The sequence below is a fragment of the Rhizobium favelukesii genome (assembly GCF_000577275.2).
In the GTDB taxonomy this organism is placed as follows: domain Bacteria; phylum Pseudomonadota; class Alphaproteobacteria; order Rhizobiales; family Rhizobiaceae; genus Rhizobium; species Rhizobium favelukesii.
Genome location: NZ_HG916853.1, coordinates 57,672 through 113,995 on the forward strand (window position 1 = coordinate 57,672; position 56,324 = coordinate 113,995).

General features: G+C 59.2%; 49 protein-coding genes and 12 pseudogenes (2 of these 61 cut by a window edge). 31 read left to right on the plus strand and 30 right to left on the minus strand.

The annotated features are described in order from the left end of the window. The 3 genes and pseudogenes from LPU83_RS75880 to LPU83_RS59450 all read left to right on the plus strand — a co-directional run. A pseudogene (locus LPU83_RS75880) lies at nt 1–2,351 on the plus strand (Tn3 family transposase); it begins 551 nt to the left of the window's first position. A gap of 15 nt (nt 2,352–2,366) precedes the next feature. Further along, on the plus strand, nt 2,367–3,935 hold the full coding sequence (locus LPU83_RS59445) for a hypothetical protein (RefSeq protein WP_024319003.1): 1,569 nt from the start codon (nt 2,367–2,369) through the stop codon (nt 3,933–3,935). 141 nt (nt 3,936–4,076) lie between these two features. Beyond that, nucleotides 4,077–4,628, plus strand: coding sequence for a recombinase family protein (locus LPU83_RS59450; protein WP_024319004.1), 552 nt, complete (start codon nt 4,077–4,079; stop codon nt 4,626–4,628). Between the two features lie 165 nt (nt 4,629–4,793). Here LPU83_RS59450 and LPU83_RS72835 read toward each other — a convergent pair whose 3' ends face one another. The 3 genes and pseudogenes from LPU83_RS72835 to LPU83_RS59465 form a co-directional block, all read right to left on the minus strand. Continuing rightward, nucleotides 4,794–4,934 (minus strand): hypothetical protein, encoded by a 141-nt coding sequence (locus LPU83_RS72835; protein ID WP_162392087.1) that lies wholly within the window; start codon nt 4,932–4,934, stop codon nt 4,794–4,796. 171 nt (nt 4,935–5,105) lie between these two features. Next, nucleotides 5,106–5,510, minus strand: a pseudogene (locus LPU83_RS59460) (radical SAM protein); the annotation flags it as partial. Between the two features lie 24 nt (nt 5,511–5,534). Further along, a protein-coding gene (locus tag LPU83_RS59465) for an IS630 family transposase (RefSeq protein ID WP_112334090.1) occupies nt 5,535–6,595 on the minus strand; the annotation gives its coding sequence in 2 pieces (ribosomal slippage) (nt 5,535–6,103 and nt 6,103–6,595; 1,062 coding nt in all). 211 nt (nt 6,596–6,806) lie between these two features. Between LPU83_RS59465 and LPU83_RS59470 the strand changes: the two genes are divergently transcribed. Both LPU83_RS59470 and LPU83_RS59475 read left to right on the plus strand, forming a co-directional pair. Beyond that, nucleotides 6,807–7,181: a hypothetical protein gene (locus tag LPU83_RS59470; protein WP_040680753.1), complete on the plus strand. Its 375-nt coding sequence runs from the start codon at nt 6,807–6,809 to the stop codon at nt 7,179–7,181. 90 nt (nt 7,182–7,271) lie between these two features. Beyond that, nucleotides 7,272–8,654, plus strand: coding sequence for an IS701 family transposase (locus LPU83_RS59475; protein WP_037068948.1), 1,383 nt, complete (start codon nt 7,272–7,274; stop codon nt 8,652–8,654). 202 nt (nt 8,655–8,856) lie between these two features. On the opposite strand, the gene LPU83_RS59480 is transcribed toward LPU83_RS59475, so the two are convergent. From LPU83_RS59480 to LPU83_RS59515, 7 genes are all read right to left on the minus strand, one after another. Then, complete coding sequence (locus LPU83_RS59480; protein WP_024318940.1) at nt 8,857–9,288, minus strand: hypothetical protein; 432 nt, start codon at nt 9,286–9,288, stop codon at nt 8,857–8,859. A 124-nt stretch (nt 9,289–9,412) separates the two neighbouring features. Further along, nucleotides 9,413–9,724, minus strand: a complete 312-nt coding sequence (locus LPU83_RS59485) for a hypothetical protein (protein ID WP_024318939.1) — start codon at nt 9,722–9,724, stop codon at nt 9,413–9,415. Further along, nucleotides 9,721–10,044 carry a hypothetical protein gene (locus LPU83_RS59490; RefSeq protein ID WP_157997371.1) on the minus strand — a complete coding sequence of 108 codons (324 nt, stop codon included), beginning with the start codon at nt 10,042–10,044 and terminating at the stop codon, nt 9,721–9,723. Before LPU83_RS59490 ends, LPU83_RS59485 begins: the two co-directional genes overlap by 4 nt. Before the next feature lie 228 nt (nt 10,045–10,272). After that, nucleotides 10,273–10,671, minus strand: a complete 399-nt coding sequence (locus tag LPU83_RS59500) for a hypothetical protein (protein WP_024318936.1) — start codon at nt 10,669–10,671, stop codon at nt 10,273–10,275. Beyond that, nucleotides 10,668–10,889, minus strand: coding sequence for a hypothetical protein (locus LPU83_RS59505; protein ID WP_024318935.1), 222 nt, complete (start codon nt 10,887–10,889; stop codon nt 10,668–10,670). The genes LPU83_RS59500 and LPU83_RS59505 overlap by 4 nt, the downstream gene beginning before the upstream one ends. Beyond that, nucleotides 10,886–11,371 carry a lysozyme gene (locus LPU83_RS59510; protein ID WP_024318934.1) on the minus strand — a complete coding sequence of 162 codons (486 nt, stop codon included), beginning with the start codon at nt 11,369–11,371 and terminating at the stop codon, nt 10,886–10,888. Before LPU83_RS59510 ends, LPU83_RS59505 begins: the two co-directional genes overlap by 4 nt. Then, nucleotides 11,355–11,582 (minus strand): DUF7940 domain-containing protein, encoded by a 228-nt coding sequence (locus LPU83_RS59515; protein ID WP_024318933.1) that lies wholly within the window; start codon nt 11,580–11,582, stop codon nt 11,355–11,357. Before LPU83_RS59515 ends, LPU83_RS59510 begins: the two co-directional genes overlap by 17 nt. Before the next feature lie 84 nt (nt 11,583–11,666). Between LPU83_RS59515 and LPU83_RS59520 the strand changes: the two genes are divergently transcribed. Further along, complete coding sequence (locus LPU83_RS59520) at nt 11,667–11,930, plus strand: hypothetical protein (protein WP_024318932.1); 264 nt, start codon at nt 11,667–11,669, stop codon at nt 11,928–11,930. 111 nt (nt 11,931–12,041) lie between these two features. Next, nucleotides 12,042–12,182 (plus strand): hypothetical protein, encoded by a 141-nt coding sequence (locus LPU83_RS73185; protein WP_167546222.1) that lies wholly within the window; start codon nt 12,042–12,044, stop codon nt 12,180–12,182. A gap of 209 nt (nt 12,183–12,391) precedes the next feature. Here LPU83_RS73185 and LPU83_RS59525 read toward each other — a convergent pair whose 3' ends face one another. The 8 genes and pseudogenes from LPU83_RS59525 to LPU83_RS73505 form a co-directional block, all read right to left on the minus strand. Then, nucleotides 12,392–12,949 carry a hypothetical protein gene (locus LPU83_RS59525; protein WP_024318931.1) on the minus strand — a complete coding sequence of 186 codons (558 nt, stop codon included), beginning with the start codon at nt 12,947–12,949 and terminating at the stop codon, nt 12,392–12,394. A gap of 281 nt (nt 12,950–13,230) precedes the next feature. Further along, the gene (locus LPU83_RS59530; protein ID WP_024318930.1) at nt 13,231–13,749 is read right to left on the minus strand and encodes a hypothetical protein; all 519 of its coding nucleotides are present in this window, start codon (nt 13,747–13,749) and stop codon (nt 13,231–13,233) included. A 577-nt stretch (nt 13,750–14,326) separates the two neighbouring features. Then, a complete protein-coding gene (locus LPU83_RS59535) occupies nt 14,327–15,511 on the minus strand; it encodes a hypothetical protein (protein WP_024318929.1) in 1,185 nt (394 codons plus the stop codon). Further along, the gene (locus LPU83_RS59540) at nt 15,511–15,825 is read right to left on the minus strand and encodes a hypothetical protein (RefSeq protein ID WP_024318928.1); all 315 of its coding nucleotides are present in this window, start codon (nt 15,823–15,825) and stop codon (nt 15,511–15,513) included. Before LPU83_RS59540 ends, LPU83_RS59535 begins: the two co-directional genes overlap by 1 nt. 37 nt (nt 15,826–15,862) lie before the next feature. After that, nucleotides 15,863–18,409: a phage tail protein gene (locus LPU83_RS59545; protein ID WP_244656154.1), complete on the minus strand. Its 2,547-nt coding sequence runs from the start codon at nt 18,407–18,409 to the stop codon at nt 15,863–15,865. After that, complete coding sequence (locus LPU83_RS59550; RefSeq protein WP_024319225.1) at nt 18,372–18,812, minus strand: GNAT family N-acetyltransferase; 441 nt, start codon at nt 18,810–18,812, stop codon at nt 18,372–18,374. Before LPU83_RS59550 ends, LPU83_RS59545 begins: the two co-directional genes overlap by 38 nt. Then, nucleotides 18,812–19,480, minus strand: coding sequence for a hypothetical protein (locus LPU83_RS59555; protein WP_024319226.1), 669 nt, complete (start codon nt 19,478–19,480; stop codon nt 18,812–18,814). The genes LPU83_RS59550 and LPU83_RS59555 overlap by 1 nt, the downstream gene beginning before the upstream one ends. A gap of 566 nt (nt 19,481–20,046) precedes the next feature. After that, a pseudogene (locus tag LPU83_RS73505) lies at nt 20,047–20,433 on the minus strand (terminase large subunit); the annotation flags it as partial. A gap of 70 nt (nt 20,434–20,503) precedes the next feature. Here LPU83_RS73505 and LPU83_RS59565 point away from each other — a divergent pair. Next, nucleotides 20,504–21,583: an IS630 family transposase gene (locus LPU83_RS59565; protein ID WP_037069542.1), complete on the plus strand. Its 1,080-nt coding sequence runs from the start codon at nt 20,504–20,506 to the stop codon at nt 21,581–21,583. 205 nt (nt 21,584–21,788) lie between these two features. Here LPU83_RS59565 and LPU83_RS59570 read toward each other — a convergent pair whose 3' ends face one another. Continuing rightward, nucleotides 21,789–21,962, minus strand: coding sequence for a hypothetical protein (locus tag LPU83_RS59570; RefSeq protein ID WP_157997372.1), 174 nt, complete (start codon nt 21,960–21,962; stop codon nt 21,789–21,791). A gap of 151 nt (nt 21,963–22,113) precedes the next feature. On the opposite strand from LPU83_RS59570, the pseudogene LPU83_RS59575 reads away from it, so the two are divergent. Beyond that, nucleotides 22,114–22,804 (plus strand): annotated as a pseudogene (locus tag LPU83_RS59575) (IS6 family transposase). A gap of 294 nt (nt 22,805–23,098) precedes the next feature. On the opposite strand, the gene LPU83_RS59580 reads toward LPU83_RS59575, so the two are convergent. Further along, nucleotides 23,099–24,049 (minus strand): polysaccharide pyruvyl transferase family protein, encoded by a 951-nt coding sequence (locus tag LPU83_RS59580; protein ID WP_024318837.1) that lies wholly within the window; start codon nt 24,047–24,049, stop codon nt 23,099–23,101. Nucleotides 24,050–24,150: 101 nt separating this feature from the next. Then, nucleotides 24,151–25,110, minus strand: a complete 960-nt coding sequence (locus LPU83_RS59585) for a glycosyltransferase family 2 protein (protein ID WP_024318836.1) — start codon at nt 25,108–25,110, stop codon at nt 24,151–24,153. Nucleotides 25,111–25,282: 172 nt separating this feature from the next. On the opposite strand from LPU83_RS59585, the gene LPU83_RS59590 reads away from it, so the two are divergent. Continuing rightward, a complete protein-coding gene (locus tag LPU83_RS59590) occupies nt 25,283–26,764 on the plus strand; it encodes a lipopolysaccharide biosynthesis protein (RefSeq protein WP_024318835.1) in 1,482 nt (493 codons plus the stop codon). A 264-nt stretch (nt 26,765–27,028) separates the two neighbouring features. Here LPU83_RS59590 and LPU83_RS72840 read toward each other — a convergent pair whose 3' ends face one another. Continuing rightward, complete coding sequence (locus tag LPU83_RS72840; RefSeq protein WP_162392086.1) at nt 27,029–27,214, minus strand: hypothetical protein; 186 nt, start codon at nt 27,212–27,214, stop codon at nt 27,029–27,031. Between LPU83_RS72840 and LPU83_RS59595 the strand changes: the two genes are divergently transcribed. The 8 genes and pseudogenes from LPU83_RS59595 to LPU83_RS59620 all read left to right on the plus strand — a co-directional run. After that, the gene (locus LPU83_RS59595) at nt 27,198–28,316 is read left to right on the plus strand and encodes an acyltransferase family protein (protein ID WP_374046227.1); all 1,119 of its coding nucleotides are present in this window, start codon (nt 27,198–27,200) and stop codon (nt 28,314–28,316) included. The genes LPU83_RS72840 and LPU83_RS59595 overlap by 17 nt on opposite strands. Further along, complete coding sequence (exoK, locus tag LPU83_RS59600) at nt 28,313–29,092, plus strand: endo-1,3-1,4-beta-glycanase ExoK (protein WP_024318833.1); 780 nt, start codon at nt 28,313–28,315, stop codon at nt 29,090–29,092. Before LPU83_RS59595 ends, exoK begins: the two co-directional genes overlap by 4 nt. A gap of 72 nt (nt 29,093–29,164) precedes the next feature. Next, nucleotides 29,165–30,367, plus strand: a complete 1,203-nt coding sequence (locus tag LPU83_RS74340) for a glycosyltransferase family protein (RefSeq protein WP_024318832.1) — start codon at nt 29,165–29,167, stop codon at nt 30,365–30,367. A gap of 84 nt (nt 30,368–30,451) precedes the next feature. Further along, nucleotides 30,452–31,015 (plus strand): annotated as a pseudogene (locus LPU83_RS74345) (glycosyltransferase family 2 protein); the annotation flags it as partial. Next, nucleotides 31,012–31,959, plus strand: a complete 948-nt coding sequence (locus LPU83_RS59610) for a glycosyltransferase family 2 protein (protein WP_029710534.1) — start codon at nt 31,012–31,014, stop codon at nt 31,957–31,959. The pseudogene LPU83_RS74345 and the gene LPU83_RS59610, both read left to right, overlap by 4 nt. Further along, nucleotides 31,959–32,312, plus strand: a complete 354-nt coding sequence (locus LPU83_RS75410; RefSeq protein ID WP_051166777.1) for a glycosyltransferase family 2 protein — start codon at nt 31,959–31,961, stop codon at nt 32,310–32,312. The genes LPU83_RS59610 and LPU83_RS75410 overlap by 1 nt, the downstream gene beginning before the upstream one ends. Nucleotides 32,313–32,349: 37 nt before the next feature. Next, complete coding sequence (locus tag LPU83_RS75415) at nt 32,350–32,928, plus strand: hypothetical protein (protein WP_051166776.1); 579 nt, start codon at nt 32,350–32,352, stop codon at nt 32,926–32,928. Between the two features lie 85 nt (nt 32,929–33,013). After that, nucleotides 33,014–34,510 (plus strand): annotated as a pseudogene (locus LPU83_RS59620) (Wzz/FepE/Etk N-terminal domain-containing protein); the annotation flags it as partial. 155 nt (nt 34,511–34,665) lie between these two features. On the opposite strand, the pseudogene LPU83_RS59625 reads toward LPU83_RS59620, so the two are convergent. From LPU83_RS59625 to LPU83_RS59635, 3 genes and pseudogenes are all read right to left on the minus strand, one after another. Continuing rightward, nucleotides 34,666–34,945: pseudogene (locus LPU83_RS59625) on the minus strand (IS701 family transposase); the annotation flags it as partial. Between the two features lie 53 nt (nt 34,946–34,998). Continuing rightward, nucleotides 34,999–35,793, minus strand: coding sequence for a class I SAM-dependent methyltransferase (locus LPU83_RS59630; RefSeq protein WP_015241701.1), 795 nt, complete (start codon nt 35,791–35,793; stop codon nt 34,999–35,001). A gap of 13 nt (nt 35,794–35,806) precedes the next feature. After that, complete coding sequence (locus tag LPU83_RS59635; protein WP_024318593.1) at nt 35,807–36,430, minus strand: recombinase family protein; 624 nt, start codon at nt 36,428–36,430, stop codon at nt 35,807–35,809. A 95-nt stretch (nt 36,431–36,525) separates the two neighbouring features. Here LPU83_RS59635 and LPU83_RS59640 point away from each other — a divergent pair, with 95 nt between their 5' ends. The 4 genes and pseudogenes from LPU83_RS59640 to LPU83_RS59655 all read left to right on the plus strand — a co-directional run. Continuing rightward, complete coding sequence (locus LPU83_RS59640) at nt 36,526–39,423, plus strand: Tn3 family transposase (protein ID WP_024318592.1); 2,898 nt, start codon at nt 36,526–36,528, stop codon at nt 39,421–39,423. Nucleotides 39,424–39,459: 36 nt separating this feature from the next. Next, nucleotides 39,460–39,858, plus strand: coding sequence for a VWA domain-containing protein (locus LPU83_RS59645; RefSeq protein WP_024318867.1), 399 nt, complete (start codon nt 39,460–39,462; stop codon nt 39,856–39,858). A gap of 176 nt (nt 39,859–40,034) precedes the next feature. Further along, nucleotides 40,035–40,253 (plus strand): annotated as a pseudogene (locus LPU83_RS74350) (transcriptional regulator); the annotation flags it as partial. Nucleotides 40,254–40,629: 376 nt separating this feature from the next. Then, nucleotides 40,630–41,163: pseudogene (locus LPU83_RS59655) on the plus strand (Gfo/Idh/MocA family protein); the annotation flags it as partial. Between the two features lie 611 nt (nt 41,164–41,774). On the opposite strand, the pseudogene LPU83_RS59660 reads toward LPU83_RS59655, so the two are convergent. Both LPU83_RS59660 and ligD read right to left on the minus strand, forming a co-directional pair. Further along, a pseudogene (locus LPU83_RS59660) lies at nt 41,775–42,110 on the minus strand (SOS response-associated peptidase); the annotation flags it as partial. A gap of 62 nt (nt 42,111–42,172) precedes the next feature. Then, a complete protein-coding gene (ligD, locus tag LPU83_RS59665) occupies nt 42,173–43,237 on the minus strand; it encodes a non-homologous end-joining DNA ligase (RefSeq protein ID WP_024318870.1) in 1,065 nt (354 codons plus the stop codon). 281 nt (nt 43,238–43,518) lie between these two features. Here ligD and LPU83_RS59670 point away from each other — a divergent pair, with 281 nt between their 5' ends. From LPU83_RS59670 to LPU83_RS59690, 5 genes and pseudogenes are all read left to right on the plus strand, one after another. Beyond that, nucleotides 43,519–44,271, plus strand: coding sequence for an ImuA family protein (locus tag LPU83_RS59670; protein ID WP_024318871.1), 753 nt, complete (start codon nt 43,519–43,521; stop codon nt 44,269–44,271). Next, nucleotides 44,192–45,703 (plus strand): Y-family DNA polymerase, encoded by a 1,512-nt coding sequence (locus LPU83_RS59675; protein ID WP_024318872.1) that lies wholly within the window; start codon nt 44,192–44,194, stop codon nt 45,701–45,703. The genes LPU83_RS59670 and LPU83_RS59675 overlap by 80 nt, the downstream gene beginning before the upstream one ends. Then, nucleotides 45,700–46,827, plus strand: a pseudogene (locus tag LPU83_RS59680) (PHP domain-containing protein); the annotation flags it as partial. The gene LPU83_RS59675 and the pseudogene LPU83_RS59680, both read left to right, overlap by 4 nt. Before the next feature lie 177 nt (nt 46,828–47,004). Next, complete coding sequence (locus LPU83_RS59685; protein WP_040680749.1) at nt 47,005–48,036, plus strand: IS110 family RNA-guided transposase; 1,032 nt, start codon at nt 47,005–47,007, stop codon at nt 48,034–48,036. A 474-nt stretch (nt 48,037–48,510) separates the two neighbouring features. Further along, a complete protein-coding gene (locus tag LPU83_RS59690) occupies nt 48,511–48,999 on the plus strand; it encodes a DUF488 domain-containing protein (protein ID WP_011654721.1) in 489 nt (162 codons plus the stop codon). An 8-nt stretch (nt 49,000–49,007) separates the two neighbouring features. Here LPU83_RS59690 and LPU83_RS59695 read toward each other — a convergent pair whose 3' ends face one another. From LPU83_RS59695 to LPU83_RS59705, 3 genes are all read right to left on the minus strand, one after another. Further along, nucleotides 49,008–49,817, minus strand: coding sequence for a hypothetical protein (locus tag LPU83_RS59695; protein WP_011654722.1), 810 nt, complete (start codon nt 49,815–49,817; stop codon nt 49,008–49,010). A 480-nt stretch (nt 49,818–50,297) separates the two neighbouring features. Beyond that, a complete protein-coding gene (locus LPU83_RS59700; RefSeq protein ID WP_063828730.1) occupies nt 50,298–50,819 on the minus strand; it encodes a GIY-YIG nuclease family protein in 522 nt (173 codons plus the stop codon). A gap of 126 nt (nt 50,820–50,945) precedes the next feature. Continuing rightward, on the minus strand, nt 50,946–51,776 hold the full coding sequence (locus LPU83_RS59705; RefSeq protein WP_024316898.1) for a GIY-YIG nuclease family protein: 831 nt from the start codon (nt 51,774–51,776) through the stop codon (nt 50,946–50,948). A gap of 376 nt (nt 51,777–52,152) precedes the next feature. On the opposite strand from LPU83_RS59705, the gene LPU83_RS73190 reads away from it, so the two are divergent. The 4 genes and pseudogenes from LPU83_RS73190 to LPU83_RS59720 form a co-directional block, all read left to right on the plus strand. Beyond that, nucleotides 52,153–52,329 carry a hypothetical protein gene (locus LPU83_RS73190; protein WP_011654724.1) on the plus strand — a complete coding sequence of 59 codons (177 nt, stop codon included), beginning with the start codon at nt 52,153–52,155 and terminating at the stop codon, nt 52,327–52,329. A gap of 189 nt (nt 52,330–52,518) precedes the next feature. Then, complete coding sequence (locus tag LPU83_RS59710; RefSeq protein WP_011654725.1) at nt 52,519–53,487, plus strand: DUF3991 and toprim domain-containing protein; 969 nt, start codon at nt 52,519–52,521, stop codon at nt 53,485–53,487. A 116-nt stretch (nt 53,488–53,603) separates the two neighbouring features. Beyond that, nucleotides 53,604–54,196: pseudogene (locus LPU83_RS59715) on the plus strand (DUF1419 domain-containing protein). Between the two features lie 90 nt (nt 54,197–54,286). Beyond that, nucleotides 54,287–56,324: the beginning of a DEAD/DEAH box helicase family protein gene (locus LPU83_RS59720; RefSeq protein WP_024316899.1), read on the plus strand. Its footprint extends 3,053 nt past the window's final position; only the first 2,038 of its 5,091 coding nucleotides appear in the window; its start codon is at nt 54,287–54,289; its stop codon lies beyond the right edge, outside the window.

Sequence of the window (56,324 nt, forward strand, 5' to 3'; positions counted from 1 at the left end):
CAGACGGCCAGACCGGCTTCAATACGATGAGGGGTGATGCTGGCCAGGCATCGCTCGACAACATCCTCAGCATGACGGCGAAACTTGCCTTCATTCAGAAACTTGATCTGCCACGGGATATCTTGTCGACGACCGGCAAAGCATGGGTGGAACAGATTGTCCGCCGTGTCGCCGGCGAAAAGGCCTGGGAGATGCGGCGGCACGCGCCGGCCAGACAAATCGGCCTCTATGCGATTTATCTCTTGTCGCGGGAAGCACAACTCACGGACGCCATGGTCGACCTGCTGATCGAGACGGTTCACAAGATCGGGACTCGTTCGAAACGCAAGGTGGTCGGCGATATCGCCAAGGATATCGAGCGGGTCTATGGCAAGGAACGGTTGCTGGTCGAGATTGCCAGCGCTTCGCTCGACGAGCCGGCAGGGCGCGTCTGCGATGTCATTTTCCCGATCGTCGGCAAGGACAAGCTGGAGGCGATCGTCAAGGAGAGCCAGGCAAAAGGGGCTCTCGACCGGCGCATATATAAGGTGATGCGCTCATCCTGGGCCAATCATTACCGGCGTATGCTGCCCAGCCTGCTTTCGGTTCTGGAATTCCGGTCGAACAACACCGTGTGGCGTCCGGTTCTGGCGGCGCTGGATTGGATCAGGAGCAAGGTGGATGATGGCTGCCGTTTTGTGCCGATGGAGGATTTGACGAGGTTATTCCTGCCAGGTGGCGCAGTTCCGTAATCGATGACGATGGCCGTGTGAACCGGATCAGCTACGAGCTTTGCGTCCTCACCCAGTTGCGTGACCGCATCCGTTCCAAGGAGATCTGGGTTGTCGGCGCGGACCGCTACCGGAACCCGGATGACGATCTACTCAAAGACTTCGAAATCCGCCGTGACGCCTATTACACAGGCCTGAACCTGACCCGGACGCGCGAGCGTTCACGGCTGGCATCCGTCAGGAGCTTGAGTATGAATTGCTACTTCTGAACGAAACGATCCCACGAAACGACAAGGTCCGGCTGCTGTGGCGCGGCGAAACACGCATATCGATCACACCGTTCAAGCCTCTACCGGAGCCGAAGGGACTTGAAGCGATCAAGGGCGAGATCGGTCAGCGCTGGCCGATGACAGGATTGCTCGACGTGTTGAAAGAAGCCGCACTCGATACCGGTCTGCTGGAGGCCTTCGAAACATCGGCGTCGAGAGTAGCCCTGTCGCGCGAGGCGCTGGATCGGCGGCTTCTGTTGTGCCTTTATGGTCTCGGCACGAATGCCGGGCTCAAGCGGGTCGCCGGCGCGACACCTGATGTCAGCTACGACGAGCTGCTGCATGTTCACCGCCGCTTCATCCATGCGCCGGCGCTGAGGGAGGCATGCGCACGGGTTGCAAACGCGACCCTGGCCATCCGCAATGCCGCCGTTTGGGGAGACGCCGGCACGGCATGCGCGTCCGATTCCACGAAGTTCGGCGCGTGGGATCGCAATCTCATGACGGAATGGCATGCCCGTTACGGCGGGCGTGGTGTCATGATCTATTGGCATGTCGAGAAACGCGCAACTTGCGTTTATTCCCAGCTCAAGCGGTGCTCTTCCTCGGAGGTCGCCTCCATGATCGAAGGTGTGCTGCGTCATTGCACCGATATGGAAATCCAGCGCCAATATGTCGACAGCCACGGTCAAAGCGCGGTCGGCTTCGCGTTTTGTCGGCTGCTCGGCTTTGAGCTCGCCCCGCGCCTGAAAGCCATTGCCCGCCAGAAGCTGGCGATCCCGGAGGCGGGAATGCGCGCAAGGCTGCCGAATCTCTTGCCGATCCTTTCTGGCGCAATCAACTGGGACGAAATCGAGCAGCAATATGACGAGATGGTCAAATACACCGCCGCCATGCAGACGAGAACGGCGGACCCGGAGGCGGTCCTGCGTCGTTTCGCCCGTGCCGAAGTGATGCACCCCGACCTACAAGGCGCTGAGCGAACTCGGCCGCGCGGTCAAGACGATCTTTCTATGCCGTTACCTTCGACAGGAAGCCTTCCGCCAGGAAATCCATGAAGGGCTGAATGTCGTCGAAAACTGGAACAGCGCTAATGGCTTCGTGTTTTTCGGCAAGGGCGGCGAGATCGCCACGAACCGGATCGATGAGCAGGAGATTTCCGCTCTGGCTTTGCACCTGCTGCAGGGCGTCACTGGTCTATGTGAACACCCGCATGCTGCAGACCGTCCTGGTGGAGCAGAAATGGGCTGATCGGATGACGCCGGAAGACTATCGTGGTCTCACGCCGCTGATCTACAGTCACGTCAACCCTTATGGCCGTTTCGATCTCGACTTGAAGAGCCGGATCGATTTTGATCGGCTGGCGGCATAATTTTTGGAGGCGCTAATGGTTAGAATTGCTGAAACATGCCTGAATGTTCTCTACCAACATGGGCTGTCGTCGGCGCAGTTCCAGTTTTGTTTCGAAAGAGCAAAGCATGATCTCCTGGCCGATGACATGGCCTGCGACGCCATCGTTGCGGAGGTTATGCAGTCCATGGAAGGTCATCCGGATTCGGCAACCTTGTTCGGATTGCTGCTGGATGAGGCCCGAATGGGCGTCGAGAATGACAGCCCATATGGAAAGGTTTTCCTGGAAAATGCGGAGAAGGCGATCAAGGCTCGCATTGCTACCGGTCCTGGCGAGCCACTTCACCGTTTGAAAATTGCTGGCCTGTATCGGCGTGCCGGTCTGCCCGTGCCAGACATATTGATGCTCGACCCGGTTGGCGAAAATCCCGCCGACGAGATCCCGATGCCGGATTTTGATGGCGCGCTTGCCGCTTTAGCGGCGGACGTTGAAGCTGAAGGCGGCGGTGCGTATGAGTTCTTCGGTGGCCTGGATGAGATGTCGGCAGGAATGCCGGAGGATGCCAAGGCCGCGTTTGTCCATCATCTGTTGAGCCTCGACAATCCCTTTCTGGAGCGCTGTGCGCTCTATTGGCTGGTGTCCGGCGCATCATTGACGCGAGAGGCCGTGGCCGCCGGCCTACGAGAAAGGCTCATGCGCGGGAAGCTGGAGCCTGAAACTTTATCCTACCTGCCGATCATTCGCGGCTGGTTGCCAGCGAGCTCCGCCCGGGCGGTTATCGATGACATTGGCAAGCTGGCTCTGCGACAAGGTCTCGCCGCAGATCCCCATAACAACAGGGCGGAGCCGATAGTCAGCGACATCATGGCGACCACCGCTGACGGTGTTGGGGCGCAAGGCCTAACGATTGTCGGAAGACTGCAAGCCCAGACAGTTGTCGCGATGATCCTGCTAAAAACCGGGTACGGCATCAAAGATGCCTTTGTCATTCGCTGCCGCTCAAAGCGCGAAGCCACCAACATCATCTCCTATGCCCGCCAGGAAGCAAACAGCGTCCGAATAGATCGAATGACTGCCGAGCTTCTGCTGGAGGCGGCTCTGGCGGATGGGATAGAAAACGGCCATCCACCAGCGCCAGGTTTCATTGACGTCATGGAGGCTTGCAGCTTGAGCCAATTGCGGCCCCAGGAAAGGGATCTGCAGGCTTTGCTGGATCACGTCGATCCGCAAAAGGAAATCCAGAATGCGACAGCGGCACAACTGGATCGGATGCTCCGCAATGAGCCCGCACTGGATGCGCTCGTCCCGTTCACCGACAGCTGGTTTGAAGACACAGGAGAAACACGCGGCATCATCCAAGGATCTCGGTCGGTGCGGACTGTTGAAAAAAGGATCTGGGCCTTTCTCGAAGGCCGGCGAGACATCTGGGCAAGGCGATTTCTGCAAACCGCGATCATTCTCAAATCGGCTAAGAAGGAGCGGCTGTCAAAAGCACTGGCGGCCGCTGCCTTCGCGCTTATGCACAAGCATCCTCTACAGGACATCCCGCTCGTGGAAGATATCGTTGTGACCACACTGGACGCAGGTGGCGGATCTCTGTGGTGAATATTTTGAGTATACCGTCGTGAACACTATCAATGAACAGGTCGAGACCGTGGTTTCCTGTTTATTTTGGGTCCAAAGTGAGATAATGAACAAATCGACACGATGGCACACCCAAATTGAACAGTTTGCATGGTATAGGACATGGCTCGTATCGGATATGCCCGTACATCCACAACAGACCAGAACCTTGCCGCGCAAATCGCGGCGCTCAGGAACGCCGGCTGCGAGGTCATCCGCGAGGAGCAGAAAAGTGGTGCCTCGCTCGAAGGCCGGCCGCAGCTGATGACCATTCTTGACTTCATCCATGCCGGCGAAAGCCTTATCATCACCCGCATCGACCGGCTGGCCAGATCGTTGCGAGATCTTCAGGTGGTAGTCGACCGCCTCAAGGCCAAGGGCGCGCATCTGGTAGCCACTGAGCAGCCCGTCGATACCTCCACAGCTGCCGGGAAGGCGTTCTTCGACATGCTCGGCGTCTTCGCGGAATTCGAAACTAACCTGCGGCGCGAGCGGCAGGTTGAGGGTATCGCCGCTGCCAGGAAACGTGGCATCTACAAAGGCCGCCCACCGAAGATTGACCGCGCAGAAATCCTGCTTCGGCTGCAACAGGGCCAGGGCCCCAGCAAGATCGCCCGCGATCTCGGCATATCGCGCGGCACGGTCTATCAGGTGCGTAAAGGTACTTCCGAATGAGCAAGGCCAACCGCATCACCCGCTTGACATCCGCCGCCTGCGAGCAAATCCAGGCCCGCATGTTTGAGGCTTGCAGTAAGATCGCCGCAGATCACGGACTGGTTATCGAAAGCGCCGGGTGGCGCGGCCAGGAGCCTGGCTTTTCGTTCGAACCTGCATTCCGCATCAGCATTCCCGCGCCAGACTGCGCAGCCAGACGGCAAGCCTCTCAATCTGGATAAAGAGATGTTCGCCCTGCTGGCCGAACAGTTCGGTCTGGAAGTTCGAACGCGAGTTTATCGCTGGCGGTGAGCGTTTCCGGATCACCGGCATTGATCCACGAAGACCTAAATATCCCATCTCCGTCAGCGTATTCCCGATCATCGCGGCTTCAAGTTCACCGCCGACAATGTGGCCATGCTGCTCAAAGCACAGGCCAAACCCTGACGTTCATGAAACGTTCTTCAACTTGGCCAAAATCCCAGCTTCGAGCCGACAGGCCTCGTCGCTGGGGTCCTGCAAATTGGTGCAGACAACAAACTCGCATTTATCGAATCTGGACCGACAGAAGTCGCGAACCTCCTTCAACACGTCTAAGCGAAGGAGTGGCTCGCCACCCTGAAACTCGACCTTGATCCTCTTCGTGGACAGTCCGTCCAGGAACCGGATCACCGCCTTCAGGGTCTCATCAGTCCAATCGAACCCCGGTGTTTTCTCATTTACCCTCGAGACCTGACAGTAGCCGCAGGCGAGGTTGCAGCGCAGGGACGGGACGAGAATAACGTAGTCGAGGTCACCGGGGGTGTAGAGACGGCTGGCGAACCGATATTCAAAACCTGCATAAGCGAGGTCGCCCGGTTCCTGAAATGCATGGCCGTTCGCTTCTAAAAATTCCGTATCGCCTTCAGTAATACCAACATGCATTGATCAAAACCGATGCGCCCACTCGCGCAGTCCAATGGACATTATCTTCCAGGGTTGCGCGACGAGTTTGTTCCAGGCGGCACAGCAGTGAGCGACGATGTCCTCGTAGTCTGTGAAGATGCGGTTCGACAGCCAGTTGTCCCTCATAAACTGCCAGACGTTTTCGACAGGGTTCAATTCAGGCGAACGCGGCGGCAAGAACAGCAATGTGATGTTGTCAGGGACGCTGAGCTTCGGCGTGACGTGCCATCCGGCTTGATCGAGGATGAGGACCGCGTGAGCGCCGTCATCGACTGCCTGGCTGATTTCCAGCAGATGTTGATTCATGGCGTCGGTATCGCAATAGGGCAATACGAGGCCCGCGCCCTTACCTTTCTTGGGGCAGATGGCACCGAAGATGTACGCCCACATCGTCCGTTGATCCAGCGGCGCTGAAGGTCGGGTGCCACGGCGAGCCCATCGGCGGGTGATCTTGTTTTTCTGACCTATGCGCGCCTCGTCGGCCCACCAGAGTTCGATCTCGGTATTCTTCGGGAGGCTGCTTCTGATGGCTGCCAATGCGGCAGGGAACTCTTTTTAAAAGCGTCCACTTCGGGTTCATTCTGGGCGTAGTGGCGCGGCCGGGCAGACAGCTTGGCAAAGCCGAGAGCCTTCAATTCGCGACCAACCGTGGTCTCGTCCATCGAGATCCGGAATTCCTGGAAGATCCATTGGACCAGATCCTTGCGCCGCCACCGAACGACACCGTGGATAGCCGGGATCGGACCACGCTCTACAATCTTGGCCAAGGCCTGGCGCTGATCATCATTCAGCTTGGGCCGATTGCCGGGAGCCTTGCCGTTGAGGAGCCCGGCCGACCCGTGCTCATTGAAACGAACGACCCAGTCGCGAACAATCTGCAAGGTCACGCCCCCGATCCGGGCCGCATCTGTACGCGAGCCGCCGTCATAAATTTCCGCCAACGCCAGAAGCCGCCGCGCTTGAGCGGCATCCTTGGTCCCTTTCGCGAACTGCCGCAGAGCAGGACCATCAAAATCATCGCGCAATGCAATCGCCGAACCCATTGCAAACCTCCCGTTTGCCCCATGGATTCAGATTTTCACCGATTCGGGAATCCCAAGTGAGTCGCACTCTGCGCTCGCTGGTATAAGGGGCTCAATGGCCCGAATATGTTGTGCTCGAAGCGCCACTTCGTCGCAGGTCTGAGCATGCCTCCACCCCCGCTGGCTCCCATCTCTTCGACATGAGTTCTTTGCACCTGAAAGGACCTGAGAAATGCCCCTAAACCTTTTTCTTGATGGTATGGACACCGTTGCGAACACGGGAAGGTTTTTCGTCGAACTCACCGAGCGCATAGGAGATGGTAAACTCGTTGGCGACGAGGACGTTACGCATCTCGCGAGAGCATTCGGATTAAAGATTCCCTCCGACCTGGTGGGAGCTTCCATAGTTTCGTTGGAGGAGGGTCACGACGCAGAGCAAGCGACGGAGCGAAAAGACGAGCCTGGTCGGCTCCGAATGGTTGTCACCTATCCACCCGTAGTAGTTCCTCCAGACTCGGGCGTAGTCGAGAAAAAATTCAAGAAGTGCCTCAAGGTTTGTCAGACTGTTGGCGGTGCTAAGCTCGACTTTGTACAAAATCGGTGGTGATTTCGGGGGCATCTGAGCAGCCCTGGGTGAATCAATTCGCCGCAGGGTCCCGGCCTTGCGCCATTCGTTTGATCGGATTCGAACGAATGGATGAGCGAACAACATGATTGTAGCCGTGAGCCGGGAGACGCGGTCCCCCACATCCTTCGCAAATGGCTGTCGCCGTTTCGTTTCTGGTTTACCGCGCCAAGCTGGGAGCATCTGCTGGTCCTGGTGATGGGTGCGCTCCTTTCGCCTGGCAAGCGAACGGTGACGGCCTGCCTGCGCATCACCGGACGCGCGGAGGTAAGTAATTTTGCCGCCTATCATCAACTCCTCAACCGAGCCCGCTGGAACCCTCGCACGTTGGCGGCCCGTCTGCTGTCCATCATTGTTGCCCGGCTCGTGCCCGAGGGCCCTGTCGTGATTGGCATGGATGATACAATCGAACGGCGTTGGGGCCAACGCATCGCCGCGCGTGGAATTTATCGTGACCCGGTGCGCTCCAGCCATGGCCACTTTGTCAAGGCCAGCGGCTTGAGATGGTTGAGCTTCATGGTTCTTTCACCTGTCCCATGGGCAAAATGTATTAAAGCCCTGCCGGTGCTGACGATCCTGTGTCCCTCTGAGCGCCATGATCAGAAGAAGGGCCGAAAGCACAAGCTGCTGACTGATTGGGCAAGGCAAGGCGTCTTGCAGCTTTGCCGCTGGCTGCCGGGCCGCGAAATCATCTTTGTCGGCGATAGCAGCTTTGCCGTTCATACACTGGCTGCGGCTCTTCCCGACACGGCCACTCTCATCACGCGGTTGCGTCTGGATGCCAGTCTCTTTGCTCCACCAGATCAACGGCACGAACATACGCTCGGGCGACCGGCGCAAAAAGGCAGGCCATTGCCGAAACTGAAAACGCTCCTCAAAGACGCAAAGACCGAGTGGCAGCGCATCGTCGCATCGTCCTGGTACGGCAAGCAAACCGACAAAACCCTTGATGTCACATCAGGAACCGGCCTCTGGTATCGGCGTGGAACGCCCCCAAGACCAATTCGCTGGGTTCTCGTTCGCGATCCATCAGGCCGTCGTGAACCCCAGGCGTTCATGAGCACCAACGTCAACCTTGAGCCCGCTCAGATCATTGCCTATTTCGTTCGGCGCTGGCAGATCGAGGTCACCTTCGCCGAAACGCGAGCGCATCTTGGCGTGGAAACCCAACGGCAGTGGAACGACAAAGCCATCATGCGCACGACCCCGTCGCTGCTGGCGCTCTACAGCCTCGTCACACTCTGGGCATGCGATCTGCTCGGTCATGGCGTCCTTCCCTATGCCGCCGCCTGGTACAAGAAAACAGAGTTCACCTTCTCCGATGCCATCGGTGCGGTTCGCATGATCCTGTGGGATCAGGATATTTATCGACAGCACCCGCCAGACCCGGACATTCCTGAAACTCAACCAAGCCGCCTCAAGCGGATGACACAAGCACTTTGCTTCGCTGCATAATGTACAAAGTCGAGCTAAGGTATGTGCAGAGGTATGTGTCAACATTGACATTGGCTTTGGAGGAATCGGCGGCAAGATCACTGCAACCGTATCGGTAGCTTTTTAGCAGGCTGCCTGGCGCACCAGGACTGATCACGACGTGACTAATATTGCACAACAGAAAAAGCCGCCTCCCCGATTAAGGAGGAGGCGGCCTGATTGCTTAAGGAGCGGGAGCCGACGTGGAAATCATGATTGTCCATTCGCCTTTCGGCTTCCCCCAGGGCTTCTCTTTGTTAGTGCTGAGACCAATCTTGTCGATTCCGGAAACGCCCGGCCCCACAAATTTGAACCACGTTTCGGCACCCTTTCCGCCAGCGTTTGGTGAAGGGCAATAGACATGATAATCCTTCTTCGCGACGCTCTGACCTCCAGACATGAAGTTCGCATGTGCGACTACCCACATCGGTCTCCAAGGCCTGCCATTACTAGCCTTTATCGTGACGTTGCCATCGTTGTTGAGCCAAAGATCTACGAACTGATTTTTGTCATCATTAAAGAATGCGTGAACGCCGCTCGTGTCATAGGCGTTCGCACGTTCCGCGCATACGGCAAAGAGTATAGCGAGAAACGCGCTGACCAAAAGATTGCGCATTGCATCATCCTCCAACCTAGTTGCACTTCGGTATAACGGACGCCAGTTTAAATTGAATAGAAACGCCATAATATTTAAACCTTAAGATGCACTACGTCATCCAAAAGAGGTATTGCCGCCTTATCTATGAGCGATTTTGCGTTCGCGAGTTCGACTGGTTCTCGACAATCCGATCTACGCGGAGCGTCATATTGTCGACAGCCGCCTTCACCCCGCTGATCGCCTCCATGATCTGGTCAGTCGTCTCGCGAAGCCCAGCCTTTGAAACGTACTGCTCGGCCACGTGAAGCTTGTGGGATGCCAACGTTTCTGCGACCTTTTCGATGTCCTTGCGGTTTTCCGCGACCTTGCCCTCAATGCGCCACCAGATCGCCCAGCCGGAGCCGGCGACCGTGAGGAAGAACAGCACCACCTTCATGATTTCTTCTGGCGTCATTGCGAAGCCTCGCGGGCTGTGATCACATTCGAATCATCAATCGGAGAAGTTGCATGTTCGAAGATGTTGAAATCAACATTCCATGCCCCGGATGCGGACAGAAGACGAAGAAGAGCGTCGCTTGGTTGAAAGCGAACAAGCAATTCACCTGTGACGGATGCAGCAATGCAGTCACTGTGGACGCAGAAAAGCTCTTCGCCGGAATCAAGAAGGCCGACAAGACCTTGGCGGATTTCCGGAAGAAGCTCGCTCGCCGCGAAAAGCGCTGACAAGTAGTCTTCTAGGTCGGCGGTATCGCACCGCAATTTAATCGTGGTCATTTCGTCACCACCTTACCCGTCAGTCCGGCGTCGCGGTCGGCGTAGAAGTCACGTAGCTCGAGGTGCTTGCGGGCGCACGATAGTAGTCTGGCCCGGTCTTTCTTCCAGTAATATTCAAGGAGTGCCAGAGTTAGCTCCTTGTCGCCCAGGTCGACAGGCCCGACGCACCGCTCGAGCAATACGCTGTCCGGCTTGGTGAGCTTGGGCAACGGCGGGACGACGACCAGCTTATCGGATCTGGTTGATGCGGCGCACGCTGGGAGCGCTAAGCACAACGCGACCAGCATCAGGATCTTGGTCAGCTTCACGCTGTAGCTCCTCGATTTGAGTTTGGAGGGATTCGCTTTCGGACTGCATCGCAGCAATGCGGGTAGCCTCGCGAGCTTTGGCTGCGTCCTGCGCTGCAGACTGCCGTTCGATCTCAGCATCGCGCGCCGTTACGGCCTGCCGCTTCATCTCGGCGATTTCTGCCGTGAATTTTCCGGCCGCAGCCTGATATCCGGAATCGTAAATCCGGTTACAGGCTGTGCTGGCCGCAAAGAAGACAAAAGCGGCGAGGACCAGCGCGCCGACGGCGCTGACAAGCCACTTGTCGACGCCAAGGAGTCTTGCGATTGCGCCGATCATTGCGCCACCTGCGCGGCGGCGATCTGCTTGGCCATGACTTCAGCGGTCGCTATCCAGCCCTTGATAATCGCGCCGAAAGCGTTGATCCCGCTCATGACGGCGATTGTCTGATCCTTCGTCAGGAATGCAGACCAGTCGAACAATTGCAGGCCGCCCACGAGCGAGGAAAGGATCGCCAGACCGTAGAAAATGTAGTTGGTGATTTTGGTGGAGTTCATGCGACCGCCTTGAGGCAAAGCGCCTTTTCCTGCGCGCGCCGCTTTACCAACCCGCCCACTACTCGGCCGCCCGCCTTGTTGAACATGGTGAGTGAATCGCACGCGCCTCGTATGTCGCCAGCGTTCAACTTGTGGGCCGCAGTGGACCTGCAGAACGTGCCGACACCGACGTTGTAGGTGAGAGACAGACCGGCGACGTAGGTCTCGATCGGCAATGCGTCTGGTGCCTTAAGGCACGCGCGCATCCCCTGCTCATGCACGATGAGGCTGTCAACGAGCATGTTATCGCAAGTCGCCTTGGAGAATTTCATCCCCGGCTTGATGTCCTTGGTCGCGCCGTAGCAAGCGGTCCAGATGCCGACCACGTCGCGGTATGCGTAGAGCCGCAGCCCTTCAAAGCCGCCGACAGTCTGGATTGCCATCGATCCTGCGAGCGTCAGCGCTGCTAGGCCGCCGCCCGCGGCCTTAAGCCTTGTTTTCATCAGTGGTTTCCTTGTGTTCCGCCGCTTCAGGCTGCGCCAGCATGCGGCCGACGTACGCCCCGCCAAGCAGCAGCAGCGTCAGCCACCACGGCAGGTAGTCGGACACGGCCGGGACCAGATTGAGGATGATGTCGGCCAGCGCCGCGAGCTCCATGAGCCGCAGCGACCAGGCGCGCGAAAGCACCCGGCGCCAGTCGGGGATGAGATTCATGGGGATGTCCTGATTTTTGTAGCGTCCGTTAAGCTGGCAGCACAGCATCGAAGAAATGCTTGCGGTCCATAAAAACGCTCCCGATTGCGTGGTAAAGAAGAGGCGCTAACCAAAGGAAGAGGCGCAGAAATCAATACGCCCGATTACGATCCGAAGAACGTCGCTCGGTACGGCCGTGCAACCATCATCCTGAGTGCGCTCGCTGCCGCGCTCGTGATCTACGGTCTCTGGTCCGTGCTCCCGTGGGTGTATTTTACCTACGGCAGGCGCTGGTTGGCGCTAGTAGTCGTGATTATCGTCGCCGCGCCGGCCGTGTTTCGATACGTGGTGAGATACATTCTTCGCTGAAGGCAGGGTGCGATAGACCACTCACGAAATTTGTCAACCTCCCCAGATAAGTGTTCGACCCATAGTAGCCCTCAAACGTTCATCCCGTTAATTGCGGCTGAGAGGTGAACAATGCTCGATTCTGAAAACCCGACCAAACGCGATGAACCGCCTTTACGTGCACCGCTGCCTGAAGGCGAGGAATTCTTCGACCCCTGGGAAGAAGAATTTCGCAAAAGCTACGCAAAGGACAATATGGCGTTCGATTTTTGAACGGAGCGGCCAGTGATTTTTTCGCTGACAGGTAGACAATCCACGCCTATTGGTTGACGTGCCGGCAATCGCCGGTTGTGCTTTTATGAGGCCGACCGAGATGCGGTCAGTTTCTTCTGTGATGCGTTATGAAGCCCGCCCGACCCCGGCGGGCTTCTTGTCTGTCATGGCCACGAATGGCAAAGTCTCCGCGCGCCGCACCTCCAGCGCTACAAATCAAAGTCCTGTTGAAGGTCACTGATCGTCCGGGCGAGGCCGAGATAGTAGTTCTTCCCATCATTCTTGGTGAATATCACCCATTTTCCCGTAATCTTTCCGTCCGTATTGCGCTTTTCGACCGGCAAGGTTGCTACTGCTTGCGCTAGCTCATCAATAGCCTGAGGTGTTATGACTTGGTATTTCACCGGATCGAGGATTTCATCGACCATGGTATTGAGGCCGTACCTTCCACGCGCTGGGAAGATATTGGCAGGGAGGTAGCGTGCCGAGAAGTAATGTTTGTGCCATAACGCCTTAAGCGACTCGTCCTTGAATTCCGTCACAGTTACATCGCTATTCGGCTTGCCGGCCTCTACGTCGTGGACTGCGTCGATGACCTCGGTTGGGTCGATGCCAAAGGCGATCATGTGTACGAAGATGTCGCGCCACCACGATTCAGACATCCGGGAAAGAAGCTCCTCATCGCGTACAAAATGCGCTATGAAAGCATCGAATGCCTCTGTCGTGATCGTTAGAGCGCGATCTTGAAGTTTCACCGTCCAGGCCATCAAAAAAGTCCGGATTCGTTCGCAACCCAAGCCATCATAACCAAGCTATGGCGGCGGACGAGGTTTGCAACCTCAACTCGTACGAATGCATTGTAATATAGCAACCCGTGTGGCTATCTGTCGGGGACTTAACGGACAGATGATCAACTCTTTCGCCGCCCTGCAGGGACGGGTGTGACGGTTGTAAATGCTGCGTCGGACGGGACTGGTCGCCAAACTAAGACCCGTCGTTGGAGCTCCGAAACAGCTCCAGCCGCCCGATCAATGCCGGGAAGCGACTGTCAGGCGTTAGGCCAACTTGCGGCAGCGGCTGCCGTTTCTGCCTCGGCGACGGTCACCGCGATTTCTATCGCGGCTTTGGTTCCAAGGCGCACGGCCTCGATCGCGCCGCCGATGACCTGCCATTGCGTGAATGCGGCGTAGATGACGTTCGCAACCTCGCCGATGGTCGGCGCGGTAATCCCGACTTCGGCGGCCAACAGCGGAAAGCTGGAAAGTTCCAGCGCCTCGGAAGCTTCGATGGCGGCCAGATACCGCTTCGCCTCGTCTGACTTCTGCTGATAGGGCATGGCCTGACCAGATCCGCCGGTGATGTATTTCAACCGTTCAGTCTCAGCGGCGATGTCTATCGATGCCCTAAGCTGTTGCTTCAACGTCGCTGGATCCGGCCCGGGAGGATTGAAGAACGTGACCAATTCTGGATCGTCAATCGGCACCGCGATATCATCGAACCCCTCTTGAGGGAGCGGAGACACCGAAACAATCTTCCCATCGCGCCTTTGGACGTAATAAACGTTCATACTACCCTCCAATTCTTGGGATTGTTACATCGACCCAGCCGCGAGTGCGAAACTCCCATTGGAGGGTCGCGTGCGGACTGCCGATGCAGCCAAGAGGAATGGAGCCCGCCACATCGGTGTCATATCCGCTTTCTAGCGCAGTGTAGGTGGCAGTCGTGGTGCTATAGAATTCCTGATAACCCACGTTTACGACGGCCACGAGGCTGCTGGCGGCTATGGGTTTGACTTGGAACAATGCCTGCACGCGGACACCCAGTGGAACGCTTATTGCAATTGGCGCTAACGTACGGGTGGTAGAGGCGAAGTCCAGCACAGATGTCGCCCATATTGTTCGATTTCCGACTTGAGTGAAATCGATAATCTGCGACGAAGCGTTGGTTCTGAGTGCTCCAAGTCGCTGAGACAAAACCCAACCAGAAGGCAAATTTGGTGCGGTTGCCGAGCCTGAGATCAATACGTCCGTGTCGCCAGTGCTTGTCTGACGTATCGCATGGGCATGATAACTTGAGTTCGCCGCGATTGATCCAGTATCTAGGCCACCATTTCCCGTGCCCTTAACCCAAGCGGCATTGATCTGCTACGTGAACGCGGCCGAGGTTTTGACGAATACCCCACTTTTTTTGCCTTCGAGTACTGCTATGCCGATCACCGTTGCAGATGATCTGGATAGCTCTCCACCCTTCAGGTATTCCATGCCAATACGATCGTTTACTTGAACGTCAGTAAGTTTCTTGATGAGTTTGCCCGTGGATGAATTGAATGCCGCGAAATCATCTGTAGCAACACCGCCGGCTGGACCGACGACGTCGCCTATACCCGTTCCGTCCGTGCCTTTTTGCGCGAGAAGCTGCCACCAAGTATTTGACGTGGTGGGCAAGTTCGGCGGGGCATTGCCGGTTGTCGCCGCGATTGCAATCCAAGTCGAGCCGTTGTGGAGAACGGAATCAGTGACCGCGTAGGCCGTAGCATTGTCGTAAGCCCCGCGGGGGTTAACGCCGGTCGCTCCGGTAGCGCCACGCGCTGCGAGCAAGCCCCAGGTGGCTCCCGCTACAGGTGCCACGTTGGTGTTGTCGACGAGCGCAATCCACGATGCATTGTTGTAGCTGACAGCGTCGTCTTTCTCGTACGCCGTCGCGCCGCTCCAAACGCATTTCCAGTTAAGGCCGCGCGGTCCTGTGATGTACGCAGGATCGCTCCAATCTCCGGAAGATGCCGTTACCTTCGAATATATAGCCGCCCGCCCGTCGCCGACGTCGGACACCAAAACAGCGTAGCCCGGAACCTGCAAGTCACAGGCGGCGCGATCTGCAAGCGCATCAACCTGCACATCGTAGTTGACGCCCTGCGTCAGATCCTGCCTCGTAAGCAGGCCCATAGCGCCCGGCCCGGTAAAGTACGGCACGGTGTTTGGCTGGCCAGTCAAGCCGGAGAATGCCGTTATGTTGCCATTCATAAGCTGCTGCAGAAGTTGACGAGTCGACGTCGCCATGCGGGCGTTGTCGCTCTGGAGCATGACCTCGTAGGCAGCATCCGTCTGCGACGGGCCGGGCCAAGGATTGGCCAGCGTCAGCGCACCGTTGCCCTCGATGGAGGCGATGCGGATCGCATAGCCCTTATGCACGCCAAACCAGTCGCCCGGCAGAATCGGGTTGCCTTCACCGTTGGGAGTTCCCCAAAAGGTATTGATGCCGGTTACTGCCGTGCTGCCGTCGGCAACCGTTGCGGTGCCCTCCTTGTAGGAAGACGGAAGAATGGCAGCCATTAGATCGCCTCTGGAGTTTCGGTTTCAGCCGTCGATGGTGTTTGATTGCGGGCAAGATAAAGCTGCCGCTCGAACTCGGCGGCGTTTGCCTCGGCCGCTTGCAAGCGGGCCGTCAGTTCCTCGACGCGTCTTGCCAGCTCGGCATTGCCCTCATTGCGCTCGTTAACGTCACGCTGTAGGGCTAAGACCTCTTCGGCCTTGTCGTGGAGAAGCTGAGACAGCATCAGCACTCGTTGCTCGAGAAAACTCTTCTGCGCTGCCGTCTCGACAAGCTGCACCTGCGGCGAAATAGTGATTTTGTTCTCTTCGGACATTGCGGCTCCTACACGAGCTCGTCGAACGCGTACCAGGTCACCGTGTGGGCGAACCGGTGGAGATCGTCACGACGAAGCTGTTGACGTTGATTGTCGCCCATAGATTCGGGTGACCGGGAACAACCCCGATACTCGACTTGAGCATGATGAAAGGTGGGTAACTATAGGCCTTCGTCAGGCCGACGTTGGCCGAGCCGGCTCCTGCAAAGGTGATCTGCCCGTTGACCGTGCCGATATTTGCGACGTTCAGTGACAGCACGCCGGACTGAAAGACGAGCGGGTTGCTCACGTTGCCAAGGTCGGCTTGGTTGGCAACAACGAACTGCTCGGCGACCACGAGGAAGCGCGTGGGCTGCGACGGTGAACTCGGGACGTCGAGATACCAGGCCGCTGCCTTGAAGCTGCCAGCGCCTCCCGCGCGTGCCTCCGCGCCGATACGCGCCGCATAGCCAGACGGCCCCGCGTTCAAGGTCATTCGGAAATTCGCCGTCGCAACGTCACCCGTATTGGATGCGGCAGAAAGCGAGGTGATAGCAGACGCCAGTGCATCGCCTTGCTCGTCGATCTGCACCTGCAGCGAGTCGATCGCCGTGGCGACCGTGGTATCGACATAGACCTCCAGATCCTCCAGGCGCAGCGCCAGAGCCGAATTCGGCCCGGTGGCGATCGTGATGGCATTGAGGTAGCTGGCCGTGATGCTGCCATTCGTCAGCACCATTTCCGTGCGCAACTGCTGACGCGCCAGGAACTTGCCGAAGTCCTCGTCGGCTTGCAGGCGTGAGATGCGCTGGGCCTCAAGGATGGTCTGACGGGTCCCGTCTCTGATCCATGCCGTCGCATCGTTGACGAGCTCCTTAACCCCCTCAACGACACCCGGCAGATAGATATCCATATCCGTCAGCCGGACGTTGGGCGTCGTGACCGGGAGCCAGTCGCTCCATTCCATGAGCCGGTCGGGATCGGACGGCACGAGCTGCCCGCGTACGCCATAGGCATTATTCGGCAAGAGGTTCTGCGCGATGATGACAGAGCCGACGTCAGCGCGAAGGGTGTTGCCGCGATAGACGACTACGAAGGTTTCGGCATCACGCACCTCCCATTGCACGCCGATGACGCCAACCAGCCCGCCCGGCGAGTTGTCCCAAACCATGCGGATTGCAGGCCTGCGGCTGTTGCTGGCGTTATCGAGCAGCGTGTACGGCTCGATGAACCAATCGATAATTGGCTGAGGCTGCGGCACGACAGGGCCAACGGCACCATCAACCGGCGGATGGAACTCCGTTTCCGAGTCCCAATCGTAATCTGACGGATCAACCTCGGTGATGTCGACCATCACATCGAGATTGCCGCGGTCGACTGCACCGTCGATCACGAACCACTTGTTCGCGTAGCCATTGCGGACCGATGTCCACTGGATGACCTCGCCGGGCACCGCATACGGCCAGAAGCTTGGCGGCAGCACGATCGTGTGTCGGCGAGCTCGGAGCGCGGCAAGGAGCGCCGACTTCATCAACCGCTGCACCTGCTCGGCATACGGCACCAGGTCAAAAGACACATCAGCCAGGAGTCGTCGGTTGCCGTCCTTCGCTTCCAGATCTGGCCGAAGGTATGGAGGCGCAGTCTGCGTCACCCATCCATTGGCCGGCTCGGGATACGTCCCGTTGATACCGTTGATGGTGTCCGCCAAGCCGTAGAACGGCGTGAACGTCTGCCCGTCGGTCGACAGGATATCGTCATCCGTGAAACTGATCGTTGGCGTACCGGGCTCGCCGACAAACAGGCGATAGACGCCACCGATCTCCGAGAGCGAGCCTTGGCACGCCGTCAAAAGGTTCTCGACGGTCGCATTGACAGGCTGATCAACGGAGATCTCGCCGCCCGATCGATACTGTGTGCCGTCACCGGAGACAGAAACGATAACCTTGCGGCACTCGTTGATTGCCGTGATCCAGTTTTGCACCGGCAGCCGCGCAGTCGTCAGGCCCTGAACACCGTAGACCCAGCGGGTTCCGAAGCGAAGGCCGCGCATGATGTTGTAGGTCTGAACGGCCGGAAGCCGGTCGCCATCGCCGCCCCAGGTCGACGGATCGCTATAGCGTTGCGGTCCGGAGCCGCCGACGACGGTGGAGTCCTTCGAAGGATCGTAGAGCGGGATGCCGTCAACGACGAAGGTCACGGCCGGGAAGCCGCTGAACATGTTCCTGGTCGCGCGAGCATGCACAACCGCATAGGCCACACCGTAGCCGATCCGGTCCGCGCCCCAGGGGCGCTCTATGCTCTGGGCATAGGTGTAGAGCGCCGGATCAGCGGCCGTCTGCTTGCCATTGTAGAATTTGACGTAGAGGTTCGGGCCGCTGTTTTCGTAATCCGGGATCGAATAACCGAAGGCCGTGTTGTTGTTGCCGGCCGGATCATAGGTCACCTTCTTGCCATCGACCCAGATCTCGACGAGGCCGGTGATTGGCAAATCGGAAATCGCGATGACCTGAGTAAACCAGGCGTTCGGCGTATCTCCATCATTACCCCAGGTATTCGACCAGACGAGGTTAAAGCCTTTTGATGAAAGCCGTTTCGGCTGCGGCATAGCCGCTTCTCGAGTAGAGCCGCGCCACTGCTTCCGGCCGAGCCGAATGCTGCGCCGTCAACTTGACGACAGCGCAGCCCGATGAAGCGGCCCACGTTTCGAACTTGGCGATAAGTCCTCTGGCCAGTCCTGCGGAGCGATGGTCAGGATCCACATACATGGCCACCTCTTCTGCCATGCGCTCGCCGGTCAGGTAGTTGCTGCCCGCACGCGCGATGAGGAATCCGCAAGGCGCATCGCCCGCAACGATGGCGAGGTATTCTGCACTCGCTATCGCTTGGCCAAGGAATGCGCGCACGCGGTCAACCTTGAAGGGATACGAGCCGCCCGCTTCTCCGTGGAAACGTTCTGCCAGCGCAACGAGCGCCGGCAGGTCGCTCAGTCGCGCCTCGTAAATGTCCATTAGAAAATCCCTAGGAACTTCTTGCGTTTCTTCAGCGTAGGCACCACGCCCTTTTGCGAGCCCCACCAGATTTTCCACGTCGGCGTTGTGGCTGCGTCTTTGTAGAAAGTGTCACCGACATTTCGGAGAACCTGCGTCTCATGGCTCCGCGTCTCGGCGTTGGCTCGCGTCATCTCTTGCGTATGGCTGACACAGGTCAGACTGACGCCGCCCGTCTCGTTTTCGCTTGGTGTCTCTATGACGAGATTATCCGCGAAGCCGACGAAGCGGTTTTCAGCCGGCGCAACCATCTGCCTGGCGTCCGGATCGAAAAGACCGCGATAGACTTCCACGCGTGCCTGGCGAATGTCATAATCGCGCACGAGCTGCTGCACGTGGTCATCGATCTGCGACATCTGGATCGTGATGTTCTGCACGCTCATATTCTTGACGAGGGGAATATCGCTCATCTGAATCAGCGTGCCGGAACCGTAGAAGTTGCGGGTTTCTGTCAGGCCGGTATCGGGATTGATGACCTGGGCCGCAACATCGCCCCAGTCGCTCCACGTGCCATCGGGCACAAGTTCGCCCGTCGTCCGATCACGGGCGACTATCCAGAGGAAGTCACGTGCAACGAGACGGCGCTCCTGCAAGGCCGCGACGTTGGCGGCAGTCATATTGCGAGGCATCAGCGGGCCTCCCAGGCGTCGAATGAAATGGAGCCCATTCCGGTGGAAAGGTCAGTCTGCGAGCTGACGCTGTCAGGATCAATGGACATGATGCAGTGAGGGCGCTTGACGCTCACTGCCGTGCCGGGTGCGACCGACGGCCAGAGGTGCGGCCGCACTTCAAGTGTCGGAAACACGCCAGAGACGTTTGCTACAGCATCAGACTGCACCCAATGCAAGTCGGTAGTTCCGACCTGTATCATGTCGCCTTCAGACAGCTTGAACCCCGGAGGGAAACCCTGAACGCTGATCACCTTGCGATTGGAATCGATACCGGTAATTCCGCCGGCCCCATCGAATGCATCGCCCGTTGGCCAAGATCCACGAGGATAGGCGATCGGGTAGCAACGGGATAGGTTGACGCCGAGGAACGTCTGGATTCCGCCATCCATGCTGGCAAGGATCGCCCGCCACTTGTCGACAGTGTTGGCTCTCACAAGCTTTGTCACGTAAGAGGCCCGCCAGATCGGCGAGCCGAGATCCTTGGCAAAGGTCTTGCCGCCGGCCGTGCGAGACCGCTCCTGGCGATAGATGTGGCTGACAATGCGTGGATCCTTCGACGTCTCAGCGTCGTCTATCCATCGTGAGAAAAGGTCGTTGTCGGTAGCGGCCTGCGTGGAGATGGCGAAAAGCATAGCCTTGCCATCATAGGCGCCCTGTGACGTTTCGATTGCCTCGACGAAGTCATCGGTCGGGCCTTTGATCTGCCCGACTTCGTCCAGAATCGCCAGGACAGGCGAGCCGCCATGCGCGCTTTTTGCTTCCGCAGAACTTGCCTGGTATTCGACATTTCTTGCCAGCCCAACGATCATTTTCGCTGACGGCACAATTCTTGCGAGCTTTGAAAGTTCCGGCGACATCATAATCATTTTGGCGCTGTAGTTAAAGACTTCAGCGGCTTGCTTGCGCGACCTAGTGGTTTGATCGAGACAAAAGAGTCCGATTTAGGATTCCAATTTTTGCGCGCATATGCGACGATCTGGCATGCGCACAGGTATCACATTTGAGGTTTCCGCTGACGACCGGGTTCGTCTCAACGCAATCGTTTCGGCGGGCAGTTCGCCGCAAAAGCATGTGTGGCGGGCGAAGTTTATTTTGATGAGCGACGCGGGTCTCGGAACCGTCGCGATCATGGAGGCGACGGGCAAGTCGAAGACCTGCGTCTGGCGTTGGCAGGAGCGCTTTATGACGGAAGGCGTAGACGGCCTTTTGCGCGACAAGAGCCGGCCGCCCGGCACTGCGCCGCTTGAGCTTGACCTTGTCGACCGGGTTGTGGCCCTGACGCAGGAGCCGCCCACGCAGGAAGCCACACACTGGACTGTTCGTGCGATGGCAAAGGCTGTGGGGATTGCGGCATCCTCAGTCGTCAAGATCTGGCACGAGCATGGTCTCGCACCGCATCGGTGGCGCAGCTTCAAACTATCGAACGACAAGGCTTTCGCCGAGAAGCTTCACGATGTGGTCGGTCTCTACGTCTCGCCGCCGGCCCATGCGATTGTCCTTTCCGTCGATGAGAAAAGTCAGATCCAGGCGCTGGATAGGACGCAGCCGGGTCTTCCCATGAAGAAGGGTCGTGCCGGCACGATGACCCATGATTACAAGCGCCACGGCACCACGACACTTTTCGCTGCCCTGAATGTTCTCGACGGCTCCGTCATCGGCCGCAACATGCAGCGCCACCGGCATCAGGAGTTCATCCGCTTCCTCAACACGATTGAGGCTCAGTTGCCGAAGGACAAGGCGGTTCACGTCATCCTGGACAACTACGCCACACACAAACAGCCCAAAGTCCGGGCCTGGTTGGCGCGGCACCCACGCTGGACCTTCCACTTCGTTCCGACATCCTGTTCCTGGTTGAACGCCGTCGAGGGGTTCTTCGCTAAGCTCACCCGGCGACGACTGAAAAACGGTGTCTTCCATTCCGTTGTTGATCTTCAGGCAGCCATCAACCGCTTTATCAAAGAGCACAACGAACAGCCCAAGCCGTTCATCTGGAAGGCAGACCCTGACGACATCATCGCAGCCGTCAGACGAGGGCACCAAGTGTTGGAATCAATCGACTAGCCCCGGATACGATTCTTCCGTTTTGATATGCCTCCGGTCCCACGATATGTGCCAGCAAGAGGCAAAACAATCCGGCGACCATCTGGCGTTTCGAGGAGACGGAGACCGAGGAGTCTGACGGTGTCGGAAAGCTCGAGATCAAACTCCGCAATCGTTCTGAGGCCCCCGTTGCCACCTACGACAACGGGGTAAAGATCAAGGATTTTCATCGGGAAGCCTCGCGGTTGCCGGCGAAAACCAACGGAAACCAGTGCGCCTTGGCGTATTTCCGCTTGATGCTTTTTGCTATTGGCATGTCGAGCATTCCGCCGTCGAAGGCGTAAACCAGTGCATTGGTCGGCGTCGCCACTATCTTGTTCGCAGCAACGAGTTGGGTCATCGCAGCGATCGCTGCTTTCGACATGTTGACCCAGATTGCGACTTTGCTATCAGGATGCCCCCAAATCTCGTCGCCATCGAATCCTGGGATGTCGCGAGAGGGCGTTGTCACATAAACCAGATGTCAGTGGGTAGGGCATAGAACTGGTGGGATGAAGAAGTCATCCATCAGCTACAAGCGTCACCGATTCCCGCAACAGATCATCGCCCATGCGGTCTGGCTGTATTTCAGATTTCCTTTGAGCCTGCGGCTGGTCGAGGAGCTACTGCTGGAGCGCGGGATCATCGTCTCGTATGAAACGATCCGGCGATGGGGACGGAAATTCGGGCCGGCTTACGCAAAGCAACTCCGTCGCAGGCAGCCTTCGCGCCAGGACGTCTGGCACCTCGATGAGGTTGTGGTTTCCATCGCCGGCCGAAAGCACTGGCTTTGGCGTGCCGTCGATCAAGACGGCTACGTTCTCGATGAAATCGTTCAAAGCCGGCGCGACACCAGGGCTGCAAGGCGATTGCTGCGCAGGCTGCTGAAGAAGCAAGGCATGCCACCCAAGCGGATCATCACCGACAAACTCCGCTCCTATAGTGCGGCCAAACGTGACCTCATGCCAACGGTCGAACACCGGTCTCATAAGGGTCTCAACAATCGAGCGGAGAATTCTCATCTGCCACTGCGAAAACGGGAGCACCAGATGCAGGGTTTCCGATCAGCTGGAGGCAACGACCTTCTCCGCCATCCGAAATCTCTTCGTCGCACAGCATCGCAGCCGCTCTGCTCTCGCCACTCACATTCATCGTGTCCGCGCCATGGCGCATTGGAAAATAGTGACGGGTGCCATTGCCTGATCTTAGGCAGCCGCGCGGTCGTTCGTTCTCCGCTCGATAATGTGACAACTCCGCTGCGGGAATTCCTCGACGTCAAACGGCAATCAGGCCCAGGAGCGGCCATCGCACATGCGGCCGGAAGACCGACGGCGATCCCGGCGATTGTCAGCGGGATATGGGGCGATAAAACCGAACGCTTTCGGACCCGGAATGCCGACGCCCTGATCGGGCTGGGAGGCGACGGCGCCTTGCGCTACCTGCTTCAGCCACCAGGCAACGCTCGAACAGCGTGATGGTGGCTGAAGAGCCGGACGGTCACAGATAATCGCGGCGTACGCTCTCGATCACATGCAGGAACTGATCCTTGCGGTCGGCGAGGACCTGATCCGCGCTCAGTTGCGGGGACGCCCGCATCGCCTGCCACAGGGATAATGCCGACGGGGCAGCCAGAAACTGCTTTGCCGCGGCGCGCAGCGAAGTCTGCCTCGGTTCCTGCACCGCCAAAGCGACATTGCCGTCAATCTTCCGCTTGTTCGGATCCTCGAGGGCAGGTCTGTTCGTATCGAAATCGACGCCCCAGAATCGCGCACCCTTGATGATCGCTTCGGCCCGGCTGGAGACCGGAACGTGACGCGGTCGATAGGTGACGCCGACGGTCTGCGCCCAGTCGTTCCATTTGAAACTGTTGATGCTGTCCGAGGTCGTCACGGAGATCCACGGCACACGGAAGGCATCGGCGAGAATAGCGCCGTGCATGGATTCCGCCACGATCATTTCCGACTGCGCAATCTGGCGAATGACGTCCTTCGCCTCCCCGCGCGGATCGATGTAGTTCAGGCCGACCATCGTGCAGACTGCCGGCCACATGCCGGCGATTGCCGATTCCCAATGCGGCACGAAACTCTTCTTGTGGACCTTCGGCAGGTTCCTGAAATCGGGCATTTCGGCGACCATGACGGCGGGATCGATGATTCCGAGCCTGGGATCGATACCCACTTTCTGAGCGGTCAAGGGTCCGCGAACGCAGCGAATGTCCCATTCCGCCCTGTGGCTCATATCTGGCAACGAGCCGTAGCCGAAGCCGGACCCGAGCACCAGCTTGTGGCGGCCTTCCGGCAAAAGGGCGCGGTTGAGGACCGTACCGACACCGACGAGCAGGGTCTCCGGGTGTACGTCTCGAAAACCCGGAATCAGGAAGTCCCAAAGCCAGAGGTTGAGGTCGTCGCCAAAATTTCCGTGCTCGGATTCCCAGTAGTATGGGTCCATGACCATCTCCTGTGTGCGTTACGGAAGGTTTCTCAAGGGTGATCTGCCTCAGCAATCACGCGCTTCAATGGGTGTGGCAAAAAATGCTGCACCTGCTAAGGCTAGCGGGATAGTTTACCCACGGCAAGCTGGAACGCACTTTGCAACAGCCTGGGGTCGCGCCAAATCCAGCGGGCGAGCAGATCGAACTGCGGCATCTTTCGCCGTTTGATGCGCCTTGCCTGGCTCCAGAGCGCCTGCCGGCGCGCCGTGTGCTTGTAGGAATGTATGGACGCGATTTCCGTCGGTTTGCGCGAAAAGCGTCCTTCCAAAGTGTCGAGAGCAACCCAGGTATTGAACTGTTGCGAGAGAAATTGAGGAGAATCGTTGTCGATGCTGTGAAAGATGTTCACGCCTTCGCCTCGTACCGCACCGGGTTCGTTGCACAGCACGATCCGCTTGGCTGCAATGGCGCAATCGCAGAAGAACAATACGTCTTCGGCCGCCAGCCGCAGTTCGGCTTCAAATCGTATGGTCTCGAAAAGCCGTCTGCCGAGCACCATGCAGGACAGGTGAAGGAAGCTCCAGTTGCGCAGCATGACCTGCGGAAAATCCGGAACCTCGAGCAAAAGTGGCGTTTCGGAGAGGCGGATGACCGTCTCGGTTTTCTCCAGTTCGGCCATGCCGAAATGGTAATAGAAGGCATCTCCCCCTGTTATCGATGCCCAGTAGCAGTCCGATTCGAAACGGGTCATCGTCTCGTGGGCGTTGAGGAGATGATCCTTGGTCCAAAGGTCGTCCGAGTCCAGAAAGGCGACAAACTCCGCCTCAGAGGAGACGTTATCCAGACCCGTGTTTCTTGCACCGCCGGGTCCGGCATTGGCCTGCTTGATGACTCGGACGCGGGCGCGCTCGTCTTGAGACAGTCTGTCGAGATCGGTTTCGATCGGAAACGGAGACTGGTCATCGACGATGACGATATCGAAATCCTGATAGGTCTGCGCGAAGACCGACGTCAGCGCCCGGTGCAGGATTCCTGCCTGTTTCTGGTAGTAAGGAATGATAACCGTAAACTTTGCCATCTTTTCGCCCCTGCGGTTTCTCTAGAAGATGTCCCTGGTTTCCTCCCTCGGGTAGCGGCCCGGATGTCGAGGAGTTTGACCTCCCTCGTGAGCCGCCTCAGTCATTTTTGAACTTCGTGCCCAAACATCCTCCCTCTCGATGATCCTCCCATTGCCATACAGGATGTACGCCATGCCCCCTACAGTTAACGTCAAATCCGTTACGAGCAATGTCGGTTGGAGCGTTTTATCCAAGACAAGCACATTCGGGCTTAAGTTTGTCACCGTGCCGATTCTGGCTCGTATCCTCACGCCGGAGGAGTTTGGAGCGGTCGCCGTCGCCCTGACTGTTGTGCAATTTCTGGCGATGATTGGTGGTGCCGGATTGACCTCCGCACTGGTGATCCAGCGGGAAGAGGACATGGAAACGGTTCATTCCGTCTTCTGGGCAAATCTTGCAATTTCCTGCCTCATGGCACTGGGCCTCTTCATCGGCGCGGACTTCTTTGCGGCGCTCCTGGGTGCGCCGGAAGCAGCTTACCTGTTGAAAGTCATGAGCTTTCTTATACCCCTTCAGCTCGGTGGAGATGTCGCCTATTCGCTCCTTGCCCGGCGGATGAATTTTTCCAAGGACGCCGTGTGGTCGATGATTTCCGAATCGCTGGGAGCTGTGGTCGCCGTCGTTCTGGCAATCTTCGGGTGGGGTGTCTGGGCGCTGATGGCGCAACTGTTCGCGTCGGCGCTGGTGCGCTTGTGCGGCCTGTACGCCGTATCCCATTACCTGCCGCGGTTCGTGTTCAACCCGGGCCGGGTTCTGGGCCTGGGCCGTTTCAGCCTTGGCATGATGGGTTCCGAAGTCGCAAACTTCATCACCTTCCAGTCGCCGATGGTCATCATTTCGCGATATCTCGGCCTTGCTGACGCCGGCGCCTATTCCGCTGCCAACCGTTTTGCGAGCATCCCAAACCAGGTGGTTCTATCGGCTGTCATGGGGGTTCTGTTCCCGGCCTTCAGCGGCATGATGCATGACAAGGAGCGCCGGTCGCAGGCCCTGATGTTCAGCACGCAGGTGACGACCGTGCTTCTGGCACCAATGATGTTCGGTATCTGGGCATTGGCGGAACCGGCCATGCGTGTCCTGTTCGGACAGCAATGGGCCTATGCCTGGCCTGTCCTTGGCCTGCTTGCGCTGTCCAAGGGCATTCTTACACCCTGCAGCACGTTCATTCCCTATCTCAAGGGCGTTGGGCACGGTCGCGCGCTGTTCTGGTCGGCAATCATCCGGGCCATCGCCACCTGCGTTGCCGTCGCCTATGGCGCAGCCTCGGGCTCTCTCATCAACGCGATGATCTGGCTGTGCATCGTCAACGCCGTCACGCTCGTCGGATATTCCTGGGCGGTGTTTCGCGCCGACGGCACACCGTTCCTGAAAGGTCTTTACATCAGCAGCCGGCCCATGCTGGCGGCGCTGGTGATGGCGCTTGTCGTCCGCTTCCTGCTTGATACGTGGGGCGGGATGATTCCGAACGAAGTCCTGCAGATTCTGGTGGGCGCCGCCGTCGGTGGGATGATCTACTGCTTGCTGGTCATCCTGTTAGAGCGTGATCTCCTGCGAAAGATTTATACGCTGATCAAAAACAGACGCAAAAACAGCGCCGTGGATTCGTCCGAGTGAGGTGCGGCAACCGGCCTGACGCGCCTTCTTCTGGCACAAACTGCCGCTGAGCGACACAATTTCATAAACCCTGGCGTGCAATGTCGAGTCGTTTCCAAAGAAAATCGGAGACGACTGCGTGCTGCATCCTGATCTTCATCAGAACATTTGGATGTTCTGCAAGACCCTGTGGTTAAGGGCTTTTCGCCGAGCCCGGGACGGAAAAGCAGCCGGGCCGATCGTCTGATCGTGTCTTGGATGTCTGCGTGCATTGCAGCAAATCGCTCATTTTTTTGCTGCGTCGCCATATTTTTCCGGCCGGTCTGCTCTATCTTCGAGATCGCAGGCCAAAATCTGCTCTGGTTGAACCGGCTGCTCTTGGGGGAGACAGCAGCCCAAACAGAGGATGTCGTCTTTGATTATCGACGCTAACACATCGGCGCGGATCAATCTGATGCGCATCTTGCTCATCTCGGGTATCGTCTTCGTACACGTTCCCCACGATCCACTGACAAGCCCGTTTACGGGTGACAACGGTTTCATCGACTGGATCCGCGTTTTTCTGGGTGACAGCCTTTTTCGCGTCGGGGTCCCGTGCCTCAGTGCCATATCCGGCTATCTGCTGTTTCGCCGCGGACTCGGGGCCTTCGACTACGGAAAAACCCTCCGCTCCAAGGCGCGCACGGTTCTTCTGCCATTCCTGATCTGGAACCTGGCCTTTCTCATTCTGGTGCTGGTTGCCCAGCGAAGCGGTATCGGCTTCGGCTATCTGCCGGATGCGATCAATGCGACGCCGCGCGAGTTGGCGACGCTGGCAACCGCCCTGGAAGCGGCACCGATCAACATTCCCCTCTATTTCCTGCGCGACCTCTTGCTGTGCATCCTGCTGGCACCGCTTCTTGCCGCCATGATCAGCCGATTTCCGCTGGCGACCCTGGCGCTCTTCTTCATCTATGTCGTCTTTCCCGTTCCAAACGGCATCTTCCTGAAGAAATCCATCCTGTTCGGCTTCAGTTGCGGGATTTATGTGAGCCTTCACAAGGTTGACATTCGAACTCTCGACCCGTTCGCCGGCCGGATTGCGGGCCTGTTTCTCGCCGCTGCGGTCATGCTGGCAACCGTCCTTTACTGGACCGGTCCCGATTACCCCGTCTGGGTGGACATCCTGCGCAGCCTCGTGGCGCTTTGCGGCATCATCGGTTCATGGGCGATCTCCCTGCTGCTGATCCGCTCACGTCTCGGTATGCGCCTGTCGAAGCTGGAAGGCCTGAGCTTCTGGATTTTCTGCGCTCATTATCCGTTGCTGATCCTCTTCTGGATGATCTGGAACCGCACGGGAAATGCCGATTTCTATCCGCTCTTTTATTTTTCGGCACCGATCCTTGCCCTTGCCATTCTGATCCTGACCCACAACGCAACGCGGGTCCTAACGCCACGGCTCCACGCCGTGCTGACGGGCAGCCGTGCCGGCAAATCGACCCAAGCACCGGCACCGGCAGTGTCCCCGTCGCTCGGCCTTCCGGAGAACGACTGGCAAGGCCCCTACCCTGCAAAGAAAGAGGTTATCCGATGACCACGACCTTTACGCGCCTTGTGAGCGCAACGTTTCTTTCGGCCGCTCTGTCGACGCCTGCATTCGCGGATGCCACAAAATCCGGAACATCGTTTGTGGAGAACTTCGACCGCATCGACCCGCAGGTCTGGTACGTCTCGGACGGCTGGGACAATGGCGCGCACCAGAATTGCACCTGGTCGAAAAAGCAGGTTGCCGTTGAAAACGGCGTGCTGGAATTGACGTTCGAACAACGCAAGGCCGGCAAGCGAAGCTATGTCTGCGGCGAGATCCAGACCCGCAAACGCTTCGGCTTCGGCACCTATGAGGCAAGGATCAGGACGGCCGAAGGCTCCGGGCTGAATTCCGCCTTTTTTACCTATATCGGGCCGACCGACAAGAAGCCCCATGACGAGATCGATTTCGAGGTGCTTGGCAAGGATTCCGGCAAGGTTCAGGTGAACCAGTATATTTCCGCCAAGGGTGGCAATGAAAAACTGGTCGATGTTGCCGGCGGCGCGAATGCCGGTTTCAACGACTATGCCTTTGTCTGGGAACAGGGTCGCCTGCGGTATTATCTCAATGGCACCCTCGTCCAGGATGTGACGGACGCCGCCAAGATTCCCGTCAATGCGCAAAAGATCTTTTTCAGCCTCTGGGGCACGGACACCTTGAGCGGCTGGATGGGAAAATTTGACTACAGGGGCCCGGCGACGATGCAGATCGATCGCATCGCCTTCACCGCACCCGGCGACAAATGCACGTTTCCTGAGTCCATCACCTGCACGCTGAACTGAGTCCTGGCGGCGTCTACCACACAGTCAGGAAGACGATCGCTCCAAGCCGAGCACGGAGAACGGAATGTTTGTATGCTGAAAGTTCTGTACCTTGCCCATGATCTGACGGACCCGGCAATCCGGCGAAGAACGCTGGTGCTGGAAGCGGGGGGCGCCGATGTGACTCTTGCCGGTTTCCGCCGGGGCGCAGCCGCGCCCGAGGACACGCGCGCGATAGAACTTGGTGTCACTCGGGACGGCCGATTTGTCCAGCGGATCGCTGCCGTGGCGAAGAGCGCAATGCGCTTGGGTGCAAAGCTCAGAGGTGCCGCAAAACCGGACGTCATCATCGCACGCAATCTGGAAATGCTGGCCCTTGCCAACAGGGCCAATGCGGTTTTCGGGGGCAAGGTGCCAATCGTCTACGAATGCCTCGACATTCACCGCCTGCTGCTGCGTCAGGATGCCGTCGGTCGCATTCTGCGTGGTGCCGAGCACGCTCTCGGGCGCAAAATAAGCCTCCTCATCACGAGTTCACCCGCGTTCATCGAGAACTATTTCCGCCCGCTATCGCGCCTCGAAGCCCCGATATTGCTTCTGGAAAATCAGGTCGTTGCGCTCGACGATGATCGCGCCGCAAGCCTGCCCGCCGCTCGTCCCCCGCTCTCCGGCAAGCCCTTCAAGATCGGCTGGTTCGGCGCCTTGCGCTGCCGGAAATCGCTCTATCTGCTGGCCGATTTCAGCCGGGCCATGAACGGAATGTTCGAGGCTGTTCTTCGGGGACGTCCTGCCTATTCGGAATTTGAAGACTTCGACGGCTTCGTCAGGAACGAGCCCTTCATGACGTATCAGGGGCCGTATCGAAATCCGGAGGATCTCGCGGATATTTATAACGAAGTGCAGTTTTCCTGGGCGATCGATTTCTTCGAGGAGGGCCTGAATTCCAGCTGGCTCCTGCCGAACCGGCTTTATGAGGGATGCCGCTACGGCACGGTCCCGATCGCGATGCGCGGAACGGAAACGGCGCGCTACACTGGCGCCAGAGGCCTCGGCCTCGTCCTCGATCATGCCGATGCTGCGACGCTTGCCACACTCCTGTCGACCATGACGGCCGAGCGCTACCTCTCGGAATTCGACCGGGTCGCGGCAACGGACCCGAGACACTGGACCTTCGACAGGGGGGACGCCCGAGCGCTTGTCACGCGGCTGTCGGAACTGCGCACGCAGGCTGCACCTACCGGTCCCCTCCTGCAGGACCTTCACCAGACACAGCGCAACAAGGGTGGATTGCTATGAGCGCCAATGATTTGAAGCATGACCGCTGCCTTATCGTCATACCCTGCCTCAACGAGGCGAGGCACATCGAGGCCCTGATTGCAAAGCTCGCTCGGTAATGGCGGATCAAAACATCGCACGGGTTCCGTCGGTCATTGGGCCGATCACGGTCATCATGCGCTCATTCGCATCTCGGCCTTCCGGGCGATCGGCGGCTACGACGAGATGTTCAGTCACAACGAGGATGCCGAGTTCGACTATCGCCTGAACAAGGCCGGCTACCGCATCTGGATGACGGACAAGACGAGCATGATCTATTATCCGCGCAGCACGCCCGGCGCCCTGTTCCGGCAATATTTCAGTTATGGCCGCGGCCGGGCGAAGAATTTCATGAAGCATCGCTCGATGCCGAGCCTGCGGCAGTTGCTGCCTTTGGCGGTCGCTCCGATCGCCGCCGGCGCACTGCTTGCGATCATCAGTTGGGCCGCCGCCATCCCTGTCGGCCTCTGGGCGTTTGCGTGCCTTGGATATGGCGTCTGGATGGCGCTTGGGCAGAAGAACCCCTATGGCCCGCTGGCCGCTGTCTCGGCGATGCTCATGCATTTCGCCTGGTCTGCCGGTTTCTGGCGAGAACTGCTCGATATCCGAAATCGCCGGGTGACGCCATGAGAGCCGGCCTGAGCAGCAAAGACGGTCACATCCGCATCGATATTGGCGTGTGCACCTATCGGCGACCGGAGCTGGAAAAAACCCTGCATTCGCTGGCCATGCTTGATGTCCCGGCGAATGTCGACTTGCGGATCATCGTTGCCGACAATGACAGCGCACCCAGTGCCGCGGCAACGGTGGATGGCCTGAGGGTATCGCTCCCGTACGAGATCGCCTATGTCCATTGCCCCTCGTCCAACATCTCGATTGCGCGCAATGCCTGCCTCGAAAATGCCAGGGGGGATTTTCTTGCCTTCATCGACGACGACGAGACGGCCAGCCCCGGCTGGATCGAAAATCTCCTGAGAACGGCGCAGGCGACGACGGCCGACGCTGTGCTGGGACCGGTGAAAGCCACTTATCGCCCGGATGCGCCGCGCTGGATGAAGCGCGGTGATTTCCATTCGACGTTTCCTGTCTGGGTCGCGGGAGAGATCATCACGGGATATACGTGCAACGTGTTGCTGCGCCTCGACACTCCCTCGCTTGCCGGCCGTCGCTTCAATCTGGCGCTTGGCCGCAGCGGCGGCGAAGATACCGAATTCTTCACGCACATGCACAAGGTTGGCGGCAAGATCGCCTATGCCGCCGGAGCCTGGGTCGAGGAACCCGTGCCGCCTGGGCGGGCAGCCTTTTCATGGCTCGCCAAACGGAAGTTCCGGTTCGGACAGACACATGGCCGCCTGATTGGCAACCAGGCAACGGCCATGCGCAAGGCAAAGCAACTGGGCCTGGCCATGGCAAAATCCGGCTTTTGTGCCTTGGTAGCCCTCCTCTTCCTGTTTTCACCGGTGCGGCGAAACAGATATGCGCTGCGCGCCTGCCTGCATATCGGCGTCGTCGTCGGCCTTCTCGGGGTGCGCGAAATCGAACAATATGGCGCAGTGGAGGTGAGGTCATCGTGATGCCCAGCCATCCGCAGGCAACATTCCTTCTGGCAGCCTTCAACGCAGAAGACACGATCGCACGCGCCATCGATAGCGCGTTGTCGCAGACCGGCATCAGCGTTGAGGTCGTGGTTGTCGACGATTGCTCAGCCGACCGCACGGCCGAAATTGTGGCGGCCTATTCCGATCCGCGTGTCCGGCTTATCCGTCTTGAAAAAAACCGTGGCCCCGGTGGCGCGCGCAATGCCGGTCTTAACGCCGCAAGCGGGGACTGGATCGTCATTCTCGACGCCGACGACGCCGTCTCCCCGGACCGCACGGAGCGGATGATAGCGCACGAAGGCAGCGCAGGCACAGATCGCCGTCGATAACCTTGATGTCATTTCACTCGAGGGCGACACCCGGCGCATGTTCGACGAAACGGATCTCGCGGCTCTGGGAACATTGAGTCTTGCAGCCTTTATCGATTCGAACGTCCTGTTTCAGACAGAACACAATTACGGCTACATGAAACCGATCTTCGAGCGCCGGTTTCTTGAGGAACATGGCCTGCGATATGATGAAGATCTCCCGATCGGTGAAGATTATCTGCTGCTGGTATCCGCGCTCGCCAAGGGCGGCCGCTGTGTCATCGAGCCGACGGCCGGGTACGCCTATCATATCCGTAGCGGTTCCATTTCCCGCGTCCTCAAGCTCCAGCATGTGGACGCCATGCTCGCCGGAGACGCCCGCTTCCTGAAGGAAAACCGGCTGGATGCCGCGTCAATGGTGGCTCAGAACCGCCGCCACCGCAGCATCGAGATTGCTCGTTCCTTCGTTATCCTGGTCGATCAACTCAAGGCACGCTCGGTCGCGGGCGCGATCAGAACCGCATGGAAAAATCCCGCGGCGGTTCGCCACCTGAGCATGCCGATCGCCGTCCGACTGCAGCGGATGATGGCGCCTCTGGGCGCAATCGGAATCTTCGGTAAAGGCACCAGACAATGAACACGACAATGCCGTACCCAGCCCCGCCGACAGCGTCGGAACGAAACTGCCAGCATTCCCAAAGGACCCGGAGACAGAGCGGCCCATGAATCAAAGACCCCTTCCGTTGAACACCGTTTCATCGATCCGCGCCGATGATTCCGACTCCTTTATCGACCTCAATCGGCTGACCGCGATTCTGGCGAGGCGATCGCGCATGGCGGCGGTCTGCGTGATCGTCAGCTTCGCGCTGGGTGGCGCCTATCTGCTCACGGCTACGCCGGTCTATACGTCGCAGGCCCAGATCCTGCTTGACGACAACCTGTCGAAATATGCGGAGGAAACGCCAGCATCGCCACAGAGCGCGCAGCAGGCCGACACGCAGATCTCCAGCGCTGTCGAAATCCTGAAGTCGGGCGAACTTGCACTGCGCGTAACCGACAGCGAGAAGTTCGCCGAAAACGACACGATTCTCAATCCGCCGCAATCTGTGATGTCGATGGTGAAGTCGGCGGCAAAATCGCTGATCGGCGTTTTCAGCAGTCGTCCGGAAATTTCCGAGGCAGCCCTGAAAAACGGCAAGCGAGAGACGGCCGCAGCCTATATCCAGCAGGCCTTGACGGTGGAGCGCGTGACCAGAAGCTCGGTGATTGCCGTATCGTTCAAATCCACCGATCCGCAACTTGCCGCCCGCATTACCCGCGCCTATGCCAACGCCTATCTCAGCGACCAGTTGAACGCGAATTTCGACGCGACCGAGCGCGCCTCGGTCTGGCTGCAGGAACGCTTGACGGATCTGCGCCAGCGTGCGCAAGCGGCGGCACTCGATGCGGAAAAATTCAAGGCGGCAAACGGACTGACATCGACACGCGGTGAACTCATGTCCGAACAGCAGCTGTCCGACCTGAACAGCCAGCTGATCGTCGCGCAGGCGGATAGCGCCAGTGCATCCGCGCGTTACAGCCAGTTCAAGTCCATCCTTGAACAAGGCGCCGAAAACGCCATCAACAATGCAACGATTTCGTCGGGTCAGACCGACAATTCCGTCATCCAGGATCTGAGGACACGTTATCTCGCTGTCAGCAAGCGCGAACAGGTCATCGTCCAGAATTTTAGCGCGGACCACCCCCAGGCTGTCGCGCTGCGCGCAGAGAAAGCCGAGCTTTCCGGGCAGATCTATCGCGAATTGGAACAATTGACGGCCAACTACCGCAACGAGTTCGAGGTTGCGAAATCCCGCGAAGCGTCCCTGCGGAAAAGCATCGAAGGCCTCGTTGGAAACAACTCGCAGGCCAACCAGTCTCTCGTCCAGTTACGAGAACTGGAACAACGCGCAACGGCGCTCAAAACACTCTATGAATCCTATCTCGGCCGCTATGAGGAGGCAGCCCAGCAGCGTTCCTTCCCCATTGCCAAGGCGCGTATCATCTCCGAAGCCGGCGTGCCCGTGGCCCCATCCAGCCCGAAGAAGACGATGGTGCTTGCCCTTTCGATCGTCCTTGGCCTGATGGCGGGCGCGGTCATTGGCGGTTTTCAGGAGTTCCGCGAACGGTTTTTCCGGCTGGAGGACGACATAAGGTCGATTCTCGGCCACAAGTCCCTAGCATTACAGTTGCATTTTAGTTTTGAGGTGAGCTCGTCGAGCGGCCGCCTGATGGGCGCGCCTCCAGCATGACCATGCGATGACGTAGGCGGGGCTTATGCGACGCTGAGCGAGTCTTATGGCGATGCGCCGGACTTCCTGGATAGACCAGCGGATCAAGTCCTGATGGTCGGCATCCGCGGTTTTTTTTTGGGGCGTCGCGTCATTGGCGCGGTACCGGATCACCGCCATCATGGCGAAGGCAAGCATGACGAGGGAGACGTGGCGATGCCAGCCATGCCATGACCGGGTTTCATTGTGATCGAGTCCGAGCTCGTTCTTGGCGGTCTCGAAGCTGTCTTCGATCGCCCAGCGATGGCCTTCAACGGAAACGAGCGTCTGGATGTCCGTCCCGGCCAGGCACCATGTGGTGAAGAAGGGGTCGGTTCCGGTAGAGGGCGAAATGACACTCTAAGGAAGCATGGTCGCATAAGAATGGAGCAACAGCCTTATTTCGGACGCTCTGCCATAACCAGCAGCAGGAAAGCCCCGAGATCGCGCCACCTGCTGAATCGTGGCACTATCTTACAAGCGTCCTCCGTGGGTTGAGGCTCTCCGATGCGCGTTAAGCGAAAGCCGGCAAACGCCACTGCGTTGAGATAGTCTCCGATTGTTCTTGGAAAGCGAGGAACGGAGAATGGCACGATATTCTCATCTTTGGGGCGATTTCCGAACTTCCAGTTCTCTGTAAAAACTTCTTTGCTGAAATAGCGAGCAACACACAGACCGGTCGTCTTACCATGCTCATCTTTCTGCCATTGCAAGCCGGGCGTAATGAAACACGGGTGCAGGACGCTGAACGCGATGAACCCGCCCGGACGGACCAGGCGGTAGGCTTCATTCATAGCGCCTTGAAAATCAGGGCCGTCCATTAACGCCATAGTTGAGACGACTGCATCAAAGGAAGAGGCAGGCAGTCCGGTTTCTGAACTATACGACCCAACTTTATACTTTACGCCGACTGGGTCTGCGATCTCCGCCTGCCGGGCATGCTCGATTAAGCCCTGCGAAATATCGATGCCCGTCACCTTAGCGCCCATTTTCGCGAAGTGTCGGGTATTGGTGCCTTCACCGCATCCAAAATCGATAACGTCCAGGCCAGTAATATCTGGCAGAAATTCCACGAAAGCCGGAAACGTGAACAAGTCGCGATACACGTCGTAGCCGTTGCGCACGTCATCGGTCCATTGGTCGGCGTTTTGGTTCCAGCGAGCGGCGACTTCATGGTGTGCTTTGTCGGTCATTCCATTCTCCAGACTATGCTTCCTCAGGTGTTTTAACGTCGATGCGGTTGCGCTGAACAACGTCAGCGACGGTATTTTTGCTGATGCTGAGATCGCGCGCGATCCAGCGATAGCTACGGCCTTCAGCAATCAAAGCCATTACCTTCGGCGCAAGCCGATCTGACTTGGGACGCTCTCCGGTCTGACGACCGAGCACTTTACCTCGCGCCTTAGCAGCGGCGAGCCCGGACTTAACCCGCTCACTGATGAGGTCACGCTCGAACTCGGCAATGCCCGAGAGCAATGTCGCCAGCATGCGGCCATGTGGCGAGGACAGATCAAACGCCATTCCGTTCATGGCGATCACCGACACCTTCCACCCCTCCAACTCGCGCAACGTGTTAAGCAGGTCGACCGTGGAGCGGCCCCAGCGCGAAAGTTCGGTAACAAGCACCGCGTCGATCTTCCGAGCTTGCGCCAGCGCCATGACTTTGCGTCGTTCGGCACGGTCGAGCTTTGCGCCTGAGCCTGTCTCCTTGAAAACCGCTGCCACGTCGTAGCCGGCACGATCTGCGAATGTAGCCAAGTCACGCTCCTGTCGTTCGCATGACTGATCGGCAGTCGAAACACGGCAATAAATTGCGGCGCGCTGTCCCAATTGAACCCTCGTGGATTTTAGTGTCGGAAGGCCTTGATTTGTATGGACTCATTGTTGTCCAAAACAGACTATACTTCAATAGGGACAATTGCGGCATGCCAAGGCGACATATTCTCACCGAGCGACAGCGCTCGGCACTCTTCGATCTGCCAATCGATGAATTGTCGCTGCTTCGGCACTACACACTGAGCGACGACGATCTTGGACACATCCAGGAACGCCGCAGGCCGGAGAACAGGCTTGGGTTCGCCCTGCAGCTTTGCGCGTTGCGATATCCAGGGCGCGCGCTGGCTCCGGGCGAGGTGATCCCGCCTGATGTCCTGTCGTTCATCGGGGCTCAGCTCGGCGTCCCAGCCGATGCGCTTCTTACCTATGCTGCCCGGCGGCAGACCCGCCAGGAGCATATGGAGGGGTTGCGCGAGATCTATGGCTATAAGACCTTCGCGGGTCGTGGTGCCCGTGATCTGCGGGACTGGCTTTTCCATCAGGCTGAAGACGCCCGCTCGAACGAAGATCTTGCTCAGCGCCTGGTCGCACGTTGTCGTGAAACTCTGACGATCTTGCCAGCGGTATCGACGATCGAGCGACTATGTGCGGACGCGCTGGTCGCCGCCGAGCGGCGGATCGAGACGCGGATCGCGGAAAAGCTCGACAATAACGCACGCGAACGGCTTGATGGGTTGCTGACTGAAGTGCTCGATGCCAATGTCAGCCGGTTCATCTGGCTTCGCCAGTTCGAGGTCGGCAACAATTCCGCAGCGGCGAACCGACTGCTCGACAGGCTGGAGTTGCTGCGTGGCCTGACTCTTGATCCGCAGCTTCTCGCCGGTATCCCGCCGCACCGTGTCGCACGCCTGCGTCGGCAGGGCGAGCGCTATTTTACCGATGGCTTGCGGGACATCAGCTCTGATCGGCGCTGGGCGATCCTTGCCGTCTGCGCCGTGGAATGGGAGGCGGCGATCGCCGATACGGTGGTCGAGACCCATGACCGGATCGTCGGAAAGACCTGGCGCGAGGCGAAACGGCTGCATGAAGAACGGATTGCCGATTCCAAGGCAACCGTCACCGATACGCTACACGCCTTCACCACACTCGGAACTTCCCTGCTCGAAGCCCGCAATGATGGTGTGCCGCTGGAAATGGCGGTCGCCAAATCGGCGGAATGGGGTCGGCTCGAACAACTGGTCGCGGCCGGTGCCCAGCTCAGCAATACGCTGGCGGACGATCCATTGGCTCATGTGGGACAAGGATATCATCGCTTCCGCCGCTACGCGCCGCGCATGTTGCGGTGCCTGAAGTTCAAGGCAGCATCGGTAGCCCAGCCCTTGATTACGGCGGCAAAAGCCATCGGCGAAATGCAAGCGTCACCATCGGCGACCGACAGCTTCTTGCGGCCAAATTCGAAATGGCACCGCCATTTGAGAGCACAAGACCAGGGCGACAATCGCCTTCGGGAGGTGGCGGTCCTGTTTCACCTGCGGGATGCCTTCCGATCCGGTGACATCTGGCTCGACCATTCGCGCCGCTATGGCGATCTCAAACAGGTGTTGGTGCCGATGATTGCGGCACAAGCTAATACAAGACTAGCAGTGCCCCTCGATCCGCAAGTATGGCTGACTGATCGAAAGGCTCGGCTCGCCGATGGCCTGAAGAGACTTGCACGAGCAGCGCGCGACGGAACCATCCCTCGTGGCAGTATCGAGGATGGAACGCTGCGGATCGACCGGCTGACGGCTGACGTTCCGGACAGTGCCGAGGAATTGATACTCGATCTCTATCACCGGATGCCGCCAGTTCGGATCACCGACATCTTGTTGGAGGTCGATGCTGCGCTCGGGTTCACCGAAGCCTTCACTCATCTGAGAACCGGGGTTCCATGCGGTGACCAGGTCGGCCTGCTCAATGTGCTGCTCGCAGAAGGGCTGAATCTGGGACTGCGGAAGATGGCGGAGGCCACGAATACGCATGATTACTGGCAGCTATCGCGCCTTGCCCGGTGGCACGTCGAAAGCGACGCAATGGACCAGGCGCTGGCGATCGTGGTGGCTGCGCAGGCAAAACTGCCAATGTCCCGGTTCTGGGGCTTGGGAACGACCGCATCGAGCGATGGCCAGTTCTTCCCTTCGGCCCGGCAGGGCGAGGCGATGAACATGGTCAACGCCAAGTATGGAAACGAACCCGGCCTCAAGGCTTACACTCACGTCAACGATCAGTTCGCGCCGTTCGCATCACAAACCATTCCGGCGACAGTCAGCGAGGCCCCATACATCCTTGACGGCCTGCTGATGAATGAGGCTGGTCGTCAGGTTGGAGAGCAATATGCCGATACGGCCGGCTTTACCGATCACTTGTTCGGGACCAGCAGCATGCTCGGATACCGCCTTGTCCTGCGCATCCGCGATTTGCCTTCGAAGCGCCTTTACGTGTTCAATCCCGCAGGGACACCCAAGGATTTGCGCAAACTGGTCGGCGGCAAGATCCGCGAGGAATTGATCATCGCGAACTGGCCCGACCTGTTCCGCTGCGCCGCGACCATGGCTTCCGGCAAGATCAAGCCGAGCCAGTTGCTCCGCAAGCTTGCCTCCTATCCACGCCAGAACGATCTGGCGGTTGCGCTGCGAGAGGTTGGCCGCGTGGAGCGGACACTCTTTATTATAGAGTGGATCCTCGACACGGACATGCAGCGGCGTGCCCAGATCGGCCTCAACAAGGGTGAAGCCCACCATGCTCTCAAGAATGCGCTGCGCATCGGTCGCCAGGGTGAAATCCGTGACCGAACCACCGAGGGCCAACATTACCGGATCGCCGGACTCAACCTGCTCACCGCAATCATCATCTACTGGAACACCCTCCATCTCGGCCATGCAATCGCAGAGCGCCGGAATGAAGGACTTGATGTGCCGCCCGAACTTCTGGCGCATATCTCTCCACTGGGTTGGGCACACATATTACTGACCGGCGAATATCTCTGGCCTAACGGAGAAACGGCTTAGAGTGTCATTCCGCCCCCAGCCGGAACCGACCCCCTCATGGCCTACGGTCTGCTTGAGGAACGCGACGCCGGCGGGTTGCTCGGAATGATCTTCGGGCAGAAACGGGAGACGTTCGGCGAAGAAACCCGGTCGGGCACGCCTGCAATCAACTATTTCCTGACCGATGGCGCCAATTCCGATCATGACGCGGCGTGGCGGGTTCTCTCGGAGGCGGAACACGCAGAATCTCAGATCTACTACGTGATGGTCGGCATTGGCGACGAGGACTTCAGGTTCCTGCGGGACGCCGCGACGGCGTTTCCAAACGTCGGCTTCGTAAGTGCGAAGGATCTCGGGAAGTTCGTGGGGAGCGACGACGCCTACGAGAAGCTCCTTCCTGCCGAGCTGTGCTCGTGGCTGAAACACGAGCACGAGGGCGAAGACGACCATCACTAAATCCTGCCGTGAAAACACTGATGGGCGACGTCCTTCTCGTTCGGTGATCACACCGCAAGGCCGTCGTCCGCCATGGCGCTCGTGAGGCATCATCCCGGAGCGGAATCGGCGAACGCACCCGTGAAGACGACCGCAAAGCGGAGCCGGAAGGCGTTCCGGCCGGCGAACTGGCGCGGATGCTCGACGTTCCCCAGAACACCAGGTCCGCACATCGCCACGCTGCAACGCGCGGCCACCTCAAGAGCGAGCGGCAGTGACGTTCCATCATCTATCGGGCCGACCACGAAGGGTTCCCCACACTGACACCGTTTCCCCTGAGGGACTGCTGCGGCGGGAACGGGGAACTCTGCGCGCCACTCATCGCCGATCCCGCGCCCTGCTGCTCGCCGGAGACTTCCCAGGCATGCGTGAACGACGCTGGAACGGACGCCGGTCGGCGGGCGGCCCTGAGGGCCGCCGGGTTGCCGATCACGCGGCAAGCGCCAGAATACAGACGCTTGACATGCCGAACAAAATAGGAACATATGCGCATCGGCAGTGATGCCTGCAGCCATGACCGCTGCAACGCCAAGACAGTTTCCACAAGCGGAGACATGATTGTGACCCGGATCGAGTTACGAATACGCCACTAGGTGCGGCTTCTGGGGCCAACGCGCGGGATTCTCGCGCATTCACGCACCGCCTATCGTCAGGGTCATTCGGCCAGCCTCCACCTCCATATCTGCGATGGTTTAAGCTGTGAGAGCGGCGTGCATTCCGTATCGGTTTGGCACGGCTAACTATACGGGCTATCCGATGGTTCGCCAGGCGCGCGAGATGATCGCGAATGGCGAACTCGGCGACATTCGCGTCGTCCAGGCCGAATATCCGCAGGACTGGCTGACGGAAGCGGTCGAGCAAACCGGCCAGAAACAGACCGCATGGCGCACCGATCCGGCGCAATCCGGCGTCGGCGGCTCGACCGGCGATATCGGCACGCACGCCTATAATCTCGCCGCCTTCATCACTGGTCTGGAGCTCGACAGCCTCGCCGCCGATCTCGACAGCTTCGTTCCCGGCCGCCGGCTGGACGATAATGCGCATGTCATGCTGCGCTTCAAGGCGAAGGGTTCGGAGAAGCCGGCCAAGGGCATGCTCTGGTGCAGCCAGGTGGCGCCCGGCCATGAAAATGGCCTGATGGTCCGCGTTTACGGCACCAAGGGCGGGCTGGAATGGACCCAGAAGGACCCGAACTACTTGTGGCACACGCCTTTCGGCGAGTCGAAGCGGCTGGAGAGCGTGAATGGCACTGATCGACCGGCAAGTGAAGAGCTACCTCGTCACGGTCAAGTCGCTGCAATTTCCGTCGAGCCTGTGCATTCCGAAGAAGCCGTAAACGGTGGCGGCGATAAGGTCGATCTCGAAGAGACCAAACCCGTCGGGGCCGCTCATCCGGCTTTATCCGGCGGTACTGGCATCGACGTCACCGCTGCACATGATGATGCTACGCAGGTCAGGCGAATTGAGCACCGCGCAAGCAAAGAAGTCGCCGCAAAGAAGCGGTGGCGATTTCGAACGGTTCCCAGGCCTCCCAGATCGTGCACGCTGCAGATGAAATGAAGCTGGATGAAGAGATCAGGGTGCTCAGGGGTCAGCTGGCCGGAAAGCTGAAGCTGCAAAATGCGCGGTTAAGAAAAATGCTGGAGCGGTTTGAACGGTGAAAAAGTTGCGGTGCTTTTGAGCCAAGGATCGACTGCAAGCCTGTTGCAAGTGAACAATCTCAGATTTGAATAAGGTGTCGCCGGTCGATTCTGTTCAAGGCGACCAGTGCTCATCACCTTACATTTCAGAGAACCGCCGGACCGCGTCATCTTGCTGGCGCATCAACGACCTCAGACGCTTCCGGATCGCGCAGATGGAGTCCCCTTTGCCGACCTGAACCATCGCTTCCAGTGCGGAAAATTGAGCTTGCGCACGTTGGTCGTGCCGCGGTCAGCCTCCATGCGGATCAGTTCTTCGAGATCGAATGGCTTGCCCTTAGCCGCAAGTTTCTCGGCCTTGGCTTTGGCCGCCTTCTCAAGTGCGAAGCGCGGCGAGGGCAGTCCCCAGCGCGCATGGACCAGCTGCTTCTTTCCGTCGGCGGAATTGCGGACGATCGGCCCCATCTGATTGGGGTTCATCTGGTAGGCGGGCATCAGGTTGATCAGGCTTTCGGCGTCCTGGGCCCACTTCGCTACCCAGTCCTTGTCTTCCATGCGATATAGGTTGCACATAGCAGGCCATCTACTCCGCTTGAGCTCGGTGGAGGACAATCTAGCGGACAGCGCTAATTTCGCTAGTCGAGCCGGAAGACGTCGGCATTGTCCTGGCGTTCTCGCAGGCCTTTGTAGGACGGATGACGGAGTTTCCCGTCTGTCGTCCAGGCGCGAAACTCGATCTCGGCAATCAAGGTCGGTTCGACCCAGACAACATCTGCACTTCCGGAATAGGGCAGGGGCGGTTGCTTTCGCTTCCATCGCAGCGTGTCCAGCATCTTTCGCAGCCTGATCGCCTCGACTTCTTTGAATCCCGTGCCGACGCTTCCGACGTGGACGAGCTCATCACCACGATACGCGGCGAGCACCAACGAGCCGAAGCCGGCAAGGGATGCTGCCGACCTCTCATAGCCGACGATGAAGAAGGCCTCGCTCTGGATGCATTTGACCTTTACCCAATCGCCGGTCCGGCCCGAGCGATAGGGCCGGTCGAGGTGCTTGCCGACGATACCTTCCAGGCCGACGCGGCAGACATGCTCCAGCAGGACAGCTGGTTCGGCATCGAGTGTTTCAGATAGTCGAATGGCGCCGACCTGGTCATTCCCTGGGGCGTTTAACGTGTCCTCGAGAAGGTGTCGGCGCGAACGGTATTCGACACCGCGCAGATCATGCCCGTCCAGATAAACAAGATCGAAAGCGTAGAGGACGGCTTCGGAGGCACGGTTGCCAGCCTGTTTACCGGATGCGCCCAGCGATTGCTGCAGTAGCCCGAAATCCGGCCGCCCGTCTTCGTCGAGCACGACGGCTTCGCCATCGATGATCATCGTCGCCGGCCCGAGCGCTCGGGCGGCCTGCTCTATTGCCGGAAACCGATGCGTCCAGTCATGGCCGCCACGCGTGAGGATCCGGATCCCCTGCGGCTCGATATGAACGGCGAGGCGATAGCCATCCCATTTCAGCTCCCAGCTCCACTCGTTTCCCTTTGGGGGATGGGACTTCAGTTGCGCCAGCGCAGGCTCGACACGCTCGGGCATTGGATCGAACAGCAGCTGTGGTTGAGCTGGATTGCGCTTGCCGCGCGGCCGGGAACGGATCGGGGCCTCGGTGTCGCGAAGGAGGGGTTTTGATCTCGGAGGCTTCGGCATCCCGACAGTTCAGCAGAAAAATCTTAAAGGCACTGTGACGATGCCGACTTGTCCCCGCAATCCACACAAAGGGATTAGCGCTCGCAAACGCTCAAAAAAAATCCGCGGGCCGCTATTCGGCTGATTCCCTTCGGTATTCTGCCGATTTCTAATGTTCAGGATAATATTCCCATCCCTCCGGTTGCTTGACTCTTCAAATGGCTCGGAACAGAAAGAGAACATCCGCATTTTGCCTGACATGATGTCGGCCGCCAACACGACCTTGAAGGGAGCCGTGAACGATGACTGCTGCCCGTCAAAGGGTGATCTCTGAACTGCGCGAGCGGATTGCATCGGTGGAAGGCGTGTCAGCCAGAATGGCTGGCTGTCTCTCCTTCGGCGTGCCGGAGATCGATGCGGTCTTGCCCGGAGGTGGTCTGGCCCATGGCGCCCTGCACGAGTTTGCAGGCGGCGGGTCGGGCACGGTGGATGGTGCGGCAGCGGCGCTCTGTGCCGCAGGCATCGCGGCCCGCACCAAAGGCCCGATCGTCTGGTGCCTGACGCGCCCCGATCTGTTCTTTCCTGCGCTCGCTGAGGTCGGCCTCCATGCCGATCGGGTGATCTTTGTCGAATCCGACAGGGAGGAGGACGTTCTGGCAAACATGGAGGAAGGGCTGTCCTTTGGCGGGCTCGGCGCAGTCGTCGGTGAACTCGTTCGCCTGCCGATGATCAGCTCGCGCCGGCTGCAGCTGGCGGCTGAGCGAACGGGCACGATGGCGCTTGCCGTCCGGCGTTGGCGGCGACAGACGGAGGCCAATGACTTCGGGCAGCCGACGGCATCGACCACGCGGTGGCGGGTGAGCGTCATGCCGTCGGAGGAATTGCCAGTGCCGGGTGTGGGGAGAGCCCAATGGTTGCTGGAATTGATGCGCGTGAAGGCGGGTGAATGTGCTGAGTTTCTCGTGAGGGCGTGCGATGACAAGGGTCGTCTCGATCTATCTTCCGGATCTGCCGACGGATCGCATTCGTCGCGCCGATCCGTCTATTCCGCCTGAACAGGCGATTGCCGTGATCGCGAGAAGCGGCTCCAAACGCTGGGTGTCGGCCGCCGACGCGGCCGCCAGAAAAGCCGGCGTTCATGTCGGCATGCCGGCGGCCAAAGCACAGGCGCTGTTTCGCGGCCTGATGCTGGTCGATGCGGATCCTGCAATGGATGCCGCAGCACTCGAACGCATTACGCTCTGGGCGCTGACGCTCTATTCGCCGATCGTCGCGGTCGATGGGATTGATGGGATCGTCATGGACACAGAGGGTGCCGATCACCTGCAAGGCGGCGAGCTGCCGATGGTGACGAAGATCGCCAATCAGTTCCTGGCAAAAAAACTCACGCCCCGTGTCGCGATCGCCGACACCTGGGGAGCAGCACACGCCTGCGCCCGCGCCATCAGCCGCGAAACGGTGATCGTGCCTTCAGGTGAGACCGTCCGCGCCGTCGAAAGACTGCCGATATCGTTGCTGCGCCTTCCCGGGAAAGTCGTCAGCGATCTGCGCACGCTTGGTTTCCAGACAATCGGCGAATTGGCCAACACGCCGCGCGCGCCGCTGACGCTTCGTTTCGGTCCGGAGATTGGCCGGCGGCTCGACCAGATATTCGGCCGCATCTGCGAACCCATCAATCCGATCCGCACCGCCGAGCTCGTCGAGGTGAGCCGCGCCTTTGCCGAACCGATCGGTGCTGCCGAAACCATCAACAAATATGTCGGCCGGCTGGTCGTGCAACTGATCGAGGAGCTCCAAAGGCGTGGCCTTGGCGTCCGCCGCGCCGACCTGATCGTCGAAAAGGTTGACGGTTCGCGGCAGGCGATCCGCGCCGGCACGGTGAAGCCGGTGCGCGATGTCGCCTGGCTGACGAAGCTGTTTCGCGACCGGACGGAAAAGATCGAGCCCGGTTTCGGGATCGAGAAGCTGACCCTAGTTGCGGTCATGGCTGAGCCGCTGGAGGAGCGCCAGAAATCCTCCTCGCTGGTCGAGGAGGAAGTGAAGGACGTGACGCCGCTGATCGATATCTACGGCAACCGTGGGCAACGTGTTTATCGGGTGGCACCGGTTGCCTCCGACGTGCCCGAGCGCTCCGTCCAGCGCATCAGTCCTGCTGCCGATCCGGTCGAGGTCACGTGGGTCAGCCATTGGCGCCGGCCGGTCCGGCTGCTGGCCCGTCCGGAGCTGATCGAGGCCATCGCCTTGCTGCCGGACCGGCCGCCGGTCTCGATCACCTGGCGCGGCAAGCGGCGGAAGGTCAAGCGCGCCGACGGTCCGGAACGGATCTTTGGCGAGTGGTGGCGGCGCGACGCGGAGATGGAGGCGGTGCGGGATTATTTCGTCATCGAAGACGAGGCTGGCGAGCGTCTCTGGGTGTTTCGCTCCGGTGATGGCATCGATCCCGAAACCGGAAGCCATCGCTGGTTCGTGCATGGGATCTTCGCATGAGCTATGCCGAGCTGCAGGTCACGACCCATTTTTCCTTCCTGCGCGGTGCAAGCTCGGCGCAGGAACTGTTCGAGACCGCCAAGGCCCTCGGCATCGAAGCACTCGGCGTCGTTGACCGCAATTCGCTTGCCGGAATCGTTAGGGCACTCGAAGCATCCCGTGCCACGGGATTACGTCTCGTTGTCGGTTGCCGGCTCGATCTGCAAGATGGCATGTCGTTGCTGGTCTATCCCACCGACCGGGCTGCCTATTCCCGGCTGACCCGCCTCATCACGCTCGGCAAGTCGCGCGGTGGCAAGAACAACTGTATCCTGCACTGGGACGACGTCGTCGCATACAATGACGGCATGATCGGCATTCTTGTGCCGGATCTGCCGGATGACGCCTGCGCGATCCAGCTGCGCAAGATGGCCGAGCTGTTTGGGGATCGCGCCTATGTATCGCTTTGTCTGCGGCGCCGGCAGAACGACCAGCTGCGGCTGCATGAGATTTCCAATCTCGCTGCGCGGTTCAAGGTGAAGACGGTCGTCACCAATGACGTCCTCTTCCATGAGCCAGGTCGCCGGCAGTTGCAGGACATCGTCACCTGCATTCGGACCCGCACCACGATCGACGAGGTCGGCTTCGAGCGCGAGCGCCACGCCGATCGCTACCTGAAGCCGCCGGAAGAAATGGAGCGCCTGTTTCCGCGATACCGGCAAGCCCTCGCGCGAACCCTGGAGATTGTCCGTCGGTGCACTTTCTCGCTCGAGGAACTCACCTACCAATATCCGGAGGAGGCGATCGTGCCGGGCAAGGATGCCCAGGCCTCGCTGGAGCACTATGTCTGGCAATGCGCGCCCGATCGCTATCCGGAAGGCCTACCGCCCGATGTGTTGAAGGTCGTGCGGCACGAGCTCGATCTCATCCGCACCATGAAATACGCGCCCTATTTTCTGACGGTCTTCTCGATCGTGCGCTATGCGCGGTCTCAAGATATCCTCTGCCAGGGGAGGGGGTCTGCCGCCAACAGCGCCGTCTGCTACATCCTCGGCATCACCAGTATCGATCCCTCGACCAACGATCTTCTATTCGAACGCTTCGTGAGCCAGGAGCGCGACGAGCCGCCGGATATCGACGTTGATTTCGAGCACGAGCGGCGCGAAGAGGTGATCCAGTGGATCTACCAGACATGGGGTAATCGCGGCGCGACCGTCCCAGGCCAGTCTATAAATTACGGATGGCAAGGGTGGTTGCCCCCGATAAGATGGAAATACGGGCTCTCGATTGGTACCGGGCCCAAACACCAAATGGAGGCAACCATGGACCGATATATAGGGCTCGACGTTTCGTTGAAAGATACCGCCATCTCGATCCGAGAAGACGGGAAGCGGATATGGCGCGGGAAGTGCCCTTCGGACCCAAAACTTTTGGCGCAGATGATCCGCAAGCACGCGCCAAACGCCAAGCGCGTCGTATTCGAGACGGGGCCGCTGTCGACGTGGTTCTATCATGCGCTGACGGCCGAAGGGGTTCCGGCAATCTGCATTGAAGCGCGGCACGCGCAAAAGGTCTTGAACGAGACGCTCAACAAGACCGATGCCAATAATGCGGATGGCTTGGCGCAACTGGCCGAAGCCGGCTTCTACAAGGCGGTCCGGGTAAAAGCGTTCGACAGCATGCTGACGCGCACGCTGGTGACGGCCCGCAATCAGCTTTTGAGCATCTCAACCCAGCTCAGCAACCAGATCCGCGGCCTGATGAAGACGTTCGGTCTGATCGTCCCCAAAGGAACAGGTCGGGTGTTTGATAGCAATGTAAGAGAGTTTTTGGATGGGAATGACGGCCTGGCATGGATCATATTGCCTCTGCTTGAGGCGTGGCGCGACATACGCAAGCGCGCGGCCGATCTTGATCGCCAGTTGCTCGTAGCGGCGCGGAAAAGCCAGGCGACGAAGCTGTTGATGACGATCCCGGGGATCGGCGCTGTCACCGCCGTCTCCTATGTCGCCGCGATTGAAGATCCAGACAACTTCCGAACGTCGCGCTCGGTTGGCGCCTGGCTCGGGCTGACAACGCGGCGCTACCAGTCAGGCGAAGTCGATTATGACGGCCACATCTCGCGAAGAGGTGACCACCGTCTGCGGGGACTGCTTTATGAAGCGGCGACTGTGATCCTTACGAGAACCAGTGCCAGGAACGAGAGCAGTCTCAAGAGCTGGGGGCTTAAACTGCGTGAGCGGTTGGGCTTCAAGCGCGCTGCGGTGGCGATCGCCCGTAAGCTTGCGGTCATCATGCACAGCATGCTCAAGACGGGAGAAGTGTTCAACGCATTGGCTGGCGCCACCGCATAAGCGAAGTGCCAGCCTTCTAACTCAGCGCGTCAAACCCGATTTGAGGCACTGAGCGTCCCTGCTGCGGACGTGGATTGGATCATTCCGTTGAGTTGGGCTGCAGCTCGTTCGAGACTGCGCACCAGACATAGGAAGGTCCACCCTGCGAAGACCCATTGTGCGGCGACATTTCGGCAGGACACCAAGCGCGGTCCACTTCAGTGCCATCTCCATCTCTCCTGTAACGTTTAGCGACCGGGAAGGTACAAGGCTGGCTAAGATTCCTGCAAACGCGCGATGCGGGCCGTCCACAGAAACTCGGGCTAGAAGGTCTTCGGCATTGCAAGTCAATAGCGGCGGCCAGGTTACCCGCCCTTGCGGAAATCGGCGTTTCCCTCTGGCGGCCCCCTCCCCGATGCAGTATCGAGGCGCGTTCGCGCTAGGCAAGCGTCAGGCCAGCGACGCTCGCTATCGCGAGCGAAGAAGGAGCATCGCATGAAGACAGTCTACACCATCGGCTACGAGGGCACCGACATCGAGCGTTTCGTGAAGACGCTGACCGCCGTCGGAATCGAAGCGGTAGCAGATGTCCGGGCAGTTCCCCTGTCACGCAAGAAGGGATTCTCCAAGAACGCTTTGCGGGAGCATCTTGAAAAAGCCGGCATCAAGTATCTCGCGATGCAGCAGCTTGGCGATCCGAAAGAAGGCCGTGAAGCGGCGAAGGCGGGCGACTACGATCGGTTCCGCTCGATCTATTCCGGGCATGTTGACCTTCCCGAAGTAGCCGCGGCAATTGAAGAGCTCGCGACCGCCTCCGAGGAGCAGGCGGTCTGCCTCCTCTGCTTCGAACGCGATCCGAAAACCTGCCACCGATTCATAGTCGGCGAACGCATGGGCGCTTTCGGATACGAGATGACGCATCTCTTCGGCGACGATCCTGCACGGTACATCCGAAACCAGGACCGGCTTCCGAAGCGGTCGTAGCTCTTTAGCTATAGCAGCAGCCCCTGGGCAAGATGTGGCGGATAGATGAGGCTGATGATCAACCACTGGTCCTGAAACCGGTGCTGGTTGCCCATGAGAAACATCAGGTCCTTCGCTGGAATCTTATTTTCGAGTTGGTCCCGGAAGTATTTTTCCCAGTCGGCTCCATGGGAGCGATGACAGTTCAAATAGAGAGCACCCACCTCCCAGTCCACAAGCTTGTGCCTGAACATTTTCGCGCCTGGACCTTCGCCGCACTGGTAGCGGTAGTAAAAGTCGAAGGGAAGCTTCTGCAGGGTCCTGATCGATGGCTTGTCTTCATCATCGAAGAGACCGCCCTGCTTTTGCTCTTGCACTAGCTTCGCCAGTTCCTCTTCGGTCCATTCGGGATTCGAGACTGGCTCGATATCCAGACCAAGGATCCGCGCCGGCTTCAACATGGCGAGCGACATACCGCTGGCCCGCTGCTCGGCATCTATCTTATCGAAATGATCGTAGACATGGATGGGCGAGATCAGGTGTCTTCGTTCGGCCCAATCCTTGCCCGGCTGAACGACGGCTTCGCCTTCGATCGTGTCGACCTTGATGGTCAAGCTTTCCTGCCGATGATCTTTGCGCGCTTTTTCAACCTTCGCACGGATCCACTGCCACTTCTTGAACTGTTGACCCGTGGCAATAAGACGAAAAGGAACCGGGAAGAGGCGGACCAGCTTGCCACTCTCGTCCATCCCAGCAACACACGTCGTCTCCGCATACTTTCCGCTCGGCGACGGGTAGGTCTTGCAGAGAATAAGAATTCGAGCATCGACGACGGCCATGGATCTCTCCGGGGCGAATCAACCCAGCTTGAAGGAGTTGCGCAATAGCGCCTGTAGCCAGTGCATTGGTCAATCCTGCGTTGCTTCGATCTGAGCTAGAACGCACAACCTTGTGTCTATGCGCCCGTGGCCACGCCCAACCGCGTAGGCTTTTTTGTTTGACGAGATCGATTAAGAAGGAGACGGCCTCGGCCCTCTTATCGAAGCGATGGTCATCGACTGGCCCCGATCCGCCCCAACGATGCGTCAAGGAGGCTCCGCCAAAAAGACTGGGAGTCTTCGACGGCTTGAGGGAATATGTCTCGGACGACCAGGCAGCAGCCTGAAGCGGAACGCCCCCGCCGGGCGCAGTCGGTCCCCGCTTCCGCTGACCGGCGCTATGCTAAGCCTCCTGCGGCTGCGCTACTTCCGGCAGTGCCGTGTTGAGAATTCCCGAAATCCCGGCCGAGCGGCCGTCGCTATGCTGATTTCTCCGATGTTCTACATTTTTTGTCCCGGATCTCGGCCTAACGCCGGTTGACCCGGGCCGGCTATGGCTTCGAGCGCAGTGGCGCCGCGGATATTCCACGGAAGCGAGTATTTCTCGATCAATCCGTGCTCAAGGCCCGCACTTCCGTTGACCGGCAGGCCATTCCATTCGAGATCCGGAGGCATGGCTATGAAGATCTCAATGGCCTCAGGGCCTGACAGCTCTGCCATGATGATGGCTTCGAGGCGCTGGTTGGTTCGCTGCGAGATCCCCGGGCGCCCATATGAATAGAGCCTGCCCGCGAGCCCTTTTGTTGCGACGCCGACATAGAGCGCGACGCCGGCTTTTACGAAGGCATAGACACCCTTGGACTTCGGCGCAGGCGTTTCGACAGCAAGGCTGTCCCCCGAGATGATCCAGCGTCCGACCCGTGTAAAGCCGCCGCTGATCAGGATGTCGGTCGTGAGCGCGGGTTTGCTTTGTGGGCGCGTTTCCGGTCGATCGATGGGGGACGGCTTGGTCGCCGCTTCCAACGTCCGACGCGGACCGGCATTGATGACATTGTAGGCATGCTGATAGCGATCCCCAATCGAGCAGCGATGTCCGCCGCCTTCAGGCCACCCGCCGCTAATGAGCGTATCTGATCTGCTTTTGTCATGTCAGTTCCTGTTAAGGCCCATTTCCCGGCTCTGCAGCTTGTCCTTCCAGCGTCGTTCGAGCTCCCCGAGGTCCGCGGTCGTCGCGGTCGAGCCGACCGTTTCGAGGATCGATAGCTGGTAGTAGCTGGGGTCGCGACTCTTAAGCCCGACATTACCGCCGTGGCCCGTTGCAAAGTATTCGCGCCACTTGCCGATGAAGCCGTCGACACCCGACGCCATGCCGACATATTGCTCGCGCGTTCTCGGGCAGGTCAGAAGATAGATGCCCCTCGTCGCAGACAGAGGTGCCTGCCAGGTCGCGGGAAGGCTCTCGATATCGGAGAGATTGGCGATAAAGGCCGCAAAGCCGGGGAATGGAGGATCGCCTAGAGTTCGCCGCAGTTCGATTAGGCGCTTCGCCTTACCGTCACCGCGCTGGATCCAGGACCTATAGCTATCGCCCCAGTCGATCCAGAGCCGGCCGGCGTATTCGGAAAGCGAAGGCAGGCGATCAACTTCGTAAACGTTGCAGCTTCCGGCGGGCTCTATGCCGCCGGTGATCGGGTGCTGGCGATCGGCCGGCAATGGGCCGAGAAGCCGGGCTGCGTATAGCCCAACGAACAACGTTTCCCGCTCGGGAACGCCGACGAAAGAGGCCCAGTAGGTCGCGCGCAGTTTCGGCTCACTGGCGAAGGATTGGGTCGCCTGGTATGCCTCGAAGCGTTCGCGATGGTCACGCCATAAAGCATAGGGTGTCGGGAACCCGGCATGCCGGTTGTCCTGATGTCGAAGCAGCCGGACCGTGCTTCGTTCAATTCCCGCCAGGTCCAACATGTTTCCGAATGCCAGCATTGTTCGCCCTCACCTCCTCCATGACATGGCTTATCGTCGAGCGGTTTGCAAACACATGCGTGTGCATACACGCCTCTCCCTTTCGTCTGTGAAGGACATCCGCAAATGTCCCGAATGTCTGGCTTGTACGCGGCTGAGTGTCCAACTCCATTCGAATTCGGCTGTGGCTGGGCGGCACCATTCGGAAGCACGCCAAACCCGCTCTCTTGCGATGGCGTCCTGGCCCAGATCCGGATCTTCCACGATCAACCCGCAAGGGGTCCGCTAGCAAGCTGCGGCCACTCGGGCTGCACCCTCGCGGTGATCGCGCCCGTCCCAGGGCCTTTTGAGGAGCCATCGAGCGGGAATTGGCCCGCTCCCAAATGGAGCCTCTCACATGTCGCACGATCTTTCTCTCGCACAGTCCCACGCCTTCCAGCTCTCCCGCGACCTGATGGTCCCCGTCACCGTCTTCGAAGTCGACGGGGAGTATGGCGTCCTGCCCTCTGACGAGATCGACGCCGATGATGACCTTTCGGTCATCCATGAATTTCATCCGTGGCCGGCTCACTGAGCCGGCAATTGCCGTTCCGAGTGCCGCTGGCGACCTATCGGCGGCAAGGGAAGCTTCGCCGCGGGCGGTGCAACCTTGCACCTTGCTTCCCGCGCCCTTGCCCCCTCTGCTCTTCGCGGCGGCTGGAAGATGTCCCGCCGATCATGCGGGGAGTTAAATTGAGGAACGATCGCAGGCGATCGGAAAATCATGAAAAGAGAAGAAATCGAGAAACTACGCGAGGCGGTGAGTTGTGCTGCCGTCCTCGAACAGGCTGGGTTCGCGGTCGATGTGAAGGAAAGCACGCGCCGGGCGGTGAAGTTTCGTCGCGGAGCGGAAATCATCATCGTCACCCACGAAGGTCGCGGCTGGTTTGATCCCTTGAGCGACGATAAAGGCGACGTTTTCGCTCTTACTTGCTTGCTTCAGCATTTAGGATTTTCAGAGGCTGTCGACCGTGTTGGCGATCTCATCGGCTTCACAGCTGCACCCGTCATCTGGAAGAAGCCGCCGTCCAAGGTCGAGCCTGCGGATATTCTGACACGATGGCAAGGTCGCGGTCTTCCAGCTACTGGATCCGGCGTCTGGAGGTATCTCTGCTGGTCGCGTGCGATCCCGATCTCCATCCTGCGCTCGGCCATCAATCAAGGGATCGTTCGAGAAGGTCCATTCGGCAGCATGTGGGCCGCCCATAGCGATGGCGCCGGATTGGTGGTTGGATGGGAAGAGCGCGGACCTGACTGGCGCGGCTTTTCGACGGGTGGCAGCAAAGTTCTGTTTCGCCTGGGTGCGCCTGACGCTCTCCGTCTCTGCGTGACGGAGGCTGCCATCGACGCGATGAGCCTCGCCACGATCGAAGATCTGCAGGACGGAAGTCTTTACCTCAGTACCGGTGGCGGATGGTCGCCCAGAACCGAAGCGGCGCTGGTCGACCTTCTCGCTTGCCCTGGCACTCACCTCGTCTGTGCCACCGATGCCAATAGCCAAGGCGATGCGTTCGCACGTCGTCTTCAGGCACTGGCCGCACAGGTCGATCGCCCTTCGGTCCGTCTCCGGCCGCCGGCGGAGGATTGGAATGAAGTCCTGCAGGAGAGAAGGAGAGAGAAATTGAAGAGCGAAGGAAGAGAGAGGCGTGCCGCATCGCCGCCGACCGCATCAAGGGAGGCTTCGCCCGGCTAAAGCCGGCCCTTGACGCGGCCGATCGGGATGCCGGCGGCCCGGAAGGTGTCATGAGGGACTAAAACAGAGGTGATGGAGTGGCCATCGCCAGGTCCCGAAACCTGAAGGAGCCAGAGATGAACACCCCTGCCCCCATCCGCAAGATTTTCGAGGGCGTCGCAACGCGCCCGCAAATGTTCCGGCTTTTCGATCGCCATAGTCAGCGCCCCGACCGGTGGCAGAGCGATGCTGCTCCGCTTTACAGCGGAGAATGGTTCGAAATTGATGAGGCACTCTACGATTACATGCTCAATATCCTGCCGCCATTGTGGATGTGCGGGCCGATCTTCGCGTTGCGCGAATTCCTAACGGGCTCGACCACCAGCATGCGCTGCGGATCGACGGAAAGCCTCGGTACTTCCACGGCTATTGCGACCTGTCCGATCCCACTTCGGTCGAGACGATGCGGGCGACGATCTTCGAGCGCGAAACCCAGCCGGTTCGCGCCATGTCCCGTGAAGAGCGACTAGAACATACCTGGAGCAGCACTGCGAATGCCTATCGCGGCTATGCCGATCGGTTTCCACCGGTGATGCAGGGGCAGCGCATGGTCATGCTGTGGAGCGGTACCAATGGCACGCTTCTGAAGCTGCTGGACGACCTTACCGATGATGAGATCGCCGCCAAACTGCCCGTTCATATGCGGCATCTGCCTGACATCGCGGCCTAGGCGTCATCAATCCCTTCAATCCATCAGGCGCTTCCAGCCCGCTATTGCGGCGGGCGAGCGATGGCGCGCATCCGAAAAGGAAAACTCCCGATGAGCAACGATCCTTTCACTCTCGACATGTTCGGTAGCTCTGCGCTCTCTTCAGGCCTTGCGCTAGGTGTCACCGCATTTGGCGGCTTCGACACAGTGGCGGCCAATGACGACGATCCCGATCCCACTCCGCCGGCGCCCGCCCCGGCTTTGCCAGTTGTGACTTCGGCGGCGCGCCCGAACAGTCAGCGCCAGAATTTCTATCTGGACGGCGACCGCGGTCTCGGTGCCTCATGGAAGGATCGTGCTCGCGTCAACGTGGCGGCAATCCTGGTCACGGAGGGCATAGTGAAGCAGGAGCGGCCGGCGACCGCCAAGGAGCAGGCACAGATGGTCCGCTTCACTGGCTTCGGTGCTGGCGAGCTTGCCAATGGCATGTTCCGCCGGCCGGGCGAGGTCGATTTTCGTGATGGCTGGGACGCGCTCGGTTCTTCGCTCGAAACCGCCGTGTCGGAGGCTGATTATGCCTCGCTTGCCCGCTGCACCCAATATGCCCATTTCACGCCGGAACTGATCGTCCGGGCGATCTGGGCTGGGATCCAGCGTCTCGGCTGGCGCGGGGGCCGGGTGCTTGAGCCCGGTATCGGGACAGGGCTCTTCCCTGCCCTCATCCCACCAGAGTACCGCGACACCGCCTATGTCACCGGGATCGAGCTCGATCCGGTCACGGCGCGCATCGTGCGCCTTCTTCAGCCGCGGTCTCGCATCTTTGAAGGCGACTTCGCCCGCACGGATCTGGCGCCGATCTACGATCTCGCCATCGGCAATCCGCCCTTTTCCGATCGCACCGTCCGCTCCGACCGGGCCTACCGGTCGCTTGGCTTGCGGCTCCACGATTATTTCATTGCGCGCTCGATCGACTTGTTGAAGCCGGGCGCACTGGCCGCCTTCGTCACCTCGCATGGCACGTTGGACAAGGCCGCTACGACCGCACGCGAGCATATCGCCAAAACCGCCGACCTGATCGCGGCGATCCGCCTGCCAGAAGGCAGCTTTCGGCGCGACGCCGGCACCGATGTCGTCGTTGACATCCTCTTCTTCCGCAAGCGCAAGGCAGGAGAACCGGAAGGCGATCAGATCTGGCTTGATGTTGATGAGGTGCGGCCTGCTGTCGACGATGAGGGTGCGATCCGCGTGAACCGCTGGTTTGCACGCCATCCCGACTTCGTGCTCGGCACCCATGCCCTCACCTCTGGGCCGTTTGGCGAGACGTACACCTGCGTCGCCCGCGACGGAGCCGATCTCGACACCATCCTCGACGCCGCCATCGAACTTCTTCCGGCCGACGTCTATGACGGCGAGCCGACCCCGATTGATATCGATCTGGAAGATGAGCTCGCCGAGATCGTCGACCTCAGGCCGAAGGATAGCCCGGTCCGCGAAGGCAGCTTCTTCGTTGACCGGGCGAAGGGGCTGATGCAGATGCTCGACGGCACGGCGGTAGCGGTGACCGTCCGGAAGGGCCGCCCCGGTGACGGGATCTCTGAAAAGCATGTTCGGATCATCTCGAAACTGGTCCCGATCCGCGATGCCGTCCGTGAGATACTGAAGGCCCAGGAGACGGACCGGCCGTGGCGCGACCTGCAGGTGCGGCTCCGCCTCGCCTGGTCGGCATTCGTCCGCGACTTCGGTCCGATCAACCACACAACCGTCTCGATCCAGGAGGATCCAGAGACCGGCGAGGTGAAGGAGACCCATCGTCAGCCGAACTTGTTGCCCTTCCGCGATGATCCCGATTGCTGGCTGGTTGCATCGATCGAGGACTATGATCTGGAGACCGACACGGCGAAGCCGGGTCCGATCTTCGCCACCCGTGTGATCGCTCCGCCGATGTCGCCTGTCATCACCAATGCGGCTGATGCGCTGGCGGTCGTACTCAACGAGCGCGGCCATGTCGATCTCGATCATATCGCCGAGCTCCTCCATCGCGAAATCTCCGCAGTCATCGATGACCTCCGTGACACGGTGTTTCAAGATCCGGCTGATGGTTCCTGGAAGACTGCCGATGCCTATCTCTCCGGATCGGTCCGCACCAAGC

Excerpts from the sequence above, each read along its gene's own strand:
- LPU83_RS59445 (WP_024319003.1), top strand. The coding sequence starts at position 2,367 with ATGGTTAGAATTGCTGAAACATGCCTGAATGTTCTCTACCAACATGGG.
- LPU83_RS59450 (WP_024319004.1), top strand. The coding sequence starts at position 4,077 with ATGGCTCGTATCGGATATGCCCGTACATCCACAACAGACCAGAACCTT.
- LPU83_RS59470 (WP_040680753.1), top strand. The coding sequence starts at position 6,807 with ATGCCCCTAAACCTTTTTCTTGATGGTATGGACACCGTTGCGAACACG.
- LPU83_RS59475 (WP_037068948.1), top strand. The coding sequence starts at position 7,272 with ATGAGCGAACAACATGATTGTAGCCGTGAGCCGGGAGACGCGGTCCCC.
- LPU83_RS59480 (WP_024318940.1), bottom strand. The coding sequence starts at position 9,288 with ATGCGCAATCTTTTGGTCAGCGCGTTTCTCGCTATACTCTTTGCCGTA.
- LPU83_RS59485 (WP_024318939.1), bottom strand. The coding sequence starts at position 9,724 with ATGACGCCAGAAGAAATCATGAAGGTGGTGCTGTTCTTCCTCACGGTC.
- LPU83_RS59490 (WP_157997371.1), bottom strand. The coding sequence starts at position 10,044 with ATGACCACGATTAAATTGCGGTGCGATACCGCCGACCTAGAAGACTAC.
- LPU83_RS59500 (WP_024318936.1), bottom strand. The coding sequence starts at position 10,671 with ATGATCGGCGCAATCGCAAGACTCCTTGGCGTCGACAAGTGGCTTGTC.
- LPU83_RS59505 (WP_024318935.1), bottom strand. The coding sequence starts at position 10,889 with ATGAACTCCACCAAAATCACCAACTACATTTTCTACGGTCTGGCGATC.
- LPU83_RS59510 (WP_024318934.1), bottom strand. The coding sequence starts at position 11,371 with ATGAAAACAAGGCTTAAGGCCGCGGGCGGCGGCCTAGCAGCGCTGACG.
- LPU83_RS59515 (WP_024318933.1), bottom strand. The coding sequence starts at position 11,582 with ATGAATCTCATCCCCGACTGGCGCCGGGTGCTTTCGCGCGCCTGGTCG.
- LPU83_RS73185 (WP_167546222.1), top strand. The coding sequence starts at position 12,042 with ATGCTCGATTCTGAAAACCCGACCAAACGCGATGAACCGCCTTTACGT.
- LPU83_RS59525 (WP_024318931.1), bottom strand. The coding sequence starts at position 12,949 with ATGGCCTGGACGGTGAAACTTCAAGATCGCGCTCTAACGATCACGACA.
- LPU83_RS59530 (WP_024318930.1), bottom strand. The coding sequence starts at position 13,749 with ATGAACGTTTATTACGTCCAAAGGCGCGATGGGAAGATTGTTTCGGTG.
- LPU83_RS59535 (WP_024318929.1), bottom strand. The coding sequence starts at position 15,511 with ATGGCTGCCATTCTTCCGTCTTCCTACAAGGAGGGCACCGCAACGGTT.
- LPU83_RS59540 (WP_024318928.1), bottom strand. The coding sequence starts at position 15,825 with ATGTCCGAAGAGAACAAAATCACTATTTCGCCGCAGGTGCAGCTTGTC.
- LPU83_RS59545 (WP_244656154.1), bottom strand. The coding sequence starts at position 18,409 with ATGCCGCAGCCGAAACGGCTTTCATCAAAAGGCTTTAACCTCGTCTGG.
- LPU83_RS59550 (WP_024319225.1), bottom strand. The coding sequence starts at position 18,812 with ATGGACATTTACGAGGCGCGACTGAGCGACCTGCCGGCGCTCGTTGCG.
- LPU83_RS59555 (WP_024319226.1), bottom strand. The coding sequence starts at position 19,480 with ATGCCTCGCAATATGACTGCCGCCAACGTCGCGGCCTTGCAGGAGCGC.
- LPU83_RS59565 (WP_037069542.1), top strand. The coding sequence starts at position 20,504 with ATGCGCACAGGTATCACATTTGAGGTTTCCGCTGACGACCGGGTTCGT.
- LPU83_RS59570 (WP_157997372.1), bottom strand. The coding sequence starts at position 21,962 with ATGACCCAACTCGTTGCTGCGAACAAGATAGTGGCGACGCCGACCAAT.
- LPU83_RS59580 (WP_024318837.1), bottom strand. The coding sequence starts at position 24,049 with ATGGACCCATACTACTGGGAATCCGAGCACGGAAATTTTGGCGACGAC.
- LPU83_RS59585 (WP_024318836.1), bottom strand. The coding sequence starts at position 25,110 with ATGGCAAAGTTTACGGTTATCATTCCTTACTACCAGAAACAGGCAGGA.
- LPU83_RS59590 (WP_024318835.1), top strand. The coding sequence starts at position 25,283 with ATGCCCCCTACAGTTAACGTCAAATCCGTTACGAGCAATGTCGGTTGG.
- LPU83_RS59595 (WP_374046227.1), top strand. The coding sequence starts at position 27,198 with ATGCGCATCTTGCTCATCTCGGGTATCGTCTTCGTACACGTTCCCCAC.
- LPU83_RS72840 (WP_162392086.1), bottom strand. The coding sequence starts at position 27,214 with ATGAGCAAGATGCGCATCAGATTGATCCGCGCCGATGTGTTAGCGTCG.
- exoK (WP_024318833.1), top strand. The coding sequence starts at position 28,313 with ATGACCACGACCTTTACGCGCCTTGTGAGCGCAACGTTTCTTTCGGCC.
- LPU83_RS74340 (WP_024318832.1), top strand. The coding sequence starts at position 29,165 with ATGCTGAAAGTTCTGTACCTTGCCCATGATCTGACGGACCCGGCAATC.
- LPU83_RS59610 (WP_029710534.1), top strand. The coding sequence starts at position 31,012 with ATGAGAGCCGGCCTGAGCAGCAAAGACGGTCACATCCGCATCGATATT.
- LPU83_RS75410 (WP_051166777.1), top strand. The coding sequence starts at position 31,959 with ATGCCCAGCCATCCGCAGGCAACATTCCTTCTGGCAGCCTTCAACGCA.
- LPU83_RS75415 (WP_051166776.1), top strand. The coding sequence starts at position 32,350 with ATGTTCGACGAAACGGATCTCGCGGCTCTGGGAACATTGAGTCTTGCA.
- LPU83_RS59630 (WP_015241701.1), bottom strand. The coding sequence starts at position 35,793 with ATGACCGACAAAGCACACCATGAAGTCGCCGCTCGCTGGAACCAAAAC.
- LPU83_RS59640 (WP_024318592.1), top strand. The coding sequence starts at position 36,526 with ATGCCAAGGCGACATATTCTCACCGAGCGACAGCGCTCGGCACTCTTC.
- LPU83_RS59645 (WP_024318867.1), top strand. The coding sequence starts at position 39,460 with ATGGCCTACGGTCTGCTTGAGGAACGCGACGCCGGCGGGTTGCTCGGA.
- ligD (WP_024318870.1), bottom strand. The coding sequence starts at position 43,237 with ATGCCGAAGCCTCCGAGATCAAAACCCCTCCTTCGCGACACCGAGGCC.
- LPU83_RS59670 (WP_024318871.1), top strand. The coding sequence starts at position 43,519 with ATGACTGCTGCCCGTCAAAGGGTGATCTCTGAACTGCGCGAGCGGATT.
- LPU83_RS59675 (WP_024318872.1), top strand. The coding sequence starts at position 44,192 with ATGACAAGGGTCGTCTCGATCTATCTTCCGGATCTGCCGACGGATCGC.
- LPU83_RS59685 (WP_040680749.1), top strand. The coding sequence starts at position 47,005 with ATGGACCGATATATAGGGCTCGACGTTTCGTTGAAAGATACCGCCATC.
- LPU83_RS59690 (WP_011654721.1), top strand. The coding sequence starts at position 48,511 with ATGAAGACAGTCTACACCATCGGCTACGAGGGCACCGACATCGAGCGT.
- LPU83_RS59695 (WP_011654722.1), bottom strand. The coding sequence starts at position 49,817 with ATGGCCGTCGTCGATGCTCGAATTCTTATTCTCTGCAAGACCTACCCG.
- LPU83_RS59705 (WP_024316898.1), bottom strand. The coding sequence starts at position 51,776 with ATGCTGGCATTCGGAAACATGTTGGACCTGGCGGGAATTGAACGAAGC.
- LPU83_RS73190 (WP_011654724.1), top strand. The coding sequence starts at position 52,153 with ATGTCGCACGATCTTTCTCTCGCACAGTCCCACGCCTTCCAGCTCTCC.
- LPU83_RS59710 (WP_011654725.1), top strand. The coding sequence starts at position 52,519 with ATGAAAAGAGAAGAAATCGAGAAACTACGCGAGGCGGTGAGTTGTGCT.